The organism is Pseudomonas sp. PD9R, from assembly GCF_019200975.1.
Lineage (GTDB): Bacteria > Pseudomonadota > Gammaproteobacteria > Pseudomonadales > Pseudomonadaceae > Aquipseudomonas.
The window spans coordinates 1-48,446 of the sequence record NZ_JAHTMR010000026.1 but is presented as its reverse complement, the minus strand read 5'-3'; the positions used below and the strand labels follow the sequence as shown (position 1 = coordinate 48,446).

At 59.2% G+C, this 48,446-nt stretch carries 39 protein-coding genes, 1 rRNA gene and 1 pseudogene; 24 read left to right on the top strand and 17 right to left on the bottom strand.

What is annotated here, in order from left to right:
- The first annotated feature begins 91 nt into the window (after nt 1–91).
- The 7 genes from rrf to KUF73_RS29495 all read left to right on the top strand — a co-directional run bounded on the left by rrf (nt 92) and on the right by KUF73_RS29495 (nt 12,076).
- Nucleotides 92–207, top strand: a 5S ribosomal RNA gene (gene rrf, locus KUF73_RS29525).
- A 153-nt stretch (nt 208–360) separates the two neighbouring features.
- Nucleotides 361–3,813 carry an exodeoxyribonuclease V subunit gamma gene (gene recC / locus KUF73_RS29520; protein ID WP_218441479.1) on the top strand — a complete coding sequence of 1,151 codons (3,453 nt, stop codon included), beginning with the start codon at nt 361–363 and terminating at the stop codon, nt 3,811–3,813.
- Nucleotides 3,810–7,502, top strand: coding sequence for an exodeoxyribonuclease V subunit beta (recB, locus tag KUF73_RS29515; protein WP_218441478.1), 3,693 nt, complete (start codon nt 3,810–3,812; stop codon nt 7,500–7,502). Before recC ends, recB begins: the two co-directional genes overlap by 4 nt.
- Complete coding sequence (gene recD / locus KUF73_RS29510; protein WP_218441477.1) at nt 7,499–9,607, top strand: exodeoxyribonuclease V subunit alpha; 2,109 nt, start codon at nt 7,499–7,501, stop codon at nt 9,605–9,607. Before recB ends, recD begins: the two co-directional genes overlap by 4 nt.
- A gap of 118 nt (nt 9,608–9,725) precedes the next feature.
- Nucleotides 9,726–10,301 (top strand): YfiR family protein, encoded by a 576-nt coding sequence (locus tag KUF73_RS29505; RefSeq protein WP_218441476.1) that lies wholly within the window; start codon nt 9,726–9,728, stop codon nt 10,299–10,301.
- Nucleotides 10,298–11,566: a diguanylate cyclase domain-containing protein gene (locus tag KUF73_RS29500; protein ID WP_218441475.1), complete on the top strand. Its 1,269-nt coding sequence runs from the start codon at nt 10,298–10,300 to the stop codon at nt 11,564–11,566. Before KUF73_RS29505 ends, KUF73_RS29500 begins: the two co-directional genes overlap by 4 nt.
- Before the next feature lie 6 nt (nt 11,567–11,572).
- Nucleotides 11,573–12,076, top strand: coding sequence for an OmpA family protein (locus KUF73_RS29495; RefSeq protein WP_218441474.1), 504 nt, complete (start codon nt 11,573–11,575; stop codon nt 12,074–12,076).
- Here the strand turns inward: KUF73_RS29495 and KUF73_RS29490 are convergent.
- Nucleotides 12,073–13,020, bottom strand: coding sequence for a LysR family transcriptional regulator (locus KUF73_RS29490; RefSeq protein ID WP_218441473.1), 948 nt, complete (start codon nt 13,018–13,020; stop codon nt 12,073–12,075). The two genes, KUF73_RS29495 and KUF73_RS29490, sit on opposite strands and share 4 nt — an antisense overlap.
- Nucleotides 13,021–13,180: 160 nt before the next feature.
- Between KUF73_RS29490 and KUF73_RS29485 the strand changes: the two genes are divergently transcribed.
- On the top strand, nt 13,181–14,707 hold the full coding sequence (locus tag KUF73_RS29485; RefSeq protein WP_218441472.1) for a CoA-acylating methylmalonate-semialdehyde dehydrogenase: 1,527 nt from the start codon (nt 13,181–13,183) through the stop codon (nt 14,705–14,707).
- 10 nt (nt 14,708–14,717) lie between these two features.
- Nucleotides 14,718–15,605, top strand: a complete 888-nt coding sequence (gene mmsB, locus KUF73_RS29480; RefSeq protein WP_218441471.1) for a 3-hydroxyisobutyrate dehydrogenase — start codon at nt 14,718–14,720, stop codon at nt 15,603–15,605.
- Between the two features lie 224 nt (nt 15,606–15,829).
- On the opposite strand, the gene KUF73_RS29475 is transcribed toward mmsB, so the two are convergent.
- From KUF73_RS29475 to KUF73_RS29460, 4 genes are all read right to left on the bottom strand, one after another.
- Complete coding sequence (locus tag KUF73_RS29475; RefSeq protein ID WP_218441470.1) at nt 15,830–16,669, bottom strand: ABC transporter ATP-binding protein; 840 nt, start codon at nt 16,667–16,669, stop codon at nt 15,830–15,832.
- A complete protein-coding gene (locus tag KUF73_RS29470) occupies nt 16,657–17,460 on the bottom strand; it encodes an ABC transporter permease (RefSeq protein ID WP_218441469.1) in 804 nt (267 codons plus the stop codon). The genes KUF73_RS29475 and KUF73_RS29470 overlap by 13 nt, the downstream gene beginning before the upstream one ends.
- Nucleotides 17,461–17,468: 8 nt before the next feature.
- Nucleotides 17,469–18,455, bottom strand: coding sequence for an ABC transporter substrate-binding protein (locus KUF73_RS29465; RefSeq protein ID WP_218441468.1), 987 nt, complete (start codon nt 18,453–18,455; stop codon nt 17,469–17,471).
- Nucleotides 18,456–18,816: 361 nt separating this feature from the next.
- On the bottom strand, nt 18,817–20,340 hold the full coding sequence (locus KUF73_RS29460; protein WP_371135573.1) for an aldehyde dehydrogenase: 1,524 nt from the start codon (nt 20,338–20,340) through the stop codon (nt 18,817–18,819).
- Between the two features lie 450 nt (nt 20,341–20,790).
- On the opposite strand from KUF73_RS29460, the gene KUF73_RS29455 reads away from it, so the two are divergent.
- Nucleotides 20,791–21,705 (top strand): LysR family transcriptional regulator, encoded by a 915-nt coding sequence (locus KUF73_RS29455; protein ID WP_218441466.1) that lies wholly within the window; start codon nt 20,791–20,793, stop codon nt 21,703–21,705.
- 2 nt (nt 21,706–21,707) lie between these two features.
- Here KUF73_RS29455 and argE read toward each other — a convergent pair whose 3' ends face one another.
- The 4 genes from argE to KUF73_RS29435 all read right to left on the bottom strand — a co-directional run bounded on the left by argE (nt 21,708) and on the right by KUF73_RS29435 (nt 25,537).
- Entirely contained in the window at nt 21,708–22,859 is a 1,152-nt protein-coding gene (gene argE, locus KUF73_RS29450; protein WP_218441465.1) for an acetylornithine deacetylase, read from the bottom strand.
- Nucleotides 22,860–23,534 (bottom strand): DUF1028 domain-containing protein, encoded by a 675-nt coding sequence (locus KUF73_RS29445; protein ID WP_218441464.1) that lies wholly within the window; start codon nt 23,532–23,534, stop codon nt 22,860–22,862.
- A 16-nt stretch (nt 23,535–23,550) separates the two neighbouring features.
- Nucleotides 23,551–23,967, bottom strand: coding sequence for a RidA family protein (locus KUF73_RS29440; protein WP_218441463.1), 417 nt, complete (start codon nt 23,965–23,967; stop codon nt 23,551–23,553).
- A gap of 187 nt (nt 23,968–24,154) precedes the next feature.
- Complete coding sequence (locus KUF73_RS29435) at nt 24,155–25,537, bottom strand: aspartate aminotransferase family protein (RefSeq protein WP_218441462.1); 1,383 nt, start codon at nt 25,535–25,537, stop codon at nt 24,155–24,157.
- A gap of 208 nt (nt 25,538–25,745) precedes the next feature.
- Here KUF73_RS29435 and KUF73_RS29430 point away from each other — a divergent pair, with 208 nt between their 5' ends.
- Both KUF73_RS29430 and KUF73_RS29425 read left to right on the top strand, forming a co-directional pair.
- The gene (locus KUF73_RS29430) at nt 25,746–26,351 is read left to right on the top strand and encodes a TetR/AcrR family transcriptional regulator (protein WP_218441461.1); all 606 of its coding nucleotides are present in this window, start codon (nt 25,746–25,748) and stop codon (nt 26,349–26,351) included.
- A gap of 267 nt (nt 26,352–26,618) precedes the next feature.
- Nucleotides 26,619–27,914 (top strand): NAD(P)/FAD-dependent oxidoreductase, encoded by a 1,296-nt coding sequence (locus KUF73_RS29425; protein ID WP_218441460.1) that lies wholly within the window; start codon nt 26,619–26,621, stop codon nt 27,912–27,914.
- A gap of 115 nt (nt 27,915–28,029) precedes the next feature.
- Here the strand turns inward: KUF73_RS29425 and KUF73_RS29420 are convergent, their stop codons facing one another.
- On the bottom strand, nt 28,030–28,374 hold the full coding sequence (locus KUF73_RS29420) for a cupin domain-containing protein (protein ID WP_007900627.1): 345 nt from the start codon (nt 28,372–28,374) through the stop codon (nt 28,030–28,032).
- 287 nt (nt 28,375–28,661) lie between these two features.
- Here KUF73_RS29420 and kynB point away from each other — a divergent pair, with 287 nt between their 5' ends.
- Nucleotides 28,662–29,327, top strand: coding sequence for an arylformamidase (kynB, locus tag KUF73_RS29415; RefSeq protein WP_218441459.1), 666 nt, complete (start codon nt 28,662–28,664; stop codon nt 29,325–29,327).
- The gene (kynA, locus tag KUF73_RS29410; protein WP_218441458.1) at nt 29,324–30,178 is read left to right on the top strand and encodes a tryptophan 2,3-dioxygenase; all 855 of its coding nucleotides are present in this window, start codon (nt 29,324–29,326) and stop codon (nt 30,176–30,178) included. Before kynB ends, kynA begins: the two co-directional genes overlap by 4 nt.
- A 72-nt stretch (nt 30,179–30,250) precedes the next feature.
- On the opposite strand, the gene KUF73_RS29405 is transcribed toward kynA, so the two are convergent.
- Genes KUF73_RS29405 through antA form a run of 4 tightly spaced genes read right to left on the bottom strand, consistent with a single transcriptional unit; the run spans nt 30,251 to nt 34,621 of the window.
- On the bottom strand, nt 30,251–31,654 hold the full coding sequence (locus KUF73_RS29405; protein WP_218441457.1) for an amino acid permease: 1,404 nt from the start codon (nt 31,652–31,654) through the stop codon (nt 30,251–30,253).
- A gap of 43 nt (nt 31,655–31,697) precedes the next feature.
- Nucleotides 31,698–32,720, bottom strand: a complete 1,023-nt coding sequence (gene antC / locus KUF73_RS29400) for an anthranilate 1,2-dioxygenase electron transfer component AntC (RefSeq protein WP_218441456.1) — start codon at nt 32,718–32,720, stop codon at nt 31,698–31,700.
- Between the two features lie 18 nt (nt 32,721–32,738).
- The gene (gene antB, locus KUF73_RS29395) at nt 32,739–33,230 is read right to left on the bottom strand and encodes an anthranilate 1,2-dioxygenase small subunit (protein WP_218441455.1); all 492 of its coding nucleotides are present in this window, start codon (nt 33,228–33,230) and stop codon (nt 32,739–32,741) included.
- Nucleotides 33,230–34,621 (bottom strand): anthranilate 1,2-dioxygenase large subunit, encoded by a 1,392-nt coding sequence (gene antA / locus KUF73_RS29390; RefSeq protein WP_218441454.1) that lies wholly within the window; start codon nt 34,619–34,621, stop codon nt 33,230–33,232. The genes antB and antA overlap by 1 nt, the downstream gene beginning before the upstream one ends.
- A gap of 640 nt (nt 34,622–35,261) precedes the next feature.
- Between antA and KUF73_RS29385 the strand changes: the two genes are divergently transcribed.
- Nucleotides 35,262–36,269: a helix-turn-helix domain-containing protein gene (locus tag KUF73_RS29385; protein WP_218441453.1), complete on the top strand. Its 1,008-nt coding sequence runs from the start codon at nt 35,262–35,264 to the stop codon at nt 36,267–36,269.
- A 144-nt stretch (nt 36,270–36,413) separates the two neighbouring features.
- On the opposite strand, the gene KUF73_RS29380 is transcribed toward KUF73_RS29385, so the two are convergent.
- Nucleotides 36,414–36,887 (bottom strand): Lrp/AsnC family transcriptional regulator, encoded by a 474-nt coding sequence (locus KUF73_RS29380; protein ID WP_218441452.1) that lies wholly within the window; start codon nt 36,885–36,887, stop codon nt 36,414–36,416.
- A gap of 220 nt (nt 36,888–37,107) precedes the next feature.
- Here KUF73_RS29380 and kynU point away from each other — a divergent pair, with 220 nt between their 5' ends.
- From kynU to KUF73_RS29365, 3 genes are all read left to right on the top strand, one after another.
- Complete coding sequence (kynU, locus tag KUF73_RS29375) at nt 37,108–38,358, top strand: kynureninase (protein ID WP_218441451.1); 1,251 nt, start codon at nt 37,108–37,110, stop codon at nt 38,356–38,358.
- A 104-nt stretch (nt 38,359–38,462) separates the two neighbouring features.
- Nucleotides 38,463–39,776 (top strand): OprD family porin, encoded by a 1,314-nt coding sequence (locus KUF73_RS29370; protein WP_218441450.1) that lies wholly within the window; start codon nt 38,463–38,465, stop codon nt 39,774–39,776.
- Between the two features lie 99 nt (nt 39,777–39,875).
- Nucleotides 39,876–41,285 carry an amino acid permease gene (locus KUF73_RS29365; RefSeq protein ID WP_218441449.1) on the top strand — a complete coding sequence of 470 codons (1,410 nt, stop codon included), beginning with the start codon at nt 39,876–39,878 and terminating at the stop codon, nt 41,283–41,285.
- On the opposite strand, the gene KUF73_RS29360 is transcribed toward KUF73_RS29365, so the two are convergent.
- Nucleotides 41,282–42,163, bottom strand: coding sequence for a LysR substrate-binding domain-containing protein (locus KUF73_RS29360; protein ID WP_218441448.1), 882 nt, complete (start codon nt 42,161–42,163; stop codon nt 41,282–41,284). The two genes, KUF73_RS29365 and KUF73_RS29360, sit on opposite strands and share 4 nt — an antisense overlap.
- A 215-nt stretch (nt 42,164–42,378) precedes the next feature.
- On the opposite strand from KUF73_RS29360, the gene KUF73_RS29355 reads away from it, so the two are divergent.
- Nucleotides 42,379–43,143: a sulfite exporter TauE/SafE family protein gene (locus KUF73_RS29355; RefSeq protein ID WP_218441447.1), complete on the top strand. Its 765-nt coding sequence runs from the start codon at nt 42,379–42,381 to the stop codon at nt 43,141–43,143.
- Here KUF73_RS29355 and KUF73_RS29350 read toward each other — a convergent pair.
- The gene (locus KUF73_RS29350) at nt 43,133–43,447 is read right to left on the bottom strand and encodes a putative quinol monooxygenase (protein WP_218441446.1); all 315 of its coding nucleotides are present in this window, start codon (nt 43,445–43,447) and stop codon (nt 43,133–43,135) included. The genes KUF73_RS29355 and KUF73_RS29350 overlap by 11 nt on opposite strands.
- 163 nt (nt 43,448–43,610) lie before the next feature.
- Between KUF73_RS29350 and KUF73_RS29345 the strand changes: the two genes are divergently transcribed.
- The 5 genes and pseudogenes from KUF73_RS29345 to KUF73_RS29325 form a co-directional block, all read left to right on the top strand.
- Complete coding sequence (locus tag KUF73_RS29345; protein WP_218441445.1) at nt 43,611–44,201, top strand: NAD(P)H-dependent oxidoreductase; 591 nt, start codon at nt 43,611–43,613, stop codon at nt 44,199–44,201.
- Nucleotides 44,202–44,332: 131 nt separating this feature from the next.
- Nucleotides 44,333–45,244 carry a LysR family transcriptional regulator gene (locus KUF73_RS29340; RefSeq protein WP_218441444.1) on the top strand — a complete coding sequence of 304 codons (912 nt, stop codon included), beginning with the start codon at nt 44,333–44,335 and terminating at the stop codon, nt 45,242–45,244.
- Between the two features lie 103 nt (nt 45,245–45,347).
- Nucleotides 45,348–46,241 carry an NAD-dependent epimerase/dehydratase family protein gene (locus KUF73_RS29335; RefSeq protein ID WP_218441443.1) on the top strand — a complete coding sequence of 298 codons (894 nt, stop codon included), beginning with the start codon at nt 45,348–45,350 and terminating at the stop codon, nt 46,239–46,241.
- A 195-nt stretch (nt 46,242–46,436) separates the two neighbouring features.
- Nucleotides 46,437–47,882, top strand: coding sequence for a SulP family inorganic anion transporter (locus tag KUF73_RS29330; RefSeq protein WP_218441442.1), 1,446 nt, complete (start codon nt 46,437–46,439; stop codon nt 47,880–47,882).
- 218 nt (nt 47,883–48,100) lie between these two features.
- A pseudogene (locus KUF73_RS29325) lies at nt 48,101–48,446 on the top strand (permease DsdX); the annotation flags it as partial.

Here is a 48,446-nt window from a genome sequence, read left to right as displayed (position 1 = left end):
ACGCAATGAACCGAAAGTTCAAGAGCAACACACAAATCTATTACATACCCAATTTGCTGAAACGTTGAAAGACGCTTCAGTACCCGAATTTCTTGACGACCATAGAGCCTTGGAACCACCTGATCCCATCCCGAACTCAGTAGTGAAACGATGCATCGCCGATGGTAGTGTGGGGTTTCCCCATGTGAGAGTAGGTCATCGTCAAGATTAAATTCCGAAACCCCAATTGCGAAAGCAGTTGGGGTTTTGTTTTGTCCGCAGGAAAGTTCTTACAGCAACACCGGACAGGTCCCCGCTGTCACCGTCTCCCGACAATGCTAAGGTTCGCCCCTAGCGTTTGTATTTTCCAAGGATGCCTTTATGCCGGACGCGACGTCCCTCAGTGCTGGTTTTATGGTGGTTCACGGCAATCGCCTGGACGAATTGCGCAGCCTGGTAGTTAGCTGGATGCGACGCTACCCGCTGGCTCCTCTGGAAAATGAAATCGCGCTTGTACAGAGCAACGGCATAGCCCAATGGTTGAAGCTGGCATTGGCGGAAGACGCTGAAGATGACGACATGGGCGGCTGCGGAATCGCCGCCGCTATCGATGTGCAGCTCCCCGGCAGTTTCATGTGGCAGCTCTATCGCATGGTGCTTGGGCGTGACGAAATCCCAGCCAAATCCTTGCTCGATAAAGCCCCCCTGACCTGGCGCCTCATGCGTCTGCTTCCGCAGTTGATCGATCAACCACATTTCGAACCCCTGCAGCGCTTCCTTACCAATGACCCCGATTTGCGCAAACGCTATCAGCTTGCTGAGCGATTGGCCGACTTGTTTGACCAATACCAAGTGTATCGGGCGGACTGGCTTGAAGACTGGGCAGAAGGTCGTCACGAGTTACGCAATGGTAGAGGCGAAACCAAGCCGCTGACCCCGGCCAATTGCTGGCAGGCGGAATTGTGGCGCGCACTGTTGCTCGATGTGGGTGAGGAGGGCATGGCGCAAAGCCGTGCCGGCGTCCATCAGCGGTTTATCGAACGCATCAACAGCCTTGAGATTGCTCCCCTCGGATTACCTTCGCGGGTCATCGTTTTCGGGATTTCTTCTCTGCCCGCCCAAGCTCTGGAAGCCTTGGCCGGACTGGCCCGATTCAGTCAGGTTCTGCTGTGCGTACATAACCCTTGTCGTCACCATTGGGCGGACATCGTCGCCGATAAAGACCTGTTGCGGCATCAATACAAGCGACAGGCTCGCAAGAGCGGTATGCCCGTTGTGCTCGACCCGCGAACCCTTCATCAACACGCCCATCCGCTATTGGCTGCATGGGGCAAGCAAGGGCGCGACTACATCAACCTGCTCGACAGCTACGACGATCCCAATAGCTACCGCTCCGCATTTCGTGATGGTCGCATCGACCTGTTCAGTGACAGTCAGCCACTGAACATACTCAATCAGTTGCAGGACGACATCCTTGAATTACGTCCCCTGAACGAGACCCGAGAACGTTGGTCGGCAGTGGACCTACAGCAAGATCAGTCGATCCGTTTTCACGTTGCCCACAGCGCCCAACGCGAAGTCGAGATCCTTCACGATCAGTTGCTCGCACGCTTCAGCGCCGACTCAAACTTGCGTCCTCGTGATGTGATCGTCATGGTCCCGGACATCGACAGCTATGCACCGCATATCCGTGCGGTATTCGGTCAACTGGACCGCAACGATCCGCGCTTCATTCCCTTCACGCTTGCTGACCAGGGCCAGCGCGGCCGTGATCCATTACTGATCGCTGTCGAGCATCTGCTCAAACTCCCGGACAGCCGTTTCCCTGTCAGCGAGATTCTCGATTTGCTCGACGTTCCGGCGTTACGCGCGCGGTTCGGCGTAGAGGAACGTGACCTGTCGACCCTGCATCGCTGGATCGAAGGCGCAGGCATCCGTTGGGGCATCAATGCCGAACAGCGTGCAGGCCTCGGCCTGCCGCTAGCGCTGGAGCAAAACAGTTGGCGATTTGGCCTGCGACGGATGTTGCTCGGATATGCGGTCGGCAGTGCCAGTGCCTGTGAAGGTATCGAGCCTTACGACGAGATCGGTGGTCTGGATGCCGCGCTCATTGGTCCGTTGGTTGCGCTGCTGGATGCGCTGGAAATCGCTCATGACGAACTCACGCAATCGGCATCACCTGAACAATGGAGCGCACGATTGCAGGCCTTGTTATCGCTGTTCTTCCTGGCCAGCAACGAGCACGACGACTACTTGCTGACCCAGCTGGAAGCGTTGCGTGAATCATGGCTCGAGAATTGTGAATCGGTAGGCTTGCAAGACCAGTTACCACTGACCGTGGTTCGTGAGGCTTGGCTTGCCGGCCTTGATCAGGGGCGTCTGTCCCAGCGTTTTCTTGCCGGTGCGGTTAATTTTTGCACCTTGATGCCGATGCGAGCGATCCCGTTCAAGCTCGTTTGTTTGCTGGGCATGAACGACGGTGACTACCCGCGAGCGCAACCGCCGCTGGACTTCGACCTCATGGGTAGTGACTACCGCCCAGGTGATCGATCACGGCGCGAAGATGATCGTTACTTGCTGTTGGAAGCCCTGCTGTCGGCCCGTGACCAGCTCTATATCAGCTGGGTCGGTCGTAGCATTCGCGATAACAGCGAACGCCCGGCGTCGGTACTGATCGGCCAACTTCGTGATCACTTGGCCAGTGGCTGGCGATTGACCGATACTGACAAAGACCTCCTTGAGGCCATTACTCAGGAACACCCTCTGCAACCCTTTAGCGCCCGTTACTTTCATGAAGGCGATGAGCTTTTCAGCTACGCCAATGAGTGGCAGGTGCTCCATCGGGCCGTCGAGCAAGTGGCTGACATCGAAGTTTTAGAGGCCCACGTTCAAGAGGAGCCACTGAGCCTTGGTCAGCTACAGGATTTCCTGCGCAATCCTGTGCGACATTTCTTCAGTCAGCGTTTGAAGGTGTACTTCGAGGCTGCGGAGGTGCCATTGGCGGACGAAGAGCCCTTTGTACTCGACGCCCTGCAACGCTATAGCCTCAGCGACAGTTTGCTTGAAGCGGCGCTGGCCAACCTGGAAGGTTCTGATAAAGCATTGGAAACTCAGGCAGTGCGCCTGCAGAACAGCGGGCTGTTGCCGATGGCCGGATTTGGCGAATGCCTTCAACGAGAGTTGATCGAGCCGTTGCCGGATTTGCTGCAGCGCTATCAACAGCTCCTGGCTCTATGGCCAACCCCGTTGACCAGTGCACTGCCGGTGCATCTTGAATTGAACGGCTTAAGCCTGGAAGGCTGGCTCAGTGGTCTGCATCAACGGGCTGACGGTGGATTGCTGTCCATCACGGCGATTCCCAATAGCATCGGTACGGTCAAATCGCGCAAATGGCATCGCCTGACGCGGCCATGGGTCAATCACTTGGTCGCGTGCGCCAGTGGCATGGCACTGACTACTGCGTTGGTCGCCAGTGACGACAGTTTGGTACTCAACCCGATGGAGCAGGAATCAGCCTTGCGGATTCTGGGAGATCTGTTGCTCGCCTGGCAATCGGGTATGCGCCAACCACTACCGATTGTGGTCAAGACGGCTTTCGCCTGGTTAAGTCAAACCGATCCGGTCAAAGCCGAACTGGCTGCTCGCAAAGCCTATGAAGGGGATGGATTGACCACGGACGGAGAACGACGGGAAAGCGTGGCACTCGCACGTCAATTCACCGATTACGATGCACTGGTCGCCGACGAGACATTCCCCAATTGGTGCGACGCATTGTATAGGCCGGTGCTTGACGCGCCTTGGCGCTCGTCGGCCAGCGAGGAGGCGCGCTCATGACCACCCAGACACCTCTGGCCCTGGCATTTCCACTGCGCGGCAGCCAGCTGATCGAAGCCAGCGCCGGGACCGGCAAAACCTTCACCATTTCTGCGCTGTATCTGCGCCTGGTCCTTGGCCATGGCGGAGAAGCCACGGGTTTCGGGCGCGAGTTACTACCGCCGCAAATTCTCGTTGTGACCTTTACCGATGCCGCCACCAAAGAGCTGCGCGAACGCATTCGCACGCGTCTGGCCGAAGCCGCCCGGTTCTTCCGCGATGAAACACCTGCGCCGGACGGCCTGATAGCGGAGTTGCGTGAGGAGTACTTGCCCGAGCAGTGGGCCGGTTGTGCAAACCGGCTGGATATTGCCGCGCAATGGATGGACGAAGCGGCCGTCTCGACCATCCACAGTTGGTGCCAGCGCATGTTGCGCGAACACGCATTCGACAGTGGCAGCCTGTTTACCCAGACCCTGGAAACCGACCATAGCGATTTGCTAGGCGAAGTCCTGCGCGATTACTGGCGCTTGTTTTGCTACCCCATGCAAGGCGATGCACTGAACTGGGTGCGCAACAATTGGGGGGGGCCGGCAGCATTGTTGCCGCGCATTCGCGGGCTATTCGCCAGTGAGCGGGACCACACCGAAGGCAAGGAACCTGCCGAGCTGATTACGGAGTGTTTGCAGGCGCGGCGAGTGGCTTTGCTGGAGCTCAAGATGCCTTGGCGTGAGTGGGCAGACGATTTGCTTGCCATCTGTCACGAGGGTGTTGCTAGCAAGAGTGTCGACGGTCGCAAGATGCAGGCGCGTTACTTCGAACCTTGGTTCGAAAAAATCAAAGCCTGGGCTGAAGACGAATCCGTCGAGCAATTGGATATCGGTACCGGTTTCACACGCCTGACTTCTGAAGGCATGGCTGAAGCCTGGAAGAAGGGCGAGGTGCCCACTCATCCAGGTCTGGACGCAATGCCCGGCCTGAAAGCTTGCCTTGATGGGCTGCCGAAGCCGGATGCCGCGGTGCTGCAACACGCCGCCCATTGGGTTGGCGTGCGGTTCGAGGAAGAAAAACGTCGTCGTGCGGAAATGGGCTTCGACGACATGCTGCTGCGCCTTGATGCCGCGTTGCAATCTGATGGTGGGGAACGTCTGGCCACCTTGATCCGCGAGCAGTTTCCTGTCGCGCTGATCGACGAATTCCAGGATACCGATCCGGTGCAGTACCGGATCTTCGAAAGCATCTATCGCATTGAAGACAACAATCCCGAAAGCGGCCTGTTCCTGATCGGCGACCCGAAGCAGGCAATCTATGCCTTCCGCGGTGCCGACATCTATACCTACCTTCGCGCCCGCCAGGCGACTGTCGGCCGCTTGCATACGCTGGGCACCAACTTCCGTTCGAGCCATGGCATGGTCAATGCCGTGAACCATGTCTTTGAACGTGCCGAGTCTCGCGAGGCGGGACGTGGCGCCTTCCTGTTTCGAGAAAAGAATGGCGACAACCCCGTCCCGTTTCTGTCCGTCGAATCCCAAGGCCGCAAAGAAGTGTTGCACGTCGATAGTCAGGCTGTGCCCGCGCTGAATATCTGGCATTTGTCCGCCCAACAGCCGTTATCCGGTGCTGTGTATCGACAACAGCTAGCCGCCGCTTGTGCGAGCGAAATTGCAGGGCTGCTCAACGGTGGGCAACAAGGTCGTGCGGGTTTTGTACAGGAAGGCAAGGGTTTCAAGGGCCTGTTGCCCGCGGATATCGCGATACTGGTCCGCGATGGCAAGGAAGCTCAGGCCGTTCGTGCTGAGCTCTCTGCCCGAGGCGTGCGCAGTGTTTATCTGTCGGACAAGGACTCGGTATTCGCCGCCCAGGAAGCGCACGACGTGCTGACCTGGCTCAAGGCCTGCGCCGAGCCGGACGTCGAGCGACCGCTGCGGGCCGCGTTGGCGTGCATCACACTGAATCTGTCATTGGCCGAACTGGAGCGGTTGAATCAGGACGAACTGGCCTGGGAAGCACGGGTCATGCAATTCCGCGGCTATCGCGAAATTTGGCGCAAGCAGGGCGTGTTGCCGATGCTGCGCCGCTTGCTGCATGACTTCCAGCTGCCTCAGGCGTTGATTGCTCGCCACGATGGCGAGCGAGTGTTGACCAACTTGTTGCATCTGTCCGAGTTGTTGCAGCAAGCCGCCGCCGAACTGGATGGCGAGCAAGCCCTGATCCGACATTTATCCGAGCATCTGGCGTTGTCCGGCCAGGCCGGGGAAGAGCAGATCCTGCGCCTTGAGAGCGATGAGCAACTGGTCAAGGTCGTGACCATTCACAAGTCCAAGGGGCTGGAGTATCCCTTGGTGTTTTTGCCATTCATATGTTCGGCTAAACCGGTCGATGGTAGCCGCCTGCCTTTGCATTACCATGATGCGACAGGCAAGGCTCAAGTGACGTTGAGTCCGACCGACGAGCTGATTGCCTTGGCCGATGACGAGCGTTTGGCCGAAGACCTGCGCTTGCTGTATGTCGCCCTGACGCGGGCGCAACATGCCTGCTGGTTGGGCGTGACGGATCTCAAACGCGGCAATGACAACAGCTCGGTGCTGCACCTTTCGGCGTTGGGTTATCTGTTGGGCGGCGGCGCTTCCCTGGCGGAGTCGGCGGGTTTGAAACGTTGGCTTGAAGACTTGCAGCACGATTGCCCTGCGCTGGATTACAGCGAAATGCCTGAAGCGACCGCTGAGCATTACCATCCACCGCAGAATGAAGCGGCATTGCTGGCCGCACGGGTGCCGAAGCGCAAGGCCAGCGAAAACTGGTGGATTGCCTCCTACAGCGCCTTGCGCATCAGTGACCGTCTGAGCATCGGCAGTGATGAAGCGCCAGAGAGTCCGCAGGCACAGAAACTCTTCGATGACGAACGTCTCGATCCGCAGGCTCCCCGAGAGATGATGGCTGGCGGTGCCGATATCCATCGATTCCCTCGTGGACCGAACCCTGGCACCTTTCTCCACGGCTTGCTCGAGTGGGCCGGCGATGAAGGTTTTTCCGCCACACCACTAGCCGTGGAAGACGCCATTGGCCGTCGTTGCAATCGCCGTGGCTGGGAAGGCTGGATAACTACGCTGAGCGACTGGCTGCAGCATCTGCTCAAGTCGCCGTTGCCGGTCGGTGTCGGGCAGGCCCCGGTTGTTTTCGAGCAGCTAACTCAGTATCAAGTCGAAATGGAGTTCTGGTTTTCCAGCCATAAGGTCGATGTGCTCAAGCTCGATGCGTTGGTGTGCCAATACACCCATAACGGGGTGGCGCGGGTGGCCGCCGAACCGGTGTTGCTCAATGGCATGTTCAAGGGCTTTATCGACCTGACATTCGAGCACGATGGCCGCTATTACGTCGCCGACTACAAATCCAACTGGCTCGGCGTCGATGACTCAGCCTATACCGAACTGGCCATGGAACAGTCGATCCTCGACAACCGATACGACCTGCAATACGTGCTGTACCTCCTTGCGTTGCATCGTCAACTCAAGGCCCGGCTTGCCGATTACGATTACGACCGGCATGTCGGTGGTGCGTTGTACCTGTTCCTGCGCGGCACGCGCGCGCCCAGCCAGGGCGTGTATTTCACTCGTCCGCCAAGAGAGCTGATCGAGCGGCTGGACTGGATGTTTCAGGGTAAACCGGAGCCGAAGATTGAAGCGGCCTGGGAACAGGGAGTACTGCTATGAGCCGCACCTTCGCCGAATTGCTGCCCACCTCATTGGCAGCGGAGAGCTTGGCGGATCTTGCCCCGTTGAGCCGTGCCGACGACTTGCTGTTGTTGCTCACGCGTTGGGTCGAACGTGGCTGGCTGCGTGCACTGGACAAAGCCTTCGTGGCTTTTCTTCACGAACTCGCGCCGGACGATGAACCACTGGTGCTGCTGGCAGCTGCGCTGACCAGTCACCAATTAGGTCATGGGCATGTTTGCCTCGACGTGTTCGAGACGTTGAAGGAACCGGACTTCGCCCTGTCGCTGCCGCCCGAAGGCGATCTGCAAGCGGGCGCAATGGTGCTGCCGTCGCAGTTGCTGGAGACGCTGGACGGTGCGCATTGGTGCAAGGTGCTGGCCTCCAGCAGCCTGGTCGCACTCGCGGCCGACGAGCGTGCGGCGGTGCAGAGTCGTCCGTTGGTATTGTCCGGCAAGCGTCTGTACTTGCGCCGCTACTGGGCTTACGAGCGACGAATCGACAACTCGCTGCGCCAACGCCTGGTGGAACACGAAGCAACCCCGAAAGACTTGCCCGAGCGCCTCAGCGGGTTGTTCGGGGCGGCCAAACCCGGTGACGTGATCGACTGGCAGAAACTCGCTTGTGCGCTCGCTACGCGAAGTGCCTTCAGCATCGTCACCGGGGGGCCCGGAACCGGCAAGACCACCACGGTCGTGCGTTTGCTGGCGCTGCTTCAGGCGCCAGCGGTAGAGGCTGGCAAGCCGCTGCGCATTCGTCTTGCCGCTCCAACCGGCAAAGCGGCGGCGCGACTGACGGAGTCCATCAGTCAGCAAGTCCGGACCCTGAAAGTCTCTGAAGCCATACGCAGCAAAATTCCGTCCGATGTCACCACCGTTCACCGTCTGCTCGGCAGTCGTCCCGGCACGCGACATTTCCGGCACCACGCAGGCAATCGCTTGCCACTGGACGTGTTGGTAGTGGACGAAGCTTCGATGATCGATCTGGAAATGATGGCCAACTTGCTCGACGCGTTGCCGGCCCATGCCCGATTGGTATTGCTGGGTGACAAGGACCAACTGGCATCGGTGGAAGCCGGTGCTGTGCTGGGGGATTTGTGCCGCGACGCGGAGGCTGGCTGGTACAGCCCGCAGACACGTCTGTGGCTTGAGACGGTCAGTGGTGAAAGCCTGGCGGCCAGCGGATTGCAGGAAGACACCCAAGGCGCTCATCCACTGGCCCAGCAAGTGGTAATGCTGCGTCACTCGCGGCGCTTCGGCGAAGGCAGCGGCATTGGCCAACTGGCCCGTTGGGTCAATCAGCAACAGCCCGAGGACGCCCGCAAGTTGTTGGCGGCTCGAAGCCACGACGACGTATTTTCCCTGTCCCTCAAGAATGAACAGGATCGGACCCTGGAGCGCTTGTTACTCGAAGGCCATGGCGAAGGACCGCAGGGTTATCGGCATTACCTGAGCCTGCTGCGCAATCAGCGGCCGCCGCTCGACAGTCCGCTCGAAGACTCACGCTGGACCGACTGGGCGCGACAGGTGCTGCAGGCCTTCGACGCGTTCCAGTTGCTGTGCGCCGTCCGCAAAGGACCGTGGGGCGTGGAAGGGTTGAACCAGCGCGTGACCGACGCGCTGTTGAAGGCGCGCCTGATCGACAGCGACCAGCAATGGTATGAAGGGCGGCCAGTACTGATGACGCGCAACGATTACGGTCTGGGCCTGATGAACGGTGACATCGGCATTGCGCTCAAGCTGCCCGAGCGTGATGGTCCGGAAGCTGGCAAACAGGTTCTTCGCGTGGCGTTCCCGCGCAATGACGGGCAGGGCGGGGTGCGGTTTGTTCTGCCGAGTCGCCTTAATGATGTCGAAACCGTCTACGCCATGACGGTGCACAAATCCCAGGGCTCGGAATTTACTCATACGGCGTTGATTCTGCCCGACGCCCTCAACCCGGTGCTCACCAAGGAATTGATCTACACCGGGATAACCCGGGCCAAGGACTGGTTCACCCTGATCGAACCGCGCGCAGGCGTATTTGAAGAGGCCGTGCGGCGCAAGGTCAAACGCTTGAGCGGGTTGATGCTGGAGTTCAAGGAAGGGGTCGAAACGACGAGCTGATACAGGCGTCGCCGGGCTACGCAAACTGTCCGAAGTGCCGTAATGCGCGGCCTCGCGGGTGTTTCATCGCTGTGCTATCGTTGCGGCATCATTTAGTTACGATCGAAGAGATTCCTGCATGAAGGTGGCTGTCAGGACGACGGGGCGTGTCGTAGGGTGCAAACAAGCGCTGCTTGCCGGTCTTCTCTTTGTGCTATCTGGCGCGGTTTTCGCTCAGTCGCTAACCCCGGCGAGCATGGCCGATCAACGTGCCAAATCGGTCACTCAGGTGGTACTCGGCATTCTCAGTTATGCCCGTTGGCCGGTTGAGCCTGCGCAACTTCGTTTGTGCATAGTCGGCCCCACCGAGTACACCGACGACCTGGTCAAGGGCACGATCCAGGCGACTGGGCGGGCGGTGACGGTGCAACGGCTTCTGGCCGACAACCCGTCCATCGTCGGTGAATGCAATGCGGTGTACATCGGCAAATTGACCGGCGAGGAGCGCAGTCGGCTGTTTGCCTCACTGACCGGGCGCCCTGTGCTGAGCATCAGCGAAAGCGACGATCAATGCACTGTTGGCAGTCTGTTTTGTCTGCGGGTCGGCGACGAGCAGGTGTCTTTCGAGGTCAACCTTGATTCCGTCGCTCGCAGCGGTGTGCGCATTCACCCGAGCGTGCTGCAACTGTCTCGCCGCAAGCCGGCGGCCTCATGAGTCTAATCAAACCGGGTAACCGCCCGACCTTGCGCTCGGTCATTGGCCGCGGTCATTTGATCGTCGCGCTGGTGGGCGTAGCGATGGCCAGTGTGTCACTGACGCTGCTAGGCGTTCTGGCATTGCGGGTTTACGCCGACCACAACCTGCACCTGATCGCGCGTTCGATCAACTACACCGTGGAAGCGGCAGTCGTGTTCAACGACAAAGCCGCCGCCACCGAAGCGCTGGCGTTGATCGCCTCTACAGAAGAAGTGGCCGATGCCCAAGTCCTCGACGCACGGGGCCAACTGCTGGCGCGCTGGCAGCGACCGGAAACCGGATTGGTATCCGAGCTCGAAATGCAGTTGGCCAGAGCCTTTCTGGAAAAGCCCATCAACATGCCCATCGTCCACCAGGATCGAGAGATCGGCAGCATTCAGCTCACCGGGCATGGCGGCAGCCTGATGCGCTTTTTGCTTAGCGGACTGGTGGGCATCGTCTTATGCACGGCGATCAGTGCCTGGGTTGCGCTGTACCTGGCGCGTCGACAGCTTCGCGGGATCATTGGTCCATTGCGCAGCCTGGCCTCGGTCGCGCACGCCGCACGCAGCGAGCGCGCCTTCGACCGACGTGTGCCCGCAGCGGCCATTGCCGAACTCGATAACCTTGGCAACGACTTCAATGCCTTGCTCGATGAGCTCGCATCCTGGCAAACCCACCTGCAAAGCGAAAACGAAACCCTCGCCCATAAGGCCACTCATGACAGCCTCACGGGATTGCCGAACCGGGCGTTTTTCGAAGGCCGCCTGATGCGTGCATTGCGCAATGCCAACAAGCTCAACGAACGCGTAGCCGTGCTGTTTCTCGACAGTGACCGGTTCAAGGAAATCAACGATAACTTCGGCCACGCCGCAGGCGATGCGGTTCTGGTGGCCGTGGCCGATCGCGTGCGGGCGCAACTGCGTGAAGATGATTTGGTCGCACGGCTGGGGGGCGACGAGTTTGCGGTGCTGCTGACACCGCTGCACAAGACCGAAGATGCGGAGCGCATCGCCGACAATATCCTCGCCAGCATGGAAGCACCCATCCCGTTGCCGGGCAGTCACCAAGTGTTGACCTCGCTCAGTATCGGCATCGCCGTGTATCCCGATCATGGCGCTACACCGGGCGCTCTGCTCAACGCTGCCGATGGGGCGATGTACCAAGCCAAGCGCCTTGCCCGAGGTGCACAGCACACGGCAGGGTCGGAGCACCCTGTCGCCGATGTTCAAACCAGGAGCTAATGTCCCGTGTTTTCATTCACCCCGCGTTCCCTCCGATTTTTTATGTTCACTCTGGTGATGGCCGTGCTGAGCCTGACGGGTTGTCAGTCTGTGCCGCAAAAAGGCCTGACCCCGGCCCAGATCGCCGTGCTCAAGCAGCAAGGCTTCGAGCTGACCGATGAAGGCTGGGCGTTTGGCCTGTCGGGCAAAGTACTGTTCGGTAGCGACGTCGATAGCCTCAATCCGCAGAGCACCGAGATCGTCCAGCGCATTGGCAAGTCGTTATTGGGCGTCGGGATCGAGGGCGTGCGAGTCGATGGTCACACCGATACTTCAGGTAAAGAGGCCTACAACGAACAACTGTCCCTGCGCCGCGCAAAAAGCGTCGGCACCGTTCTGGCGACCGTCGGTATGAAACAGGAAAACATCCAGTTGCGCGGACTCGGCAGCAGTCAGCCAGTGGCGTCTAACGACACGGCCACTGGCCGTACCGAAAACCGTCGGGTTTCGATCGTGGTGAGCGCTGATTAATCGGCGAACAGCATTTCTCGACTATCACCCATCAATAGCCTTTGGTTCTGCTCAGTCACCGCACGGATGTAATCCCACAACAACGTAATCCGCTTGAGCTTCCTCAGGTCCTCGCGGCAGTACATCCAGAACTGCCGCGTGATGTTGATTTCCTCTGGCAACACCGGCAGCAAGCGCGGGTCCTGGGCCGCAAGGAAGCACGGCAGGATCGCCAGTGATCGCCCTTGCTGCGCCGCCACGAACTGCGCAATCACGCTGGTGCTGCGCAGATTGGCACTGGCGCCGGGCAAGACGTTGGCGAGGTACAGCAACTCCGAGCTGAACGCCAGGTCGTCGACATAGCTGATAAATGAATGTTTACCCAGGTCTGCCGGGCGGCGGATGGGCGGGTGCTTGTCCAGGTATTGTTGGGTTGCGTACAGCTGCAAGCGGTAGTCCGTCAGTTTGCAACACACATACGGCCCGTGTTCCGGGCGTTCCAGGGCGATGACGATGTCTGCTTCGCGTTTGGACAGGCTGATGAAGTGCGGCAGCGGCAGGATGTCCACCGAGATCGCCGGGTAGGCGTCGACGAAGTGGCTCAGCTGCGGGGTGATGAAGAAGCTGCCGAATCCTTCGGTGCAGCCCATGCGCACGTGTCCCGACAACGCGACCCCAGAACCGGAAACCTGCTCGCAGGCCATGTGCAGCGTGCTTTCGATCGACTCGGCGTAACCCAGTAATCGTTGGCCTTCGGCGGTCAGGACAAAGCCGCTGGTCCGGGATTTCTCGAACAGCAAAGTTCCCAATGCCGCTTCCAGAGAGCTGATGCGCCGCGACACGGTGGTGTAGTCGACTGCCAGGCGTTTGGCCGCGGTGCTGGCCTTGCGGGTCCGGGCGACTTCAAGGAAAAACTTGAGGTCGTCCCAGTTCAGCGAGCCTAAAGATGTGATGTTTTTTTGCATGATGGACCGGCTTTTATGTGCGTTCTTATTAGAAGTTTGCACATCTATACTCCAAAAACAGGCCGACAACCAATTCGGCACACGCCTCATCTCAAGGCGACTTTCTCGCCTTGGCTTCCTGATAGCTCTCTAGATAACAACAACGTCCAGGAGACCAAACATGAACGCATCGCTTACGCCTAACGAAACCACGCTGCACAAGGTCAAGCTGTTGATCGACGGCAAGTGGGTCGAGTCCAAGACCACCGAGTGGCACGACATCATCAACCCGGCAACCCAGCAAGTGCTGGCCAAAGTGCCGTTTGCCACTGCCGAAGAAGTCGACGCGGCGATCAGTGCGGCCCATCGCGCCTTCCAGACCTGGAAGCTGACGCCGATCGGCGCGCGGATGCGCATCATGCTCAAGCTCCAGGCGTTGATCCGCGAACACTCCAAACGCATCGCCGTGGTGCTCAGCAATGAGCAGGGCAAAACCATCGCTGACGCCGAAGGCGATATTTTCCGTGGCCTGGAAGTGGTCGAGCACGCCTGCTCCATCGGCACGCTGCAAATGGGCGAGTTCGCTGAAAACGTCGCAGGCGGTGTCGACACTTACACTTTGCGCCAGCCAATCGGCGTGTGCGCCGGCATCACGCCTTTCAACTTCCCGGCGATGATTCCGCTGTGGATGTTCCCGATGGCCATCGCCTGCGGCAACACCTTCGTGCTCAAGCCGTCCGAACAGGACCCGCTGTCGACCATGTTGTTGGTGGAACTGGCGATTGAGGCCGGCGTTCCGGCGGGCGTGCTTAACGTCGTACACGGCGGCAAGGACGTGGTAGACGGTCTCTGCACCCACAAAGACATCAAGGCTGTTTCGTTCGTCGGTTCGACTGCGGTGGGTACTCACGTCTACGACCTGGCTGGCAAACACGGCAAACGCGTGCAATCGATGATGGGCGCCAAGAACCACGCCGTGGTGCTGCCGGATGCCAATCGTGAACAAGCGCTCAATGCGCTGGTGGGTGCCGGTTTCGGCGCAGCCGGTCAACGTTGCATGGCGACTTCGGTGGTGGTGTTGGTCGGCGCGGCGAAGCAGTGGCTGCCTGATCTCAAGGCGCTGGCGCAGAAACTTAAAGTGAACGCCGGCAGTGAGGCGGGCACTGATGTCGGCCCGGTGATCTCGAAAAAAGCCAAGGCGCGGATTCTCGATCTGATCGAAAGCGGCATCAAGGAAGGCGCGAAGCTGGAGCTGGACGGTCGCGAGATCACGGTTCCAGGTTTCGAGCAGGGCAACTTTGTCGGCCCGACACTGTTCTCCGGTGTGACCACCGACATGCAGATCTACACCCAGGAAATCTTCGGTCCGGTGCTGGTGGTACTCGAAGTCGACACCCTCGATCAGGCCATTGCCCTGGTCAACGCCAACCCGTTCGGCAACGGCACGGGCCTGTTCACCCAGAGCGGTGCGGCGGCGCGTAAATTCCAGACTGAAATCGATGTCGGCCAGGTCGGTATCAACATCCCGATTCCAGTGCCGGTTCCGTTCTTCAGCTTCACCGGTTCCCGTGGTTCGAAACTCGGCGACCTCGGTCCGTATGGCAAGCAAGTGGTGCAGTTCTACACTCAGACCAAGACGGTCACCAGCCGTTGGTTCGATGACGACAGCGTCAACGACGGTGTGAACACCACCATCAACTTGCGCTAAGGAGCCGTACATGAAAATCGCTTTTATCGGTCTCGGTAACATGGGCGCGCCGATGGCGCGCAACCTGATCAAGGCGGGTCATGCACTGCGCCTGGTCGACCTGAACAAAACCGTGCTGGCGGAGCTTGAGCAACTGGGCGGCAGCATCAGCGCTTCGGCCCGTGAAGCGGCAGACGGCGCAGAACTGGTGATCACCATGCTGCCGGCCGCTGTGCATGTGCGCAGCGTCTGGCTCGGTGAGGACGGCGTGCTCGCCGGTATCGGCAAAGGCGTGCCGGCCGTGGATTGCAGCACCATCGATCCACAAACTGCACGTGACGTGGCCGCCGCCGCTGCCAAGCAGGGCGTGGCCATGGCCGATGCGCCCGTCTCCGGCGGTACTGGCGGTGCAGCGGCCGGGACGCTGACCTTCATGGTCGGCGCCACCGCGGAACTGTTCGCCACCCTGCAACCGGTATTGGCACAAATGGGCCGCAACATCGTCCATTGTGGTGAGGTCGGCACCGGGCAAATCGCTAAAATCTGCAACAACCTGCTGCTGGGGATTTCCATGGTCGGCGTCAGCGAAGCCATGGCGCTGGGTGACGCGCTGGGCATCGACACCAAAGTGTTGGCGGGCATTATCAACAGCTCCACCGGACGCTGCTGGAGTTCGGAGATGTATAACCCGTGGCCGGGCATCGTCGAAACGGCACCAGCCTCACGCGGTTATACCGGCGGTTTCGGTGCCGAGTTGATGCTCAAGGATTTGGGGCTGGCTACTGAGGCGGCACGCCAGGCGCACCAACCGGTGGTGCTGGGCGCGGTGGCGCAGCAGTTGTACCAGGCGATGAGTTTGCGCGGGGAGGGTGGTAGCGATTTCTCGGCGATCATCAACAGCTATCGCAAACCGCAATAAGGGGCAACCGTGAACTGTGGTGAGGGAGCTTGCTCCCGCTGGTTCGCGAAGCGGACCCAAAACCAGCGAATGCGGTGAGTCAGGTAAAACGCGGTTGCTGATTTACGACTGCTTCGCAGCCGAGCGGGAGCAAGCTCCCTCGCCACAGGGGATCCGAGTTTCGAGACAAGATATTTACCGGGAAATCACGTCGGGTGATTTCCCGGTTTTTTTGTTTTAGCGCATTAGTCGTGATGCTCTTCCGGGCCGTCATGCAGCAGATGAAAGATGTCGCGCTTCATTTTGATGAACTCCGGTTCCATCACCATATCCAGGGTTCTCGGGCGTTGCATTGGTACGTCCAGCACTTCCTTGATCCGCCCCGGGCGTGCACCCATGACGAAAATGCGGTCGCCGAGCAGGATCGCTTCGTCGATGTCGTGGGTGACAAACAGCACCGTTTTCTTGCTGTGCTCCCAGACCCGCAACAGCAGTTGTTGCATCTGCAAACGCGTCTGGCTGTCGAGGGCGCCGAACGGCTCATCCATGAGCAGGATCTGTGGATCGTTGGCCAATGCCCTGGCAATCGCGACCCGTTGCATCATGCCGCCCGACAGTTGCTTGGCGTAGTTGTCGGCGAACCTGGCGAGCCCGACTTCGTTGACGTAGTAGTCGACGATGTCCTTGCGCTCACGGGCGGGCATGCCTCGCCGTTTGAGCCCGAACTCGATGTTCTGTCGCACCGTCAGCCACGGGAACAAGGTGTAGCCCTGAAAAACCATACCGCGATCGGCACCCGGGCCATCGACTTGTTTGCCGCCGACGTAGATTTCCCCGGAGGTCGGTTCGGCCAGGCCTGCTGTCAGGTACAGCAAGCTGGATTTGCCGCAACCCGAGGGGCCGACCAGCACCGCGAACTGCTGGTCAGGCACTTCGAACGATACCTGCTCCAGCGCGGTGAAGGTTTCGCCCCCCGGGGTCTGGTAACGCAGGCTGACCTTGTCCACTTTGAGGCGCGGTGCTGCACTTGGCGCTGGGCTGACGGGGGTGACGAGTCTTGGGGATGTTGCGGTTACTGAGCCCATGCGGCCACCTTCAAGCGAAGAAGTCTGAAAAGTTGATCGGTGATCAGGCCCAAAAGGCCAATCACGGCAATCGCCAGGAAAATCACATCGACCTGGAAGCCGCGCATGGCTTTAAGGCTGAGGTAACCGAGGCCACTTGAGGCGGCGACCAGCTCGGCAACCACCAGATACGTCCAGGCCCAACCCATGGTGACCCGCAAGGTATCGAGCACGCCTGGCAGGGATGCCGGGGCGATCACATGCAGGACCGCATCGCGACGGCTCGACCCCAGTGTGTAGGACGCGTTGATCAGGTCTTTGGAGATGCCTTTGGACACGTCCGCGATCATCACCAACTGCTGGAAGAACACCCCGAAAATGATCACCGATACTCGCTGCTCCAGCCCGATACCGATCCACAGGATGAACAACGGAACGAACGAGGTAACAGGCAGGTAGCGGATGAAGTTGACCAACGGTTCGAGGAACGCCTGAACCACCCGAAAACTGCCCATCAGCAAACCGAGCGGAACCGCCACGACCGAAGAAATCACGAAGCCGACCATCACCACTTCCAGGCTGGCCCAGACGTGCTCGCCCAGCGTTCCGGCACGGCCCAGGCGCACGGCGGCCTCAAGCACCGCGCCGGGTGTCGGCAGGAACATGCCCGGGACCACGCCGCCGTAAGACAGGCCGGCCCACAGCCCGATCAGCATCACCCAGGCCAAGGCGCTGGCGCTCCAGATCACTTGACCCGGCAAGCTGGTTTTCGGGGTAAGACAACGGTTCAGCCATGAATTGCGCTTGAACATGCGACCTCCTAGAGCGGGCTGACAAAGCGGTTGTCGATCAAGTCGTCATTGCTGACGTTGTAGGGTTTGCCCTGCAATTCACTGGCGGTTTCGTTGGCCAGTTGAATCAGCGCCGCGCTGTCGCCCGGTTTACCCGGCGAGCCGAGTAGCTTTTCGCTCATGGCCTGATCGTAGAAGCGCACGCCTTTTGCCGCAGAGGCCAGCTCCTTCGGATCGGCCAGGTAACCACCCACGCCTTTGGCCATGATTTCGTAGGCTTGCTCAGGATGTTCCTGGGTGTACTTGACCGCTTTGTACAAGCCCGCCACCAATGCCTTGACGTCTTCAGGTTGCTTTTCGATGACGGAGCAGTTGAGCGCCACCACGTCGACGATCACGCCTGGCGTGCTGCTGCTGTCGATCAGCACCTTGCCCTGCTTTTTGTCGCGCACCATCGACAGGTGCGGTTCCCACGTTACGGCGGCCGGTACGCGGCCAGCGATGAACGCGGTGGCGGCATCGTCGGCTGTCATGTTCTGCACGGTGATATCGCTCATGGTCATGCCATGCTTTTTCAGCAGATAGGACAACCAGAACTGCGAGGTCGAGCCCTCGTTCACCGCCACGGCTTTGCCCTTGAGCTCCTGCAGACTCTTGACGTCCTTGCCCACCAGCACGCCGTCGCCACCATGGCTGTCATCCAGAGCGGCCACAGCCTTGAAGCAGAATTGCGGACGGTACTTGAGCACTTCGTCGATGGTCGACGCCGAGCCGGACAGTTGTCCCGAGGCCTGGCCGGCCATGTACATCGAGGCTTCTTCGACCACCGGCAACTCGACCGTAAGACCGTTCTCCTTGAAGTAACCCAGGTCCTGGGCGAGGTAGAGGGTGCCGTAACCGACCCATGTGGTGTGACCGATAGACAAGGTGCCGGCCTGGGCGCTGGTGGCGACTGTCGCGGCGATGGCAGTGATTGCCAGCGGATGGGTTAAGCGGGTGAGCAAGGACTTGATCATGGAACACTCCCGGAACGATGGTTTTTTGTTCGTATATTTCGGGGCAGTGGGCATAGCCAAAAAGCTGAGTACCGTATGGTCTCTGGCGGACCCTTTACCTCTGTGAGCGGCTTGATGTTGGCTGATGTCTCGGAGCAGGAAAACCAGTAAATATGTCGTTGCTGACGAGGAAAAAAGTGGTTTGCGGCGCGGTTGTGGAGCGTCCGTAAACAGCACCTTTCGGGTAGGGTCAAAGCCACCGCAAGATCAAAAGATCGCGGCCTGGGCGACATCCCATGTAGGAGCTGCCGAAGGCTGCGATCTTTTGATTCGGACTTTAAAAAGATCGCAGCCTGCGGCAGCTCCTACGGGGGAATGCCATTCAGCGCAGCTGGAACCACGTGGTTTTCAGTTGCGTGTACTTGTCGAATGAATGCAGCGAAAGGTCTCGGCCGAAGCCCGATTGCTTGCCGCCGCCGAAAGGTACGCAGACGTCCAGGGCATCCACCGTGTTGACCGACACAGTCCCGGCATTCAACCGCCCTGCCACGCGGTGGGCGCGGTTGAGGTTGTCAGTCCAGACCGACGCTGCCAGGCCGTAGATGTGATCGTTGGCGATCTTCACGGCCTGGTCTTCATCGTCGAAGGGAGTGATCGCCAGGACCGGGCCGAAGACTTCCTCGCGAGACAGTTGCATGTCGGGGCTGACCTCGGTGAACAGCGTCGGCTGAATGAAGTTGTTCGAGCCGTTGATCGACAGGCGATCGCCACCGGCCACCAGGCGTGCGCCGCTGGCCGTTGCAGCGTTGATGTAACCCATGATGCGATCGGCTTGTTTGGCGTCGACGATGGCGCCCATTTTGCTGGCCGGGTTCAGCGGATCGCCGGGCTGCCAGTGACGTGTTTTCTCGATCAGGCGCTCAACGAACTGGTCATGAATGGAGCGCTGCACCAGCAGTCGCGAGTTTGCCGAGCACACTTCGCCCTGATTGAAGAAAATCCCGAACGCGGCTTTTTCGGCCGCCAGGTCCAGGTCCAGGCAATCGTCGAACACCAGGTTCGGACTCTTGCCACCGCACTCCAGCCAGACTTGCTTGAGGTTTGATTGCGCCGAGTACTGCATGAAGTACTTGCCGACTTCCGTCGAACCGGTGAACGCCAGCGCGTCGATATCCGGATGCAGACCCAGTGCGCGTCCGGCCTGCTCACCGAGGCCGGTGATCACGTTGAGAACGCCTTCCGGCACACCGGCCTGCAAGGCCAGTTCGGCCAGGCGCAGTGCAGAAAAGGGCGACTGTTCGGCAGGTTTGAGGATCACGCTATTGCCCGCCGCCAGTGCGGGCGCGAGCTTCCACGCCGCCATGTCCAGGGGAAAGTTCCATGGCACCACGGCGGCGATGACGCCCAACGGCACTCGGGTGATAGTAGCCAGCACATCGCGACCGGTGGGCGCCACCTGGTCATACAGCTTGTCGAGGCTTTCCGCGTACCAGGCAAACACCTGCGCGGCGCCCGGCACATCGACCATGTAGGCGTCCATGACCGGCTTGCCCATGCTGAGCGAATCGAGCAGCGCCAGTTCCTCGCGATTGGCCAGAATCAGTTCGGCAAGACGCAGCAGAATAACTTTGCGCTCCCTGGGGGCCATCCGCGCCCAGGTGCCATTTTCGAACGCATTGCGCGCGACGGCGACGGCCAGGTCGACCTCCGCGTCGCCGCAGGCAGCGACATGGGCGAGCAGGGTGTTGGTGGCCGGATTGATCACCGCGAACGTCTTGCCGTCCTGTGCATGATGGGCACGCCCGCCGATGTTCGCCGTATCAATGAAGTGCTGTTTGTTTGCCAGGCGTTGCCAGTTGTTCAGGTCAGTCACTGCAAGCTCCAGGGGCGCCGCTGAGGGCGACATTCACGATGAGTTGCGGCGATAGTGGCTCAGGTGCAAAAGACAGGAAATGAGTAAAAATATGCTCGCTGTCGATAAAAAAACTCAGCAGCCGCGCACATCTGTGGTGCGTTGGGCGGGACCGTCGAGAGAGCTTTTTTAGTTTCAAGGGGCAGCAATTTGCTTGTTTCTTACTACGCGCCTACATCGCAGAATTGCCGGTGCGGTAGCGTAATGCTGTTCAATTAAGAGACAGGGCGAGCAGTCAAAAACCTGTGGCGAGGGAGCTTGCTCCCGCTGGGGCGCGCAGCGGCCCCCGTATCCCTAAAAAGAAGGGGACTGCTGCGCAGTCCAACGGGAGCAAGCTCCCTCGCCACAGGTACAACGTTCGTCCTTAAGTGAACAGCATTACGGTACGGTGAGGACTGTTTGCGCCCCGTTTTGAGGCATTGATCCAGCACTTTTGAGGTACTCATGGCAGCTTACAACCTGCGGCAACTCAAATATTTCATCACCACGGTCGAATGCGGCAGTGTCGCCGAGGCGTCACGCAAGCTCTACATTGCCCAGCCGTCGGTCTCCACTGCCATCAAGCACCTGGAAGAGAGTTTCGGCGTGCAGCTGTTGATCCGTCACCATGCGCAGGGGGTGTCATTGACGCCCAGTGGCGCACGTTTTTACCGCAAGGCCCGGGAGTTGTTGCAGGTTGCCCATGAGTTCGAGCAGAACGCGCTGGCCGATAACGACGTGGTCTCCGGCCAGATCGACATCGGCTGTTTTGAAACCGTTGCGCCGCTCTACTTACCGAATTTGATCGCCGGTTTCCGCGATCGCTGGCCGGGTGTGGAAATTCGCATCCGCGACGGTGAGCAACAGGAACTGGTGCAGGCCCTCACCGCCGGAAGCATCGACCTGGCGATGCTCTACGAACATGATCTGGACAGCACCATCGAGACCGCGCCGTTGATGGCGCCGCAACAACCCTATGCGTTGTTGCCGCAAGGGCATCGCTTCGCCCATCAGGCGAAAGTGTCGCTCAGTGATCTGGTCCTGGAACCCATGGTGTTGCTTGATGTGCAACCCAGCCGCACCTACTTCGTGAGCATCTTCGAAGAACGCGGGCTGACCCCGCATATTCTCTTCAGCTCACCGTCCATTGAAATGGTCAGGGGCATGGTCGGGCGCGGTTTCGGGTTTTCGATCCTGGTCACCCGCCCGCATTCCGAATACACCTACGACGGGCAGAAAGTGGTCTGCGTGCCACTGGCCGAGGAAGTCACGGGGTCCGGACTTTCCGCGGCCTGGCTGCGGCGCTCACAACTGACGAAACCTGCCCAGTTGTTTCTCGATCATTGTCGCGAAGTGCTGGCGCACAATATGGACGCCTGACGTCAACCGCGCAGTGCCAGTGCCATGCGTTCGAGCATCGCGTCGCAGGCGTCCAGTTGCTCGATGCTGACGAACTCATCGGGCTTGTGACCCTGATCCATGCTGCCCGGTCCGCAAACCACGGTGGCAATGCCGATGGCGTCGAACAGCCCGCCTTCAGTGCCAAACGCAACCGTGGTGAACTCGTCTGAACCGCAGAACTGCGCAAGCAATTGTGCCGCTTCACTGCGGGCGTCAGTGGCAAGACCCGGATAGGCCGACAGCTCGGAAAAACGGATGGCACTTCCCGCATCCACGGCGCGCATCCTGGGCAATACTTCCTGTTCGGCGTAGCGCTCAAGCTGCTCAGCCACCTTGCGCGGGTCCTGTGCGGGGAGTGCGCGGATTTCGAAATCGAAACGACAGTCGGCAGGGACGATATTGAGTGCCTTGCCACCGCTGATCACGCCGGTTTGCACCGTGGAAAAAGGTGGATCGAAACGTCGGTCATGCAGTTCAGGTGCACGTAGCTCAGAGCCAATCCGCCCCAGTTCGCTGATCAGTTGCGCGGCGTATTCGATTGCGTTCACGCCCTGCGGCGCATAAGCCGAATGACAGGCTGCCCCGTGGACGTCGCAACGCATGGCCAGTTTGCCCTTGTGACCGAGCACTGGTTTAAGTTCGGTGGGTTCGCCGATGATGCACATCAGGGGTGTATGGGTTCGCTGGTGCAGCTCGGCGAGCAGTGAGCGCACGCCCAGGCAACCGACTTCCTCGTCATAGGACAGTGCGATGTGCACCGGCATGCGCAACGGTGCCGCCAACAGTTTCGGCACAGCGGCCAGCACGCAGGCGATGTAGCCCTTCATGTCAGCGGTCCCGCGCCCATAGAGCTTGCCGTCTTTTTCGGTCAGCGCGAACGGCGCAACGGTCCAGGCCTGCCCGTCCACCGGAACCACGTCGGTGTGACCGGAGAGCACAATACCCGGACGGTCGTCCGGGCCCAGCGTGGCGAACAGATTGGCCTTGCTTCGCGTGTCGTTGAAGATCAGCTCGCAGGGCACGTCGTGCCGGTTCAGGTAATCGCGGACGAACTCGATCAACTGAAGATTCGATTCACGGCTGGTGGTGTCGAAGCCGATGAGTGAGGCCAGTAGCGCTCGGCTGCTGCTCATTCATTCATCCCCCGGCACGCCATAACTGGGCGCCTTGGTCGGGTCGAGAGCGCGCACGATGTAGTCCTGCATCTGCGGACGGTAGGCCGTCCACAACTGCGCCAGTTTGCCGATAGGGTCTTCGTCCGCCCAGTCGACACGCAGGTCGACGATTGGCCAGGTCAGATCACCCACGACCACCAGCGCGGCCGAGTGAACCGGGCCAGCCTCACCGCCAGCCGCCACGGCGGCTTGCATGGCCGCCAGCAGTCGATCGGCCAACTGGCCGCCGCTGTTTTCGAAGGTCTGGACCAGGGTTTCGATCACTGATTGATTCGACAGCATGTTGCCGGCGGCCACGCACTGGTCACCGGCAACGGCGTTGTGGGTGCCGAGGGTTTGACTGCCACTGAAATGCGCGGTCTGCCCCAGATGATCGATGGCCGTGAGCTGGCGGAATTGACTGTAGCCGTTGCTGGTTAGTGCCTTGTCCAGTGCTTCTTCGGGCGACTGCCCGTTCTCCATCTGGTCGAGAACCTGAGGGCCCAGAGCGGGGAGGGTGATGTTTTGCGTGGCAACAGCACCCACGCCCGGGCGCAGCCATGGGCAACGTGCGCCCACGGCAATGCTGGAGGAGCTGATGGCGATGCCCAGTTGCCCGGTTTCGGCGCAACGACCGACGATTGAAAACGTCATGGTGAGTTCGTCCTTTTTATTCCGGAATGACTGCGATTACATCGATTTCCATTAGCCATTGCGGTTGTCCCAGCCCGGAAATGACCAGCCCGGTGGAGATCGGGAACACGCCCTTGAGCCATTTCCCGACTTCCTGGTAAACCGGTTCGCGGTAACGCGGGTCGGTCAGATACGTCGTGGTCTTGACGATGTGGCTCAGGTCGCTGCCCGCTTCCTCAAGCAGTTGCTTGACGTTGCGCATGGCTTGTTCGGCCTGGGCTCGAGGGTCGCCAAGGCCGACGAGATTGCCTTCGAAATCGGTGCCGATCTGGCCGCGAACGTACACGGTGTTGCCGGCGCGCACGGCCTGGCAGAGGTCGTTATCCAGGTTCTGATTGGGATAAGTCTCTTTGGTGTTGAACATGCGGATGCGCGTGTGGGTTGGCTGGGTCATGCACGTTTCCTCTGATTAAAACTGCGGGCCAATGAACAGGTGTGAGCCCATGGTCTTGATGGGGTATGACGCCATTCTGTCCATGGCCCGCTGTTGGCGAAACGAGGTTTTTTGTGGTGCTTGCTTAAGTAAAAAATGGTTAGGGCCGCCTGCGTGGGGGACGACAGGCGGTTTGGTTTCAAAGGCGTTAAAGCCTGCCGTATTCCCGCGCAGTGCGGTCGACGGCGATGCGCGTTTTCTCAATCAGCTCGTCGAGTTCCAGGCGCGTCGCGACCAGTGCTGGCGCCATGATCATGCGACCCAGTGTCGAACGGATGATGAGGCCTTCCTCGAACCCGATGGTACGGCAGCGCCAGGCGATATCGTTCTCGTTGGCGAAGCGCTTGCGGGTGGCCTTGTCTTCGGCAAACTGCAACGCTGCCACCAGGCCGACACCCTGGATGTCACCCACCAGCGGGTGATTGGTAAACACTTCCCGCAGGCAGTTTTGCAGGTAGGGTCCGGTGTCGTTCCGGACCTGCGTCACCACGCCTTCATCACGCAATGCCTTCAAGTTGGCAATGGCCACGGCAGCCGCGACGGGGTGGCCGGAATAGGTGAGTCCATGGGCGAACACACCGCCCTTTTCCACCAGGGCTTCAGCCATGCGCCGGGACAGAATCAACCCGCCCATCGGGATGTAACCCGAGGTCAGGCCCTTGGCGATGGAGAGCGTGTCGGGCTCGAAGCCGAAGGTCTGGTGGGCGAACCATTCGCCGGTCCTGCCGAACCCGCCAATCACTTCGTCGGCGCACAGCAGCACGTCGTACTGACGGCAGATACGTTGAATCTCGGGCCAATAGGTTTCTGGCGGGATGATCATTCCGCCAGCGCCCTGAAACGGCTCGGCAACGAAGGCGGCGACCTTGTCGGCGCCGAGTTCGAGGATTTTTTCCTCCAGTTGACGGGCCGCCCGCAGGCCGAATTCTTCCGGGCTCAGGTCACCTTCGTGGGCGAACCAGTACGGTTCGTCGATGTGCGCCACATCAGGAATGGTGCCGCCCATTTCGTGCATGAACTTCATGCCGCCCAGCGCCGTCGCGGCGAGTGTCGAGCCGTGGTAGCCGTTCCAGCGACCGATCATGATTTTCTTTTCCGGCTTGCCCATGACCTGCCAGAACTTGCGCACCGTACGGATCAGCACCTCGTTGGCCTCGGAGCCGGAGTTGGTGTAGATCGCGTGGCTGTAGTGCCCCGGCAGCAGGCTGAAGAGCAATTCGGACAGTTCGATCACGGCCGGGTGAGTGGTGTGGAAGAACATGTTGTAGTACGGCAACTGCTCCAGTTGGGCGCTCGCGGCGGCGGCCAGGTCCTTGCGTCCATAACCCAGGTTGGTGCACCACAGGCCCGACATGCCGTCCAGATAGCGGTTGCCATCGTTATCCCACAATGCCAGGCGCTCGCCGCGAACCATGACGCGCGGGCCTTCCTCATTCAGTGATTTCTGGTCAACGAAGGCGTGAATGTGGTGGGCCGCATCGGACGCCTGATAGTCACTCGTGGTGCGGGTTGGGCTGAGTTCAGCGGACATTGTTTGTCTCCAGTGTGAGTGCGCCGGTAGCGCAATTTCGCTTGGCAGAGGCGCGCATCGGATGATGGGTGGTTCTGCGCGTGCCCGATGGCTGCCAAGGGGCTAATTAATATTTGTCACTTAAAAATATTTTTGTAAAGAAAATATTTGTCGTTGAAAATAAATCCCCATAGGCTGTGCCGAATCGACACCGCATCTCAGGAAAAAAATGACTGGACTCAGAGAGCGACAAAAGGAACAGCGCAGGCAACTGATCGCTGACGCCGCCCTGGAGCTTTTCAAGACCCATGGGTTCATCGCCACGACGCTGGAACAGATCGCCAATCAGGCCGGGGTATCTGCACCGACAGTGGTGAACTATTTCGGTGGCAAGCAGGAAATTCTGCTCGCGCTGCTCAAGGAGCCTGATCAACAAGCGATGCGTGAGGCTCGCTCGCGTCTGGATGAGAACTCGGACCCGTTGGACGCTTTGTGTGAACTTGAAGGCCTGATGACCACTTACCAGCTGCGGGCGATGCCGGCTTCGCTGTGGCGCGAGCTGGCGCCATTCCTGTTCACCGGCGATCTCGCCGAGACCTTCCAGCCCTGGAACGCTGCGGTCATCGAAGAAGCCCGGGCGCTGTTATTGCATTTTCAACGGCAGGGCGCGTTGAGGGAGTCGGTCGACATCGACGTGGCGGCCACCGTGTTCAACCAGTACGCCAACATGGCTTTTATCCGCCTGGCGACCGAGAAAACGCCCGACAGAAAAGCCCACGCCAAACACATGCGTGATGTGCTCGGCCTGATGTGCCATGGCATGTTGAAGGGCTGAATCCTCTTTTTTCCCTCCCTCATCGCCCTGATGAGGGCTCGGGCTGTTTTCCCCTCGGCAAAAAAACGCGTCGAACATCACCTGCGCGACCCTCCGTACCAGACCTAGCTTTTTCCTGCCTAGCGACGACAAAAATCATAATTTCGCTATTCCCTGTATCTGAACAGAATGCTGCGAACACCCACCCCCACAGTCGCAAGATTTACCGATGCAGGCGCGATCCCTGGTCCTGGCCTGAATCAAATTGCCTTTGAGAAGGACGCAGACATGACAGTTGGAAAAACCGAGATAGATACGCTGGTCGTTGGCGCCGGTCAGGCAGGCGTGGCCATGAGTGAGCACCTGAGCAAGCTCGGGGTGCCGCACCTCGTCCTGGAGCGCAATCGCATCGCTGAAAAGTGGCGCACGGGGCGGTGGGATTCACTGGTTGCCAATGGTCCGGCCTGGCACGATCGCTTTCCGGGTCTTGAGTTCGACGATCTCAGCCCCGACGGCTTTGCCCCGAAAGAGCGGGTAGCGGACTACTTCGAAGCCTATGCCCGGAAGTTCAACGCCCCTATTCGTACCGGCGTGGACGTGAAGAAAGTGGAGCGCAATGTCGGTCGCCCGGGCTTCACGATTACCACCTCCGAGGGCGTGATCGAGGCCAACCGCGTCGTTGCCGCCACCGGGCCTTTTCAGCGGCCGGTCATCCCGCCGATCGCCCCCGAAGATGAGACGCTCACTCAGATTCACTCCGCCGAATACCGCAATCCGCAGCAGATGCCCGAAGGTGCGATTCTGGTCGTGGGCGCGGGGTCTTCCGGGGTGCAGATTGCCGATGAACTGTTGCGTGCCGGGAGGAAGGTTTACCTCTCGGTCGGACAGCACGACCGTCCTCCACGGGCCTATCGCAACCGTGATTTCTGCTGGTGGCTGGGTGTTCTGGGTGAGTGGGATGCGGCGGCGATGAAGCCGGGCAGGGAACACGTCACCATCGCGGTCAGCGGTGCGCATGGCGGCTGTACGGTGGATTTTCGTGGGCTTGCCCATCGGGGAATGACGCTGGTTGGCCTGACCCAATCATTCAATGACGGCGTGGTGAGGTTCCAGGGGAATCTGGCGGAAAACCTTGCTCGCGGCGATGAGAACTACCTGTCGTTGCTCGATGCAGCGGATGCCTACATTGAGCGCAATGGTCTGGATTTGCCGCAAGAGCCGGAGGCCCGTAGCACGTACCCGGATCCGGAATGCGTGACCAAACCCATTCTTGAACTCGATCTGGCCGAGGCCGGCGTGACGTCGATTATCTGGGCAACCGGTTTTGCCGTTGATTACAGCTGGATGAAGGTCGACGCCTTCGACCCAAACGGCAAGCCGCAGCATCAGCGCGGGGTGTCGAGCGAGGCGGGGATCTACTTCCTGGGCCTGCCGTGGCAGTCGCGTCGTGGTTCATCGTTTATCTGGGGTGTGTGGCACGACGCCAAATACGTGGCTGACCATATCGCCACGCAGCGTACCTACCTCGACTATCGCGATGCTTCGCAACGTCGGGTAGAAGAAGGATCGAAAGAACGGGCCTGATGCCCTTTTGTAGGCGCGAGCCTGCTCGCGATGGACGTAAACGATAACGCGTATTTGCTGGATAAACGCGTCGCCCTCAGGTCCATCGCGAGCAGGCTCGCTCCTACAGATTTTGTCAGGCAAAAACGAAGTATTTACGGACTGTCTCAACCACTTCCCAGGTGCCTTTCATACCCGGTTCGATGACGAAAATATCACCGGCGCGCAGGTGGATCGGCGCCATGCCTTCCGGCGTGATGATGCAGTAGCCTTCCTGGAAGTGGCAGTATTCCCACTTCACGTATTCCACGTACCACTTGCCTGGCGTGCAGATCCAGGTGCCCATGATCTTGCTGCCATCTTCGCTGGTGTAGGCGTTGAGGTTGACGGTGTGCGGGTCGCCTTCGAGTTTTTCCCATTTGCAGGCGTCGAGTACGGGCAGCGGATGGGTGTCGCGAAGAACGGTGATCGGTGCGGTCATGATGACTCCGGGCGTGAGGGAGAGCTGAAGACGCACCCTATAGGGCTTGGCCGGGCATCAGTTGTCTGTGCTCGACACTGAGCTATCCAGAAACGCAGTGGCCAGCGTCTGTTCGCGTAACGGCCGGCAGATGAACCGGGCGGTTTTCTTCGTTGAAATTTCCGGATGGAAAACCATCGATTCCTCGCAGTTTTTGCGATTGCCCCCGGCATTGCCGAAGGTATTCGCAAGAAACTTCACAGGAATCACTCGTATCATTGGGCTCGGAACAGGCCGAGAGCGCTGAAATGAAAAAATTAACATCGTGGTGGGACATCAGCCCGCCCTTGAGTGCCGCCACACCGACCTGGCCGGGGGATACGCCTTTTCAGGAGGAGCGCGTCTGGACCTATGGGCCGGAGTGCCCGGTGAATGTCGGACGCATTACCCTGTCGCCTCATACGGGCGCCCATGTCGATGCGCCGCTGCATTACAGCGCTGATGGCGCGGCCATTGGTGACGTCTCGCTGGATATCTACATTGGGCCTTGCCGCGTCTTGCATTGCCTGGACAGTGGTCGGCTGGTACATCCGCAGCAACTTGAAGGTCGATTGGCAAACCTGCCCGAGCGCGTGCTGCTGCGCACTTATCGACACGTGCCGATGACAGCCTGGGACCCCGATTTCACTGCCGTCGCCAAGGAAACCGTCGATTTGTTGGCAAGCCTCGGCGTGCGCCTGATTGGCATCGATACGCCGTCGCTGGACCCGCAGCAATCAAAGACCATGGATTCGCACAACGCGGTGGCCCGTCATGGAATGGCCATCCTCGAAGGCATCGTGCTCGATGAAGTCCCAGAAGGGGATTATGAGTTGATCGCTCTGCCGCTGCGTTTCGCCAATCTCGACGCTAGCCCGGTAAGGGCTATTTTGCGGCCACTGAACTCATCGCCACATCAGGAACCTGCTCAATGAGCCAATGCCCTTATTCACCTGCCAACCCCGCTGGGGAGTGGCACAACGCCGAGCTGAATTTTTCCGACTCCATGAGCTACGGCGACTACCTGGATCTGGGGCGCATTCTCAGCGCCCAGCACCCATTGTCACCGGACCACAACGAGATGCTGTTCATCATCCAGCACCAGACGTCCGAGTTGTGGATGAAGCTGATGTTGCACGAACTCAAGGCAGCCCGTGAGCACGTGCGGCTCGGCGAGTTGCCGCCAGCGTTCAAGATGCTGGCGCGCGTTTCGCGAATTTTTGATCAACTGGTGCATGCCTGGACGGTGCTCGCCACCATGACGCCCACTGAATACCACTCGATCCGGCCCTTCCTTGGGCAATCGTCGGGTTTCCAGTCTTTTCAGTACCGCGAGATCGAATTCATTCTGGGCAACAAAAGCACGACGCTGTTACGCCCGCATGCCCATCGCCCGGAACTATTGCAGGAACTTGAAAAAGCGATCGCCACCCCTTCGCTGTATGACGAGGCGATTCGCTTGTTGGCCAATGCCGGTCTGACGATTGACCCGCAGCGCTTCGAACGTGACCCGACCTTGCCGACAGAACACGATGCCTCGGTCGAAGCCGCCTGGCGCGAGGTCTACACCAATCCTTCGCGTTACTGGGACCTGTATCAACTGGCGGAAAAGTTCATCGACCTTGAGGACTCGTTCCGACAATGGCGCTTCCGGCACGTCACCACGGTTGAGCGGATCATCGGCTTTCAACCGGGCACCGGAGGAACTGAAGGTGTGGGTTACCTGCGCAAGATGCTCGACACCGTGCTGTTCCCGGAATTGTGGCGGCTACGTTCGACTCTCTGAACCAGGCCGGATAAAAAAAGGCCCCGGCATTCATTGAGTGCCGGGGCCTTTTTTAATAAGTGCTTTGCGTGGTTACTGAGCCACTGGCAAGTCGCGATGCTTGGCCATGCGCATCCGATAGAACAGGTAGATAACCGCTATCCAGACCGGGATGGCGAACACCGAAGCGCGTATGCCGGGAATCATCCACATTACAATGATGATCATGGCCATGAACGCCAGGCACAGGTAGTTGCTGAAGGGAAACCAGAACGACTTGAAGCCCGGAACGATGCCGCGTTGGCCCATGGCCTTGCGAAACTTGATATGCGTCAGACTGATCATCGCCCAGTTGATCATCAGCGAAGCAACCACCAGGGCGAACAGCAACTCCAGTGCTTCATGCGGTGCGACGTAGTTGACCAGCACAGACAACATCGTGATCAAAGCCGAAACACCCAGCGCCAACAACGGTACGCCCTGTTTGTTCAGCTTCATCAGCGCCTTGGGTGCATCGCCCTGTTCGGCCAGGCCGTAGAGCATGCGGCTGTTGCAGTAGACGCCGCTGTTGTAGACCGACAGCGCGGCGGTGAGCACCACGAAATTGAGGATTTGTGCGGCGGTATCGCTGCCGATCAACGCGAAGATCTGCACGAACGGGCTGCCGCTGTAGGCATCGCCCGAGGCGCCGAGTGTCTGCAACAGTTGGTCCCATGGGTACAGCGACAGCAACACGGTGAGTGCGCCGACGTAGAAGATCAATACGCGGTAAACCACCTGGTTGATCGCCTTGGGAATCACTTTGCGTGGCTCGCTGGCTTCAGCAGCGGTGATGCCGACTAGTTCCAGGCCACCAAAGGAAAACATGATGAACGCCATCGCCATCAGCAAACCGCTGTAGCCGTTGGGGAAGAACCCGCCATGGCTCCACAGGTTACTCACCGACGCTTGCGGGCCGCCGGTACCGCTGACCAGCATGTAGCAGCCCAGGGCGATCATGCCGATGATGGCCACGACCTTGATGATCGCGAACCAGAACTCCATTTCGCCGAAGACTTTGACGTTCATCGTGTTTATCAGGTTGACCAGCACGAAGAACACCGCTGCGCTGACCCAGGTCGGCACGTCCGGCCACCAGAACTGCACGTACTTGCCGACGGCTGTCAGCTCGGCCATGCCCACCAGCACATACAGCACCCAGTAATTCCAGCCGGACAGGAACCCGGCAAAACTGCCCCAGTAGTTGTGTGCAAAGTGACTGAAGGAACCGGCAACCGGCTCCTCGACGATCATCTCGCCCAACTGGCGCATGATCAGGAAGGCGATGAAACCGGCGATTGCGTAGCCGAGGATCATCGATGGTCCGGCAGACTTGAGCACCCCGGCGGAGCCCAGGAACAGCCCAGTACCAATTGCGCCACCCAGTGCGATCAGTTGAATGTGACGATTTTTCAACCCCCGCTTGAGTGTTCCCTGTTGCAAGATTTCGTCCGTCATCGCGTTCCCTTCTGGTTTTTGTTGTCAGGCCTGGATTGATGGGTCAGATATTACTCTCAGTGAACTTCTCGTAGTACAGGTGCACGTTGTCCAGTGTTTGGGCCTGCAACCAGGTCTTGATCGACTCGACCATCGGTGGCGGCCCGCAGACGTACATGTCGGCCTCGCCATCGCGCAGTTCACTGGCATTGAAATGTTCGGAAATGTAGCCGCGTTTGCCCGTCCATTGCGGCGAAGGATCGCTGACCACTTCGGTGTAGCGAAAATCCGGCAGGCGTTCAGCATAGGCTGCGATACGTGTCTGTTCGCACAGGTCGGCAGCATCGCGAACGCCGTAATACAGATGCACTGGTTGTTCGCAGCCACGCTCGGCCAGTTCGTCCAGCATGCCGAGCAGCGCCGATAACCCGGTGCCGCCGGCCACCAGAACCAGCGGTTTGGTGACGTGACGCAGATAGAAGGCACCCAGGGGTGCTTCAAGGGCGATCTCGTCCCCCACCTGACAGCGTTCACGGATGTAGTTGCTCATGACCCCATCGGGCAACAGACGAATCAAGAATTGCAGTTGATTGCTGCTGCTCGGCCGGTTGGCGAACGAATAGGAGCGCATGCTCTCGGTGCCGGGAATCAGCAACCGGGCGTATTGCCCCGGCAGGTAATCCAGTGCCTGGTTTGCAGCGCCGAGGTCCAGGTGCAGGATCGCCGTGCTGGCCGAAATCTGCCTGACGTCGGTGACTGTCGCGTTGAGGCGGTCGGGGCCGCTGGCGTTGCACAGGCTGGAAGCGAAGTCGAAATAAAACGCTGCATCGGACTTCACCCGCGTCTGGCAAGTGAGCATTTTGCGTTGTTGCAGGTCGAGGCTGGACAGCGCTTCCTCGTCCACATAGTCCTGGCTGTAGTCGCCGGATTCGCAGCGACCCTGGCAGGTTCCGCAGACGCCTTCGCGGCAATCCAGCGGAATGTTGATGCCGTTGCGCAGGGCGGCGTCGAGCAGGATCTCGTTCGGCTGCACGGGAAAGAACAGGGTTTTGCCGTCGGCAAAACTGAACGCTACTTTGTGATTCATACCTCGGTCTCCATGGATTCAGAGGTGATAAAAGTCGAGTACCGAGTTGATCGTGTCGTTGAGCAATAGCACATGCTTGCGGCTGATCAGCCAGCTGTCCGCGTGGGGCTTGAGACGGTAGGTCGCGCGGCCGAAAAACTGCTCGGAAGTGGCCAGGCGATAGAACAGCGTGTGCCAGTTCAAGCGCACCTCCAGATCGCCGTTTTCCAGTTCACCAATGCGCACGTTGTTGATCAGGTGCAGGGTGCGCGGCATTGGCGTCGAGGATGCAGACTTGCCGGTGCGTAGGCGAAATACGCGGTCTTCCAGGCCTGAACGGTTGGGGTAGTAGATCAATGACATCTCGCGTTTGGGGTCGCGGGTGTAGACGTGTTCCGAGTCCCATTGCGGCAGGTGGAATTCACTCTGCTCGTCGAACAGTTTGATGTAGGCGTCCCAATCCTGGGCGTCGCACAGTTCGGATTTGCGGTAGAAAAACTGTTCGATCTGGTACTGCAATTGCGCATTCATCATTGCACCTCACGGAGTTTCAGGGATTTCGCTTCCAGGCCATCGAGCAGGAATTTCTGCCAGTTGCTGTGCTGGTTGACGTAAAGCCCTTCGTGGGTGAATTCGGTGCCGGTCATGGCTGGGGCAATGCCGATCGATTCGCTGTTGGGCGTGGCGCCGGTGGCCCATCGGTGACTGCCACGGGAAATGTCGCTCCAGCGCTCCAGACGTGCCTGGAAACCGCGTTGGGCTTCACGGAATTCCACCAGATCATCCGGTGTGCCCAGGCCCGACACGTTGAAGAAGTCCTCGAACTGGCGAATGCGGTTTTCGCGGTCAGCGTCCGACTCGTTTTTTACTCCCAGGCACTGGCTGATGATCTCGGTCTTGTTCCACGCCACCGGGCGGATGATGCGCAGTTGTGAGCTGATCTGGTCGAGGAAAAACAGGCTCGGGTAAATGTTCAGGTTCCGTAGGCGGTGCATCATCCACTCGGCCTTTTCCTGGCCGTGTTCTTCGATCAGGCGCGGCATGATCGTCGCGTAGCCGGAGCGTACCGTCGGGTTCGGCATGTCGCTGAACAACAGGCTGTGACCATTGTTGAAAGCAAACCAGCCGTCATCGGTATTGGCATCGCCGGCACCCAGTTTGCTGTAGTCGAGCGTACTGCCAGCGTCGGTGCCGTTCTCGCTGTTGACCTGCTGGCGGTGCTGCACCGTGGCCACGTAGTTATAGTGGACGGTGCTGACGTGATAGCCATCGAGGCCGTTTTCGTTCTGCAGTTTCCAGTTGCCGTCGTAGGTGTAGGCCGACTTGCCGGGCAGCACTTCCAGCTCTCCGGTGGGCGACTGGGCGACCATCATGTCGAAGAACACTTTGGCGTCGCCAAGAAAGTCTTCCAGGCTGTTGTCGGCGTGAACATCCAGGCTGATAAACACGAAACCCTTGTAGCTCTGGATGCGCGCTTTTTTCAGGCCGCGGGTGGCTTTGTCGAACCCTTCCGGGTATTCGCCGGGGGCCTTGACCTTGACCAGGCGGCCGTCGCTTTTGTAGCACCAGGCATGGAACGGGCAGGTGAAGGTCGACTGATTGCCCTTGCCGACGCGGGTCAAGGTCGTGCCGCGATGCTGGCAAGCATTAATCAGTGCATTGAGCTGCCCTTCGCCATCGCGGGTGATGATCATCGGCTGACGGCCGGCGCGCATCGTGACGAAGTCGTGATTATTGGCCAGCTCGCTTTCGTGGCAGGCGTAGATCCAGTTCTTCTCGAAGATCAGCTCCATCTCCAGATCGAACAACTGCGGTTCGGTAAAAATGTCCCGTGCGATCCGGAACACGCCCTCTACCGGACGGAAGTCCAGACAGCCTTCGATAAACGCTTTCCACTGCTCGACGTTCTTTTCGCCACTCATGGTGTGCACCTGTTTTTATTGGGGCTGATCGGTGCGTTCATTAGAGGGAGTGGGGCGGGTGGGGGTCTATCCGGTTAGTCGGCGAAGGCAGTCCATAAAATTGGGGGCACCGCAAAAGATCGCAGCCTGCGGCAGCTCCTACAGGTTCGCGTGCTTTGGCCATATCCCGGATGTACTCGGTCAATGTAGGAGCTGCCGAAGGCTGCGATCTTTTGATTTTGATTTTCCAGGTTCAAAAGATCGCAGCCTGCGGCAGCTCCTAGAGGTTCGCGTGCTTTGGCCATATCCCGGATGTACTCGGTCAATGTAGGAGCTGCCGAAGGCTGCGATCTTTTGATTTTGATTTTCCAAGTTCAAAAGATCGCAGCCTGCGGCAGCTCCTACATGGGTGTTGGGTAACAATCGTTTGGGCAGCGACTACCCAAACGGTGCACCACGCGATGAACGGCTGCCCTCGTTTGCAGCAATCAGGTACTGTTTTACGAGGCGTTCTGAGCCGTTTGATAGCCGCGTTATCCGTTTAATCAACGATTGCTATCCACTCAGTTGGCGCCGCAGGATCATGGCTTGGAACTTGCTTTTTTCAAGCCGCAGACGCGCCGTCAGAGCGCGCCGAAAAATAGCCCCTGAGTGCACCGTGATGAACAGCAAAACTGATCCGCAGTGTCGCGATATTCGTGTCGACAGCGATGACCTTGAGGCCGCGAGGAGCTGGATGTCCGGCATCTGTGGGCCGCATCGACTCGTGACCGCGACACCTGAGCGAATCCGCTTTCATCACAACGCCAACATGTTCAAATCGATGGCCACCACCCTGGGCACCATCGAATACGGCACCGATGTCACCATCGATATCGAAGACGCCGAACACTTCAGCAGCTACAGCTTGAGTCTGCCATTGGTAGGCGAGCAGGAGTTGAGCAAGAACGGCAGCGTGGTGAAGTCCGACCGCGATCAAGGGGTGATCATTTCCCCAAATGAAAACCAGCTGCTGGCGATCTCCGGCGATTGCCGCAAAGTTCAGGTGGTGATTACCCGGGTTGCCATGAGCGAGTCTTTGGAGGGGCTGCTGCAGCGGCCACTGGATGCGCCGCTGCGCTTCGAGCCAATGATGGATGCGGTCGATGGGGCATCGGCCTCGTGGTGGCGTATGGCGCGTTACTTCATCGCCGAACTGGAGCGCAGCAGCGAACTCTACGAACAGGTGGCTTTCACCCGGGACATTGAAAGTTCGCTGATCAAAGGCTTGATCCTCGCTCAGCCGAACAACTATTCCGAAGAGCTGCGGGAAGTGCTGGGGGTGAAGTTGCCGCACTACCTGATTCGCGCCCGGCAGTACATTCACGCAAACGCCCGCGAAGCCCTGCACCTGGAGGACATTGAAGCCGCCGCCGGGGTTTCGCGCTTCAAGTTGTTCGAAGCGTTCAAGAAGTACTTCGCCCTGTCGCCGATGGTCTATCTGAAAAAATACCGCTTGAACGCCGTACGCCAGGACATTCTTGAGCACGGTTCGGCGCGCAACATTTCAGAGATTGCCATGGGCTGGGGCTTCACCCACCTTGGACGTTTTTCCGCCGAGTACCGCAAACTGTTCAACGAGTCCCCAAGCATGACCTTGCAACGCAACGAAGCCCGGCGGATGCGGTAGGTAACGACGGCTGGCGGCAAAGCAAAGAAAGATCGAAAGATCAAAAGATCAAAAGATCGCAGCCTTCGGCAGCTCCTACATGGAACCGAGTAAACCTGTAGGAGCTGCCGAAGGCTGCGATCTTTTGATCTTGATTCACCGCCCTTACTTTCGCACCACCAAATCCAGCAATTCCTCGCGCTCCTTGATTTTTTGCAAGACGATTTCCGAGCGGATATCGGTGACCCCCGCCGTGCGGTTCAGGTGGTTGACGATGAAATCAGAGAAGTGCTTGAGGTTGCGTGCCTGCACCCGTAGCACATAGTTACTCGCCCCGGTAACCACATACGCGGTAACCACCTCCGGCCACTGCTGAACCTTCTTGATGAAGGTCTCGTGCCAGTCCTCGACGTCCTGTCGCAACGACACATGGACGATGGCTTCCAGTTCGATTCCCAGCTTTTCGGCATTCAACACCGCGCGATAGCCAGTGATGATTCCCTCGCTTTCCAGCAGGCGTAATCGGCGTAAACAGGCCGACGGCGAGAGGGCGACTTTCTCGGCCAATTCCTGGTTGCTGATGCGGCCATCCTGTTGCAATTGATGAAGGATTCGCAGGTCTGTCGAGTCGAGATTCATGGCTGATATAAATCCGCGTTTATTGGGATTGAATTCGAATTTCCTGCGAGATAAGTACTATACGGCCACTCACTTTGCACGAAAATTCTCCAAAGCTTCGTTCATTATCTCTCCACGGAAAGGGCGTGAATATCGCCTGAAAACACGGCACCGAGCCTTCTGCCCACCCCACCTTTGCGACCTGCCCGGACGGCACGTCATCACAAAAACAGGACAACCAATGACTACGAGAAACGATTGTCTGGCGCTCGATGCTCAAGACGCACTGGCTCCACTGCGTCAGCAATTTGCACTCTCTGAAGGCGTGATTTATCTCGACGGCAACTCCTTGGGCGCACGGCCAGTCGCGTCACTGGCCAGGGCTCAATCGGTGATTGCCGAGGAGTGGGGTAATGGCCTGATTCGCAGTTGGAACACTGCGGGCTGGCGCGATTTGTCCGAGCGCCTGGGTAACAAATTGGCCGGGCTGATAGGTGCCCGTGACGGTGAAGTAGTGGTGACCGATACCACTTCCATCAACCTGTTCAAGGTGCTCAGTGCCGCACTGCGCGTGCAAGCCACTCGCTCGCCGGCGCGACGGGTGATCGTCACTGAAAGCAGTAATTTCCCGACCGACCTGTACATCGCCGAAGGCCTGGCAGACATGCTTCAGCAGGGTTACACCTTGCGCCTGGTGGACAGCCCCGAAGAGCTGCCGCAAGCGATTGACCAGGACACGGCGGTGGTCATGCTTACCCACGTCAACTACAAGACTGGCTATATGCACGACATGCAGGCCCTGACCGCGCTGACCCACGAATGTGGCGCGCTGGCGATCTGGGACCTGGCGCATTCCGCCGGGGCAGTGCCAGTTGACCTGCATCATGCAGGCGCCGATTACGCTATCGGCTGCACCTATAAGTACCTCAACGGTGGTCCGGGTTCGCAGGCGTTTGTCTGGGTGTCGCCGCAGTTGTGCGATCTGGTGCCACAGCCATTGTCTGGATGGTTTGGCCATTCGCGTCAGTTCGCCATGGAGTCTCGCTACGAGCCCAGCAACGGCATCGCACGCTATCTGTGCGGCACCCAGCCAATCACCTCGTTAGCGATGGTCGAGTGCGGGCTGGATGTTTTCGCCCAGACCGACATGGCCACCCTGCGTCGCAAATCCCTGGCCCTGACTGACCTGTTCATCGAATTGGTCGAACAGCGTTGTGCCGCTCATGAACTGACCCTGATTACGCCGCGTGAGCACGCCAAGCGTGGCAGCCATGTCAGCTTCGAGCACCCCGAGGGTTATGCCGTAATTCAGGCCCTGATCGCTCGTAGCGTGATCGGTGACTACCGCGAGCCGCGAATCATGCGCTTCGGCTTTACCCCGCTGTACACGACCTTCACCGAAGTCTGGGATGCGGTGCAGATCCTCGGCGAAATCCTCGATAAAAAGACCTGGGCGCAAGCGCAATTCCAGGTCCGTCATAGCGTCACCTGAAGCCTTTGATGCCTGTGTCTTGCCGCCGGGATTTCCTGGCAGCAGGACTTTGCTCGCATCCCATAAAGAGTTCCGTGCAATCACAATAATAAGGAGCACGCAGAATGAAACTGTCCCTCTGGCCCGCCTTGCCGCTCGCCATTACCAGTTGCCTGGGGCAAATGGCCTATGCCACACCCGACAATGGATTTGTCGAAGACAGCAGCCTGACGCTGACCAACCGTAACTTTCTTTTCTACCGCAATAACCTCAACAATTCGGGTGGTCAGAACTATCGGGACGAGTGGGCGCACGGGATCATGCTGGATTACCGCTCCGGTTATACCCAGGGCGCGGTGGGTTTCGGGGTCGATGCCTATGCGCAGTTGGGCATCAAGCTCGACAGCGGCAAGGGGCGCACCGGCACTGGTTTGCTGCCGATTGATTCCCAGGGCAACCCCGAGGATGAGTACTCCGAAGCGGGCGGTGCGCTCAAGGCACGGATCTCCAAAACCGAACTCAAGTACGGCAACCTGACGCCGCTCAATCCGGTGTTCGGCACGGGTAACGCGCGACTGTTCACGACCGTGGCCAACGGCTTTCAGCTGACCAGCAATGAACTCAAAGCACTGCAACTGGACATCGGCCACTTCACGTCCGGCAACGACGGTAACTCGACCAACGACGATGGTGCCCTCAAGGCACTGTACGCCGGGGTGGAAACCCGCAGCGTCGATTACCTGGGTGGCAGCTATGCGCTGAGCGATCAGCTAAGTGTCAGCCTCTACGGTTCGCAGTTCACCGATATCTGGCGGCAGTACTACGCCAATACCAACTACACCTATGCGTTGAGCGAAGGCCAGTCGTTGAATCTGGATTTCAACATTTACCGCACCAACGACAGCGGCCAGAGCCTGGCCGGCAAGATCGACAACACCACCTGGTCGCTGGCCACTGCGTACAAGTTCGGTGCCCATCGATTGACCCTGGCTTATCAGCGAGTCGATGGCGATGAACCGTTCGATTACTTGGGCTTCGATCAGCAACCGGGCACCTCGATTTTCCTCGCCAACTCGATTCAGGTCCTCGATTTCAACGCCCCCAACGAACGCTCCTGGCAACTGCGCTACGACCTGGACATGGTCGCTTTCGGCGTGCCGGGGCTGAGCTTCATGTCGCGCTACGTCAGTGGGGACCACATCGACGACAGCCATTACGACGGTGGTCCCAACGGCGCCTATGGCCGTTACGGCGATGACGGCAAGCGTTGGGAACGCGACATCGAAGCGCGCTATGTCGTGCAATCAGGCAAAGCCAAGGATCTGTCGGTGCGGGTGCGTCAGGCCAGCGTGCGTTCGACCGCACAAGTGGCGCAGGCGGACACCACGGACAATAACGAGGTCCGCGTCATCATCGAGTATCCACTGAGTATTTTCTGATCCGTGTCCTGCTGTGTGTGGCTGATCCCCACCGGTGCTCCCCAAATGCAGTGCCCAAGACGTGCTCTTCAAGAAAGACAATATTCAGAGGACATAAAAATGACTGATAAATCCGGGTTTGAAACGATATCCAACCGTGAACACGGCCTGCGGCGGCAATTGACGTCGGGGCAGATGAGCATGATCGCCATTGGCGGTGCGATTGGCACCGGGTTGTTCATGGGCAGCGCCTACGCCATCGGCTATGCCGGGCCGAGTGTGCTGCTCAGCTATGCCATCGGCGCGATCATCACGCTGCTGTTAATGGGCTGTCTGGCAGAAATGACCGTGGCCCATTCGACCTCGGGTTCGTTCGGTGCCTACGCCGAATTCTATGTCAGCCCGCTGGCCGGGTTCCTGGTGCGCTATGCCTACTGGGCGGCCATCGTCCTGGCGGTCGGTACGGAAGTGACGGCGGTAGCGATGTACATGAAGTACTGGTTCGCCAACGTGCCGGAATGGATCTGGATCATCTCGTTCTCCAGTGTGCTGATCGTGCTCAACGCTATCAGCGTGAAGACCTTCGGTACCTTCGAGTACTGGTTCTCGACCATAAAGATTGGCGCGATTGTCGGCTTCATCATTCTCGCGGTGTACGTGGTTTTCGGCTCGGGCAACCCGGAATACGGCGTACATAACTACACCTCCCATGGCGGCTTTTTTCCCAATGGTCTGCAAGGCATGTGGGTGGCGGTGATCGTGTCGATCTTCAGCTATCTGAGTGTGGAAATGATTGCGGTAGCGGCCGGTGAGGCGCAGGACCCTGAGCAGGCAGTGAAAAAAGCCTTCCGCGCGACCATCGTGCGCCTGGTCGTGTTCTACCTGCTGACCTTGGCGCTAATGCTGGCGATTGTGCCTTGGGTCCAGGCGGGTCATGCGCAAAGTCCGTTCGTCACGGTCATGCAAGCCATCGGCATTCCCGGCGCAACCGGCGTGATGAATTTCGTGATCCTGATTGCGGCGTTGTCGGCGATGAACAGCCAGTTGTACATCACCACGCGCATGATGTTCAGCCTGTCCCGTGCCGGTTACGCACCGAAGTCCATGGGCGTGTTGAGCAAGGCCGGGATTCCACTCAACGCACTGTTGCTGTCGAGCTCGGGTATCGCCCTGGCGACCTTGCTGAACATTCTGTACCCGGAAAGCTCGTTCACCTTGATGATGGCGATCTCGATGTTTGGCGCCATCTTCACCTGGTTCATGATCTTCCTGACGCACTACTGCTTCCGCCGTTATCACCAGCGCCACGGCGAGCGCAAACTGTCGTTCCGCATGCGCCTGTTCCCTTACAGCACCTTGTTGGGGTTGGTGCTGATGGGGGCGGTGATGATCACCACCTACTTCACCGATGCCTTCAAGATGACCTTGGTGTTTGGGGTGCCTTTCCTGGTGGTGCTCTCGGTGATCTACGGAGTGTTTTTCAGAAAGGCCAAGATGGCTGAGGCGTTGAACCCGCTGCCCAAAGTTTAGGCGCGCAATGCCTCGAACAAGGCTCTGGCATAACCGGGCAATTTGTCGAAGTCGCGGGCACAGAGCAGCAGTTTGCGCTGCGCCCAGCCTTCTTCCAGCACAACGCATTTGAATGGTGCTTCGCCCGATCTGCGCTGGATCGCCGCCAGCGGCACAATCGCCAGCCCGGCACCATGCGCGACCATGCGCATCACCCCGTCGAAACCATCGGCGCGGATGCGGATCTGCATCCGTGAGCCGGCGTGCAGTGCCTGTTCCTCCAGGTACACCGCCAAAGCGTTGTTGGCATTCAAACCGACGTAATCGTGATGCAGGGTGTCGGTGAAACTTAACGACTCTGTGTTTGCCAAGGGATGGTCGCGGGGCAGGATCAGCACCAGCGGGTCGTCACGAAACGGGTGGGTTTGCAGGTCTGCGGTGTCCACCGCATCGGTAACGATACCGAGGTCCGCCGCACCCTGACGCAGGGCGTGGGTGATACGCGTGCTGGGCAGTTCCTGCAGGTCGATATCGAGGTTGGGGTGGTTGCGCAAAAAGTCGGCGAGCAACTCTGGCAGGTATTCGGTAATCGCCGTGGTGTTGCACAGCAACCTTACCTGGCCTTTGACGCCGTTGGCGTATTCGGCCAGCTCTTGTTGCATGCGTTCGGCTTGTTGCAACAGGGCGCGGGCGTGTTGTGCCAGAGCTTTGCCGGCAGGCGTCGGCGTGACGCCGCGACGGCCGCGTTCAAGAAAGTCGATCCCGAGCGAGGCTTCCATGGCGCGGATGCGCGCACTGGCTGCGGCCAGCGACAAATGACTGCGCGCGGCGCCGGCGGTGATGTTGCCGGTGTCGAGGATGTTCAGGTACAGGCGCAGGTCGGTCAGGTCGAAGTGCATCGGTGGCCTCTGGTTTTTTTTGTCCGGGCGGGTGCCTTCGCGGGCAAGCCTCGCTCCTACAGGTTGGAAGCTGACGGCATCAATCCTGTAGGAGCGAGGCTTGCCCGCGAAAGCGTCAGCAGCCTCAACCAAAGTCATCAGCCTCTTGCATGGGAAGAGGCACCCTCAGTATATGGCAGATTTTCAACCGACCAATCCGGGCCCACCATAGCCCCATGAATACTATCGCCACGTTCTACCAAAACCTTGGCCTGACCCTTTCACTACTGGTCATCGCCACCTTCCTGCTGGCCGGCATGATCAAAGGCGTCATTGGCCTCGGTCTCCCAACCATCGCCATGGGCCTGCTCGGCCTGGCTATGGCTCCGTCGCAGGCTGCCGCGCTGTTGATCATCCCGGCAACGTTGACCAACGTCTGGCAACTGGCGTTTGGTGGGCATTTAACCAGGCTGATCAAACGCTTGTGGCCGATGCTGCTGGCGATCTTCATCGGCACCGGTACGGGCACGCTGTGGATTGGCATGGCCGGTGGTCACTGGGTGGTGCGGGGATTGGGTGCGGCGTTATTGCTCTATGCGTTGAGCGGGTTGTTCCTGCCGACCTTGCGCGTCAATGCTCGCACTGAGCGCTGGCTCGGTCCGCTGTGCGGGCTGCTGACGGGCGTCATCACCTCGGCCACGGGCGTGTTTGTGATTCCGGCGGTGCCGTACCTGCAAGCGCTGGGCTTGAGCAAGGATGAACTGGTGCAGGCGCTGGGGCTGTCGTTCACCGTCTCGACCCTCGCCCTGGCTGCCGGGCTGTTATGGCGCGGCGCCCTCGGCGGTGGCGAATTGAGTGCGTCGCTGCTGGCGCTGATACCCGCTGTACTCGGCATGTTGCTGGGGCAGTGGCTGCGCCAGCGGATCAGCGCCGCTTTGTTCAAGCGCGTGTTCTTTATTGGCCTCGGATTGCTCGGCGGCCATTTGTTGATCAACGGCTAGCGGACGACGGGCTGATCATTTCAATTGCACGAATATCGAAATCCCGCTCCAGATATTCATCACGCTGTTCGAGGAACTGCTTCATGTGCGGCAAGTTCGAGTGCACGTCGAGGTGAGCCTGGGACTGCCAGATCTCGTAGAAGATAAACAGCGTCGGGTCCTGTTTGTCGCGCAGCATGTGGTACTCGATGCAGCCGGGCTCGGCGCGACTGGCTTGCACATAACGGCTGAAAAACGCTTCGAAGGCGTCGGATTTTTCCGGGCGGGTCTTGGCGTGCAGGATGAAGCCTTGCATTTCACTCATCGAAAACTCTCCTCAAGTCAGAATGGGCGCCAGTCTAGGGCAACAATCGCCTGTTGATTCGTGCGTATAGATCAAATGAATTTTGTGCAGTGGGCGCTTATTCCGCGCGAGGCAGATCGCTATTCTGCGGCCATCAAATTCCTGACCCTTCCCGAGACCTTTCATGAAAAAAGTCCTGTTGCTCAATGGCGGCAAAAAATTCGCCCACTCCGAGGGCCGCTACAACGCCACCCTGCATGAAGCCGCTTTGAGCGTGCTGGATCGCGGTGGTGTGGATGTCAAAGCCACGTTTATCGACGAAGGCTACGACGTCGCCGAAGAAGTGGCCAAATTCCTCTGGGCCGACGTGATCATTTATCAGATGCCTGGCTGGTGGATGGGTGCGCCGTGGACCGTGAAGAAGTACATCGACGAAGTCTTCACCGAAGGCTATGGCAGCCTCTACGCCAGCGATGGCCGCACCCGTTCCGACGCGTCGCAGAAGTACGGCAGCGGCGGCCTGGTGCAGGGCAAGCAGTACATGCTGTCGTTGACCTGGAACGCGCCGCAGCAAGCGTTTGACGACCCGACCGATTTCTTCGAAGGCAAAGGCGTGGACGCGGTGTACTTCCCGTTTCACAAGGCTAACGAATTCCTCGGCATGACCGGATTGCCGACGTTTCTTGCGGTAGACGTCATGAAGCGGCCGAACATCGAAGGTGATGTGGCGCGTTATGAGCAACATTTGAAAGAGGTGTTTGGCCTGTCGGTGTAAGCGTTTCGGGCTAGTATTCGTCGCAACGGCCAAAAGATCGCAGCCTGCGGCAGCTCCTACATGGGTTTTGTGTACACCTGCAGGAGCTGTCGTGGGCTGCGATCTTGGCGATGTCATGAACGAGGACACACGTGAAAGCCAGATCCGATGAGTTGCAGATTTTCGTCTGCGTGATTGAATGCGGGTCGATTTCAGCGGCGGCCGAACAGGTTGGGCAAACGCCGTCGGCGGTCAGTCGCACGTTGTCGCGGCTGGAGGCCAAGCTCGATACCACGTTGATCAACCGCACCACGCGGCGCATGGACCTGACCGAAGAGGGCAAGTATTTCTTCGAGCACGCCAAGCGGATTCTCGATCAGATGGACGAACTCGAAGAGCGCCTGTCCTCACGCCAGCAAACGCCGTCCGGGCGCTTGCGCATCAACGCCGCATCGCCCTTCATGCTGCACGCCATCGTGCCTTACATCGACGAGTTCCGCCGGCTCTATCCGGACATCCAGCTCGAACTCAACAGCAACGACCTGATCATCGACCTGCTGGAACAAAGCACCGACATCGCCATCCGCATCGGCGCATTGGCTGATTCAACCTTGCACGCCCGCTCTTTGGGTTGCAGCCCACTGCATATCGTCGCCAGCCCGGCGTATCTGGAAAAACACGGCACGCCGACTGCCGTGGCTGACCTGTCTGAACATGCATTGCTGGGGTTCACCCAGAACGAGGGCCTCAACCAATGGCCGCTGCGTTATGTGCACGGTGATCGCTGGCCAATCGAGGCATCGATCAGTGCGTCGAGCGGCGAAACCATTCGCCACCTGGCGCTGGAAGGCCAGGGTATCGCCAGCCTGTCGGATTTCATGACCATTGAAGACATTCGTGCCGGACGGTTGAAGGTTGTGCTGGCCGAGTTCAACAGCGGTTATCGCCAGCCGATCAACGCGGTGTACTACCGTAACTCGCAGCTGGCCTTGCGGATTCAATGCTTCCTGGACTTCATCCAGGGCAAATTGGCTGTGTACGCGAACTCGGATTTCAGCGGCTGATTCGTGACTTCTGCGCAAGAGTGATTTGGGGCAACGGGGATTTTTCGTCAGGGTTCGCTGCTTGATACTCGTTGCATCACTTATCAACGCAGGGAGTTTCTCCATGAACGTATTCGTTACCGGCGCTGCCGGTTTTATCGGCGGTTCGATCGCTACCGGTCTTGTACGCGCCGGCCACCACGTCACCGGCCTGGTGCGCAATGCCGCACAAGAGGATGAACTGAAGGCGCTGGGCATTACTCCGGTCGTCGGTACTCTGGATGACAGCGCACTGTTGGCCGATCAGGCCCGCGCTGCCGATGCGGTGATCAACGCCGCCAGCAGCGACCATCGCGGCGCGGTGGAAGTTTTGCTCAATGCCCTGCGCGGCTCCAACAAAGTGTTCCTGCACACCAGCGGCTCGAGCATCGTCGGCGATGCGTCCGGCGGCAAGTCCAGCGACGACATCTATTACGAAGACAACCTGCCGGCGCCGACGGTCGACAAGGCCGCACGTGTGGCCATCGATGACTTGATCCTCGCGGCGGGCAAGGACGGCGTGAATTCGGCCGTCATCTGCAACACCCTGATTTACGGCCACAGCCTGGGCGTCAATCGTGACAGCGTGCAGTTGCCGCGCTTGCTCAAACAGGCACGTAAAAGCGGCGTGGTTCGGCATGTGGGCACTGGCCAGAACATTTGGTCCAACGTGCACATCGAAGACGTGGTTGCTCTGTACTTGCTGGCGCTGACCAAAAACGTGCCAGGCACGTTCTACTTTGTCGAAAGTGGCGAAGCGTCGTTCGTCGACATGACCACGGCAATTGCCGAAGCGTTGAACCTGGGCAAGCCACAAGATTGGCCGTTGAAGGATGCCGAAGCCGAGTGGGGTTATGAAATGGCCAACTATGGTTTGGGTTCCAACAGCCGGGTTCGCGGCAAGCATGCTCGGGAATTGCTGGGTTGGGTGCCGAAACGTGCATCGGTGCTGGAGTGGATTCGTCTCGAGATGGTGTAAACCAGCTTTTCTCTTGTTGCTGGCAAGAAGATCAAAAGATCGCAGCCTTCGGCAACTCCTACAGGTGTACGCCTTCAATGTAGGAGCAGCCGAAGGCTGCGATCTTTTTTGTTCAGCCCCAACAACTGGCCGGGCCGCCCTCGATTCCGTAACATCCGCACACTCTTTCTTGCTACTCCCTGCGTGCGTTCCTTCATGAAACCCAAACATCTACGCGCCGACGCCCTGGCCGGGCTGACGACGTCTTTCGCCTTATTACCCGAATGCATCGCCTTCGCCCTGGTGGCGCATCTCAACCCGCTGATGGGGCTGTATGGCGCGTTCATCATCTGCACCCTGACCGCGCTGTTCGGTGGTCGGCCGGGCATGGTGTCCGGTGCCGCCGGTTCGATGGCGGTGGTGATCGTCGCGCTGGTGGTGCAGCAAGGTGTGCAGTATTTGCTGGCGACGGTGTTGCTGGGCGGGTTGGTGATGCTGGCATTCGGGTTGCTGCGGCTGGGCAAACTGGTGCGTATGGTGCCGCACCCGGTGATGCTCGGCTTCGTCAACGGCCTGGCGATCATCATCGCGTTGGCGCAGTTGGAGCACTTCAAAAGTGGGGAGACCTGGCTGCGCGGTACGCCGCTGTACATGATGATCGGCTTGGTCGCGGTGACGATGGCCATCGTCTACGTGCTGCCGCGCCTGACCCGTTCGGTGCCGCCGGCACTGGTGGCGATTCTCGGCGTGGGGCTGGCGGTTTACCTGCTGGGGCTGCCGACCCGCACCCTGGGCGACATGGCGCACATTGCCGGCGGCCTGCCGAGCCTGGCCTTGCCGGACATTCCCTGGAACCTGGAAACCCTGCGCATCATCGCGCCCTACGCGATTTTGATGGCACTGGTCGGTCTGCTGGAAACCCTGCTGACCCTGAATCTCACCGACGAAATCACCGAAAGCCGCGGCTACCCGGATCGCGAGTGCGTGGCGCTGGGCGCAGCCAACGTGGTGTCCGGTCTGTTCGGCGGCATGGGCGGTTGCGCGATGATCGGTCAGACGGTAATCAACCTCAGTTCCGGCGGTCGCGGCCGGTTGTCCGGCGTAGTGGCCGGGGTCTCGATCCTGATGTTCATCCTGTTTCTGTCGCCGCTGATCGAGCGCATACCGTTGGCGGCATTGGTCGGTGTGATGTTCGTGGTGTCGCAGCAGACCTTTGCCTGGGCATCCTTGCGGGTGCTCAACAAAGTGCCGCTGAATGACGTGCTGGTGATCATTGCCGTGACGGTGATTACGGTGTTCACCGATCTTGCGACCGCCGTGCTGTGCGGGATCATCATTGCCGCGTTGAATTTCGCCTGGCAGCAGGCGCGCGAGTTGTACGCCGACACGCACCTGGAGAGCGACGGCAGCAAGCTGTATCGCCTGCACGGCACGCTGTTCTTTGCCTCGACCACGCCGTTCCTGAATCAGTTCGATCCGGCCAGCGACCCGTCGCAAGTGACGCTGGATTGCCGCCACCTGAGTTTTGTCGACTACTCGGCCATCGCCGCATTGAAGACACTGCGCGAGCGCTATGCCAAGGCCGGCAAGCATCTGCGCGTTCTGCACCTGTCCGAGCGCTGCAAGAAATTGCTCAAGCGCGCCAGCGAACATCACGACTGAAGTCTGTGCACAGATCGTTCCCGAGTCGTGGGAACGATCTGTGCGCAAAGGCTATGTAAATTCGCCTCTCCGATTTTCATAAACCCCGACCCGACATATCTCTGCGCGACATCCCTTATCCCTCTACGAAAATAACTTTCACCTCGTTTGAAGATTTCGCCTCGAAATGTTTTAAGAGTTTCACAAATTTTCGACGTGACCCTCTCGAGGAGTACCGCATGACCCTGTCCTTCGGCTATTGGCTGCTGGTGTATGCCGCCGTTGCCATCATCGCGCTGATCGTGCTGATCGCCCGTTACCGGCTCAATCCGTTCATCGTCATCACCCTGATTTCCGTGGGCTTGGCGCTCGTCGCCGSMMTGSSSSATGGTCTGCATTGCCTTTCTGGTCGGGCTGCCGTTGTTCTTCGAGGTCGGTTTTGTGTTGCTGGTGCCGATTGCGTTCACGGTGGCGCGGCGGGTCGGCGTGTCGATCCTGATGGTCGGCTTGCCGATGGTCGCCGGGCTCTCGGTGGTCCATGCATTGGTGCCACCGCACCCGGCGGCGATGCTTGCGGTACAGGCC

Coding starts and splice junctions, on each gene's coding strand:
- KUF73_RS29355 (WP_218441447.1), top strand. CDS start 42,379: ATGAATACTATCGCCACGTTCTACCAAAACCTTGGCCTGACCCTTTCA.
- KUF73_RS29360 (WP_218441448.1), bottom strand. CDS start 42,163: ATGCACTTCGACCTGACCGACCTGCGCCTGTACCTGAACATCCTCGAC.
- KUF73_RS29380 (WP_218441452.1), bottom strand. CDS start 36,887: ATGAATCTCGACTCGACAGACCTGCGAATCCTTCATCAATTGCAACAG.
- KUF73_RS29365 (WP_218441449.1), top strand. CDS start 39,876: ATGACTGATAAATCCGGGTTTGAAACGATATCCAACCGTGAACACGGC.
- kynB (WP_218441459.1), top strand. CDS start 28,662: ATGAAAAAATTAACATCGTGGTGGGACATCAGCCCGCCCTTGAGTGCC.
- KUF73_RS29330 (WP_218441442.1), top strand. CDS start 46,437: ATGAAACCCAAACATCTACGCGCCGACGCCCTGGCCGGGCTGACGACG.
- recD (WP_218441477.1), top strand. CDS start 7,499: ATGAGCCGCACCTTCGCCGAATTGCTGCCCACCTCATTGGCAGCGGAG.
- KUF73_RS29425 (WP_218441460.1), top strand. CDS start 26,619: ATGACAGTTGGAAAAACCGAGATAGATACGCTGGTCGTTGGCGCCGGT.
- KUF73_RS29370 (WP_218441450.1), top strand. CDS start 38,463: ATGAAACTGTCCCTCTGGCCCGCCTTGCCGCTCGCCATTACCAGTTGC.
- KUF73_RS29335 (WP_218441443.1), top strand. CDS start 45,348: ATGAACGTATTCGTTACCGGCGCTGCCGGTTTTATCGGCGGTTCGATC.
- KUF73_RS29455 (WP_218441466.1), top strand. CDS start 20,791: ATGGCAGCTTACAACCTGCGGCAACTCAAATATTTCATCACCACGGTC.
- KUF73_RS29435 (WP_218441462.1), bottom strand. CDS start 25,537: ATGTCCGCTGAACTCAGCCCAACCCGCACCACGAGTGACTATCAGGCG.
- KUF73_RS29345 (WP_218441445.1), top strand. CDS start 43,611: ATGAAAAAAGTCCTGTTGCTCAATGGCGGCAAAAAATTCGCCCACTCC.
- KUF73_RS29430 (WP_218441461.1), top strand. CDS start 25,746: ATGACTGGACTCAGAGAGCGACAAAAGGAACAGCGCAGGCAACTGATC.
- KUF73_RS29445 (WP_218441464.1), bottom strand. CDS start 23,534: ATGACGTTTTCAATCGTCGGTCGTTGCGCCGAAACCGGGCAACTGGGC.
- KUF73_RS29470 (WP_218441469.1), bottom strand. CDS start 17,460: ATGTTCAAGCGCAATTCATGGCTGAACCGTTGTCTTACCCCGAAAACC.
- kynA (WP_218441458.1), top strand. CDS start 29,324: ATGAGCCAATGCCCTTATTCACCTGCCAACCCCGCTGGGGAGTGGCAC.
- recB (WP_218441478.1), top strand. CDS start 3,810: ATGACCACCCAGACACCTCTGGCCCTGGCATTTCCACTGCGCGGCAGC.
- antB (WP_218441455.1), bottom strand. CDS start 33,230: ATGAATGCGCAATTGCAGTACCAGATCGAACAGTTTTTCTACCGCAAA.
- KUF73_RS29465 (WP_218441468.1), bottom strand. CDS start 18,455: ATGATCAAGTCCTTGCTCACCCGCTTAACCCATCCGCTGGCAATCACT.
- antA (WP_218441454.1), bottom strand. CDS start 34,621: ATGAGTGGCGAAAAGAACGTCGAGCAGTGGAAAGCGTTTATCGAAGGC.
- KUF73_RS29405 (WP_218441457.1), bottom strand. CDS start 31,654: ATGACGGACGAAATCTTGCAACAGGGAACACTCAAGCGGGGGTTGAAA.
- recC (WP_218441479.1), top strand. CDS start 361: ATGCCGGACGCGACGTCCCTCAGTGCTGGTTTTATGGTGGTTCACGGC.
- KUF73_RS29350 (WP_218441446.1), bottom strand. CDS start 43,447: ATGAGTGAAATGCAAGGCTTCATCCTGCACGCCAAGACCCGCCCGGAA.
- KUF73_RS29420 (WP_007900627.1), bottom strand. CDS start 28,374: ATGACCGCACCGATCACCGTTCTTCGCGACACCCATCCGCTGCCCGTA.
- mmsB (WP_218441471.1), top strand. CDS start 14,718: ATGAAAATCGCTTTTATCGGTCTCGGTAACATGGGCGCGCCGATGGCG.
- antC (WP_218441456.1), bottom strand. CDS start 32,720: ATGAATCACAAAGTAGCGTTCAGTTTTGCCGACGGCAAAACCCTGTTC.
- KUF73_RS29460 (WP_371135573.1), bottom strand. CDS start 20,340: ATGTCGCCCTCAGCGGCGCCCCTGGAGCTTGCAGTGACTGACCTGAAC.
- argE (WP_218441465.1), bottom strand. CDS start 22,859: ATGAGCAGCAGCCGAGCGCTACTGGCCTCACTCATCGGCTTCGACACC.
- KUF73_RS29475 (WP_218441470.1), bottom strand. CDS start 16,669: ATGGGCTCAGTAACCGCAACATCCCCAAGACTCGTCACCCCCGTCAGC.
- kynU (WP_218441451.1), top strand. CDS start 37,108: ATGACTACGAGAAACGATTGTCTGGCGCTCGATGCTCAAGACGCACTG.
- KUF73_RS29485 (WP_218441472.1), top strand. CDS start 13,181: ATGAACGCATCGCTTACGCCTAACGAAACCACGCTGCACAAGGTCAAG.
- KUF73_RS29500 (WP_218441475.1), top strand. CDS start 10,298: ATGAGTCTAATCAAACCGGGTAACCGCCCGACCTTGCGCTCGGTCATT.
- KUF73_RS29385 (WP_218441453.1), top strand. CDS start 35,262: ATGAACAGCAAAACTGATCCGCAGTGTCGCGATATTCGTGTCGACAGC.
- KUF73_RS29490 (WP_218441473.1), bottom strand. CDS start 13,020: ATGCAAAAAAACATCACATCTTTAGGCTCGCTGAACTGGGACGACCTC.
- KUF73_RS29505 (WP_218441476.1), top strand. CDS start 9,726: ATGAAGGTGGCTGTCAGGACGACGGGGCGTGTCGTAGGGTGCAAACAA.
- KUF73_RS29440 (WP_218441463.1), bottom strand. CDS start 23,967: ATGACCCAGCCAACCCACACGCGCATCCGCATGTTCAACACCAAAGAG.